This window comes from Acinetobacter junii CIP 64.5 (assembly GCF_000368765.1).
Lineage (GTDB): Bacteria > Pseudomonadota > Gammaproteobacteria > Pseudomonadales > Moraxellaceae > Acinetobacter > Acinetobacter junii.
Window position 1 is genome coordinate 229,366 of record NZ_KB849653.1, and the last position, 57,671, is coordinate 287,036.

Below are 57,671 nucleotides of genomic sequence, written 5' to 3' on the forward strand. Positions count from 1 at the left end.
AAGCAGAATTTAAAACTGAAGTCATTTCTAGGTCGAAGCCGCAATGCGATACAAACGCAAATATGGATTGCATTAATTGCCTATTTGCTGGTGAACTTCGCTAAACACATGGCACAAGAAGGATGGAGTGTTCAGCGTTTACTGAGAATTATTCAGGTCAATTTATTTGAAAGGAAACTTTTAAGGTCACTCTTTGTGCCTGATAAAAAATGGCGAAAACAAGAAGAACCTCAATTGAGGTTCTTCTTTTGATATTTGTGGGACAGCAGTGGTTTTAATCCCTCCTTTTTTAGATTATTTTACAGACAATGCCTGACCTTCAAATTTCACACCATCCCAGCCATTTTGCATAAACTGACGAATATTTTGGTGATCTGTTCCTTCAGGTGTTGCGAGCACAGATGCATAATGTTCCGCAAATAAACTTAAAGTATCTGCTTGGTTTAAACCTTCTAATTGAGCAAAACTAAAGACTTTTGCACTTCCTTGGTTCTCAGTTGCAGCATTAAATTGAGCGCCATTTTGAAAAGCCGTAGGTGTGTGTTGATAACGTGCTTCAATAAAGGCAATAACATCAGCAAATTTTGCAGAACCATCTTTCAGTTGTGCCAATAAGGTTTGAGCCATTTTAAAATTCCATGTGTATAAAATGAATGTGAGCATCATACCATCGAATCAAGAAAGTTGATGTTTGATGCTGTGGAAACTAGACCGAATAGGGCAAGCTGTTTATGCTGTAAATGATAAATCAAATGTATAAATAATAATGAATCGACATCATTTTAAAGTACCTAAACACAAGCCTTTCCTCCGTTATTTTAGCTTGCTGCTTAGCTGTCAATTTATCTTGACTGTGCGTCGCTTTTTCATGCGTCTATTACCTTTTATACGATTTGAAAGTCAGGTCAGTCATATTGTGTATTTATCATGGTTAGTTGATATCGAGCAGGTTCGAGAACGCTATCCTGAGCTGGTTCATTTGTGGGAAAGGCAGGGCAAAACAGTTTTTACCATTCTCAGTTACCAACATCATCATTTTGGCTTTCGTTTTCTTGGTCCATTTCGACGTTGGATGCCTTCTCCCCGACAAAGTAACTGGCGTTTTTATCTCAATGATACGGCACCTAAAACGGTCATTTTTGAACAGGTTTTGATTGACCATGCTTTATATGTTGTTGGTGGTCGTCTTGCAAGCGATGTAATGCCTGCCCAATATGCTGCAAAGTTCGAGCATGAATTTGATTCTAAACAGCAGGCTATTCAGACGGAGGTTTATCTAGATCAAGATTATTCTTTTAAGAGCCATGTCGGTATTCGACAGGAAAAAAGTTTACCTGCAACATGGCAGAATTTATTTGATTCATGGGCGGATGCTGTGCATTTTCTAGTTGATCAAGATCATGCATGGGCAGAGTGGGTTGATCAGCCCCAACGAATGTCGCAAGGTGATATTCAAATGCCAGTCTGCTTCGAGCAAATTCAAGCCGCAGAAGTACTTGCTCTAAGCCCCCCTGAACTGCTAAAGCAGTTCCAAATAGACGCTGATGCAGATGTTTTTGCTTTTGTAATTCCTGCTCTAGATTTTCACGTCTTGAATGAAAAAATATTAAATTGAACATCAAGTTGTGGATAACTGAAGCGTTATACACAGAAAAAAACATAAGTTGAGTTGTTCAAAATCTATGTTATTTTAGGATGAAGGAGATGGTATTCCTCCTTTTACAAACCGCCAAACTGGCTAATGATGCCTACGTTGTCCTGTACAGGGAGCGTAGGTTTATGCGCGCTCTGTTTATCTTCTGGAGTCCGCAGATGGCAAAAGTACTCTCTATGTTTAATGCATTACTGTCTCCAAATCTGAGTTTGGAGTAAATCATGTACTATCCACTTATCTCAATTGCATTAGGATCAATCTTAGGTGCTTGGCTACGTTGGTTGATTGGTTTAAAGCTCAATCCTATTTTTCCAGCGATTCCATTGGGTACAGTCACCGTAAATTTTATTGGTGGTTTTATTATTGGATTTGCAATTTCATATTTTTCACAAAGCGCACTTAGTCCAAATTATAAGTTATTTGTGATCACAGGGTTTTGTGGTGCATTAACGACTTTTTCAACCTTTTCAGCAGAGATCATTGCATTATTGCAACAAGGCAAACTGAGCTATGCTGTTGCTGCGATTGTTATTCACGTGATTGGTTCACTCGTCTTTACTTTGATTGGCATGAGCTTGCATCAGTGGTTGAGTGCTGCGTAGTTCGGGAGAGAACTTATGAATGGATTCTTAATTACCTTTTATGCTGAACGCAGTCGAATGTACCAAGGTCAACCGATTGTTGAATGGTTATTGTCTGTTGCCCAACAAATGAAGTTGGGAGGTGCAACAGTCATAAATGCAACACATGGTATGGATCATCGCGGGCAAATTCATTCTGCAGGATTTTTTGAGTTGGCTGATCAGCCTGTTCAAATTCAATTCGCCGTGAATGATGAACAGGCTACAGCGTTGTTTAAATTTCTTGAAGATAAAGCGATTTCTCTATTTTATGTCAAGCAGGCTGTTGAATATGGTGTGATTGGACAATCATCACTGCGAGATGGATGACAAATTTTTGACATAAAAAAAGAAGTCTAAGTGGAGGAGATATAACCTTAGACTTCGAATGCTTCTAATGTACAGCGTCAAACTTAAAATAAGATTAAGCTTTACGACTAAAACGACCAAATCGTTTATTGAAGCTCGCAACACGACCTTCGTTGCTTGCTTGACGTACTTCGCCTGTATAAAACGGATGTGATGCGCTTGAAATATCTAGCGTCACATAAGGGTAAACTTGACCTTGATATTCTTTAGTCTGTTTGGTTTGGATCGTGCTACCAATCAAGAAGTAAGCATCGGCATTGGTATCGTGAAATAGTACTTGTTGGTAAGCAGGGTGAATATCTTTACGCATTTTTAAGACTCCTAAAATTTTATAGAAATGTTATAACATAACAATATATGAAGTCAATTTTGAGTATTTCAAGTTTTGATTTGAAATGACATATAGATTTTCGTTTTTCGATTAAGTAAGGGAGCACTTAGTTTTAATAAATTTAACTAGGTACGAGTTCTTCAAATAAATCGTTCAGATTGTCATGCACTTTGAGATGAATGAGATTCCAATAATGTCCAGATACCGTACGATTCACCATCAATGTATCGGGAGAAGGTTTAAATACATCCCAATATTTTAAAGATTTTTTCACTAAGCGCATGCCATCATGATGTGAAGAGTTTTCTGCAAAATCATAATGTGTACTGAGCGGACGTAATAAAATTTCAATCCATTGACTATAAAGTTCGTCAGGGAACTTTTCTTTTTCAGCCAATGCTTTTAATTCGACTAATAAGTCTTCAACTTGAGCAATATTCTCTTGTCGAGCAGCATTGACGAGGGATTTAAAATGTTGAACGATCTCAGGCGATAAGGTTTTTACACTGCCATAATCGTAAATAATTACGCTGCCATCTTCTCTAAATGCAAAGTTACCTGGGTGTGGATCGCAATGAAATCGTCTTAAAAAGAAAATTTCTTGTCCGAGCGCACGTACGATTCGACGACCAATTTGATTGCGTGTTTCGACAGACCACGTACTCGCCGTTTCGATTGATTCACCTTTTTCATAACTGAGAGTGAGTACACGGCGAGATGAATAGTCTTTATAGACGGTAGGTATAATCACTTGTTGATCGAGTTTTTCATGAAAGGTTTTAAATACTTCTAGATTCTGAGCTTCAATTTCATAGTTCAATTCAGCTGATAGACTGTCTTGGATTTCTTTAAAAAGTTGATCTTGAAGTTTTTTATCAATCTTTAATACGCCCATTAAACGTAAAGCAAGGCGAACCTGTTTTAAATCGCTTTCACAAGCTTGATCGACACCAGGATATTGTACTTTGACTACCACTGCTTGCCCATTCGGCAAAATAGCACGATGCACTTGACCGATGGATGCTGCTGCAAATGGTTCGGTTTCGAAAGAGCTAAAAATTTGGTTTAAGGGTTTGCCTAACTCTTTTTCGACTTGCTGTTGGATCGCAGCAAAAGGCATGGCAGGGGCTTGGCGTTGTAACTTAGCAATCGCTTTGGCGACTTCTGGTGGAAAAATATCTTTGTATTGAGAGGCAATCTGTCCGACCTTCATTACAGCACCTTTCATTTCTCCAAGTGTATCAGCGATTTGAATTCCGATATCTTGGAAAAGTTGGCTACGTGCTGCATTTTTTTGTTCTTCATCGGCAGTGAGATTTCGAATAGAGTTAGCCACGCTTTTGCTTGCAATACTTGCGGTCATGCCTGCCAGTTTTAAAAAGCGTTTACCGGAAGAACTCGCATGCTTTGCCATATTCGTTAGACCTCAATTGTTTTATCTCAAAGGAATATCTTGATCATAGGGTACAAAACTTAAATTGCCTATAAGAAAATGTTAAGTGATGTAAGTCATTATTTATGAGTAGGTCGATAATAAATGGAAAGCTCAGTTGTTAGAGCTTTCCATACCATGAATACGTTAGAAACGAATATTCTTTATAGTGTTTTCTCTAAGCGTTGATTGTATAAATACAAACGACCAATCAATAATACACAAGCAATCGTTAAGCCAATAATCAAACCTAGCCAAACACCTGCAACACCCCAAATCGTATAACGAGCTAAATACAAACCGATTGGGAAAGCAATCACCCAGTATGCCATCAGTGTAATCCACATAGGGGCTTGCGTGTCTTGCATACCACGTAGGCAGCCTGCAGCGCTTACTTGCCATGCATCCATTAATTGGTATGCCATTGCAAACCATAGCAGATACATCGCCATTGGAATCACATCTATATCATTGGTATAGATTGCAACGATATATGGTCGAGCAGAGGCAATCAGAAGCATCGTGCACAATGCAAAGAATGTCGCACTCATCAATCCTACTTTCTGTGCTTGGCGCATAGCTTGCCAATTCTTTTCCCCATAATACATTCCGACCCGAATTGTTAAGGCAATCGCTAAGGATAAAGGAATCATAAACAACTGAGATGTGACTGAAATTGCAATTTGATGTGCTGCAATCGCATTTTCTCCCAGTGGTCCTAATACCAACGCACCTGTGCTAAAAATACTGACCTCAAAGAAAACCGCTAAACCAATTGGAAAGCCAAGTTTTAAAATTCGTTTAACCCAAGTTGGGTCTATTTTTTCCCATTGCGTAAAAATAGGAGCTTGTTTATATGCACGCGCTTTAGAAATGTATATTGCAAGTGTAATGAACATTAACCATTGTAGAATCGCTGTCGCAAAGCCACATCCAGCACTGCCTAAAGCTGGTATTGGCCCAAAGCCATACATGAAAATGAAGTTCAGTGGAATCAGTACTAAGAGTGCCAATAAACTGATTACTGTGACTGGGCGAGGATGTCCAAGCGCTTCTGAATAGCTACGTAAAGCTGCATACATCATTACAGCAGGCATACCAAAACCAATCGCATGTAGGAATAGGCTGGCTTTCGGGAGGAGATGCTCTGGTACGCCAAAGTAAGGCAACAAAAGTGGCATACATTGCAAAATAAACATTGCAACGACACCTAGAATCAATGCTACCCATAAAGATTGACGTGCGATAGTCGGAATTTTTTCAGGTGTTTTAGCACCACGTGCTTCAGCGACGAGTGGTGTGGTCGCAATCATAATCCCAGCAAACAACAGCATGATAGGAATCCACAGACCTACACCCACAGCAATTGCAGCAAGATCGCCAGCAGAAAGATGACCTGCCATAATTGTATCAATCAAGCCTAATCCAGCTTGAGCAAACTGAGTGATCAGTATTGGTAACATCAAATGAAACAGTTGTTTTAATTCATAGCGCTTGCTGGTTGCTTGTAACACAAAAAATACTCTTATTGATTAAAAACGGAAGAAACGTTAGCGCTGTAAAGTGAGTAAAACGCCAATAAAAATAATGATACCACCGAGTAAACGCTGCCAGTTGATAGGTGCTTTATCTGTACCTAACCAGCCAAAATGATCGAGCAGCATTGAAATAGCGATCTGACCAAAAATAGCTAATCCTGAAAATGTGAGAAAACCTAATTTTGGAGCAGTATAAATACTCATGCTAATCGCATAAACACCGAGAAATCCACCGATCCATAAATACCATGGAATGTTTGAAAGTTCATGTAAATTTGGTTTCGATGCATCCTGAAAATAGACGAGTGCCGCTAAAACAACAGTACCGATGAGAAACGAAAGAAATGCTGCTTGAAGGGGGGAGCTTAAATGTTCTCTCAATTGTGAATTTATTGCAGTTTGAAATGCCATTGCAATTCCTACTCCAAAGGCTAAAGGCAGAAAGAGTAGCAATTGGCTAGAAATTTTCATCATCATCTCAATGTAATTGTTCTTCGTTATCTCAGTCTAACTGAATACTTACAGGATGATAAGCCGTGTCTACAGAACCAGCAACAGACTCTGTAAGAGTCATGTTAAAATAGCGATGTTCTGTCATTGAGCTTCTACTTTGAGTCTGTTAAATCCAATTAATATCCCACTTTCCTTGTATATCCATATGCCTTGGTGTGTGCGTAAGTGTCCTTACTGTGACTTCAATTCACATGCCGTGCCTGATGGTCAACTCTCAATGGATTTGGAACAGCAATATTTAACAGCATTGGTCGCTGACTTTGAAACACAAGTTGAAATGGCGCAGGGAAGATTAATTCATAGTGTATTTATTGGTGGTGGAACGCCATCATTGATTTCCGCTCAAGGCTATCAGTGGCTTTTTGATCAGCTTAAAGCACGTTTAAGTTTCTCAGATGATTGTGAGATTACCTTAGAAGCAAACCCTGGAACGGTAGAGCATGATCCTTTTGCGGATTATCTTTCTGTTGGGATCAATCGCCTTTCGATAGGTGTGCAAAGCTTTGATACAGAGCACTTACAACGCTTAGGGCGTATCCATTCCGCGCACAATGCTATGGATGCAATTCAGCAGGCTCGTCAAGCAGGCTTTGAGCGCGTCAATGTAGACCTTATGCATGGTTTACCCTCGCAAACTGTCGAACAAGCTCTAACAGATCTTAAGTTGGCTGTAGAGCATGGTGCAACGCATATCAGTTGGTATCAACTTACGATTGAGCCGAATACGGTTTTCTTTCGAACTCAACCTGCTTTACCGCAAGATGAGATTTTGGAGCAGATTCAAGAACTGGGTGAGGCATATTTAATTGCGAATGGTTTTATTAATTATGAGGTGTCAGCATGGAGAAAAGCAAAGCCATCAGCCCATAATTTGAATTACTGGCAATTTGGTGATTATTTGGCGATTGGTGCTGGTGCACATGGCAAGGTCACAAGACCTGATGGAGTATACCGTTTCCAAAAAACGCGTTTACCAAAAGATTATCTTGCTAAAGTTCCTGCCGAACATCTACAAATGAAACGTATCGAGGCTGATGAGCTACCTTTTGAGTTTATGATGAATGCTTTACGTTTGAATGAAGGTGTCGCTGCTGAGCTTTATCAGCAAAGAACAGGTTTAGATTTAAATCACCTGCAAATGCCATTGAGTAAATTACGTCAGAAAAAATTATTGCTTGATGATACAAGTAAAATTGCTTGTACTGAGCAGGGGCATATTTTTTTGAATTCAGTCTTAGAATCATTTTTATAAGAACAAAAACTCCCTTTAACGAGCATCGCTAAAGGGAGCACAAATATTAAAAATTAAAGTTAATGTTGTTTACATCCATCGTTGAAATTGTAACAGGCGCATTTTGAGTCGTTGCTTTTACTGTATCGGTCGCACTGATAGTGTATTGTCCATTTACGGTATTATCAGGAGTGAATACGATTGGCAATGTACCTGTGTATGGACCTAAATAAGGTGCACCTGTACTTAAGGATAAGCTATAGGCACCAGTGTCTAAAGTCGCATTAATTGTATTTACTGTATAAGTTGTACCACCACTAGTTTGTTTTGCATTGACTTTAATTAAGTCGCTGCTTGGAGTCGCTGTTCCACTAACACGATAGTGTGTTGTTACATTTGTATTAATCGGTAATGCTTGAGTAGAAATGGTGGTGGTTTGTTCAGCGGTGACAGGAACTGATTTAATCACTGCAGTTGCATATCCAGGAGCTGTTATAACAATGTCATAGTTGCCATTAGTTTTACTTTGGACAAGTGGCATTAATTTAAAGTCACCTGTCGCTGGTACAGGAGTACCTTTAACGATTTCACCATTTTGCTGTGCATAAACGGTTGCACCTGCTTGAGCAAGGCTTGGGCTGACGAAGCCACTGATGGTTCCACTCACAACTTGTGGTGTTGCTGTGACAACTGGTTTCAGGTTGTATGAACCATTTCCACGTTTCACAATAGATTGGCATGCATCAAAATCTAAAACAAGGTCAACTAGTGTGTCTGGCTTTACATCAAATGATCCCACGACTTTATAGCCACTCTGAGCCGCGCTCGGTGTCGTCAATGCTAGCTCGGTACCTCCTGTAGGAACAACAGAGTTAGCCCACTTTGATCCTTGATTTTGATCCAGAACTAAACGGATTTGTGTATAGCGCCCAGCTGGAAGAGGGGTCTGTCCTAAAGTTGTGAGAGCACCATTGGTCAGTGTAAGTAAATCTATTTTTTTAGGATTAGCTAGTTTTACTGAATACCAGCCTGCATCGCTATCTTTTGCTGTACTACTGCTATGTACTTTTACCTCTTTGACAGTGACATAGACGTGATCCATTCCACAAGCAGGGTTATCGGTTAGGCTGACATTGAGCGTGCCTGTATTGTTTGAATTATTATCAGCGCTGCTTCCACCACCACATGCAACTAAGCCTAAAGAAGTTATAGCAACCAAGCTAATCAATTGAATATTCTTCATGAATAGGTCCTTTCATCCGAGAATAGTATGTAAAATTGTTTTCGGAGTATAAAAGATTTAGTCAAAATACTATGTTGTATAATTATAAATATTTGTTTTTATTGATTAAGTTGGTGTGAGCTGGTTTCTGTTTTATACATAAAGATAGTTGTAGATCATGATTAGATATCATTTTAGATGAAGTAATCACAAATCCCAACTTCACAGATATTAACTTCATGAATAGGCATAAAAAAACCTCATCATATGATGAGGTTTTTTAGAATTTGGTGGGTCGTCCGCGACTCGAACGCGGGACCAACGGATTAAAAGTCCGCTGCTCTACCAACTGAGCTAACGACCCTAAGCAAGCGATTAAACATGCTTCGCAAGTAAAACCAATCAGTTCTAAGTGCGTCTTCGTTTTGATGTTGCGTATTCTAGCAACTTATTCAGCTAACACAAGAGGAAATTTAAAAACATCTGCATGATTGTTTATAAAAAGCACGATTTCCTCTTGTTTAGCTAAAAAATAAACTAGAAACGGTATTGATATGCCTGAATATTCTCAAAGATTTCAGCATTTACATCACAGTAGCTCGTTGCGCCTGGTAATAAAACCAACAAGCGTTCATCTGTCTTGCTTGGGTCAAATGCATCTTCTTTCAGCTTATTCTTTTGATACTTAAAGGTACCTGTTGTTTCAACTTTGGCTTGTACACGTAAGAACACCGGAATCGCATAAGCTGGTAAGCATTTCTTGAATACACTGACCATTTCTGTAAGGTCATTATCATTCAGTTCAGCGCCATCGGTTAAAGTAATAGCAGCCATACCTGCACGACCATTTGTGTTTGGAATTTCTACACCATAAACAACAGCTTCAGCGATCTTTTCGTATTCAGAAACCATGTTTTCAACTTCAGTCGTTGAAACATTCTCACCTTTCCAACGGAAAGTATCACCCAAACGATCTACAAACTGTGCATGACGGAAACCAATATCACGTACTAAATCACCAGTGTTGAAATACGAATCACCTTTAGTAAAGACATCTTTCAAGATAACTGATTTGTTTTTTTCAGGATCAGTATAACCATCGAAAGGTGAACGGCTAGTAATCTTACCTACGAGTAAGCCGACTTGCCCTGTTTTGACTTTCTTGCAATAACCCTTGCTGTCACGTACTAGTTCGTTTTTCTCTTTGTCATATTCAACAATTGCATATGGTGTTGGAGAAAAACCAACTGTATTGTCAAAGTTGAAAATATTGCTGAAGCCAACGTTACCTTCACTTGATGCATAAAGCTCAAGGACTTCTTGAACACCAAAGCGCTCTTTGAATTTGCCCCAAATATTTGGTCTCATACCATTACCAATCATTTTGGTAACACGGTGAGCACGGTCAAGTTCTGTAACGGGTGCATCCATGAGGTAACGACATAATTCACCGACATAACCGATCGCTGACGCATTAAATTTCTGAACATCTTTCCAGAATGCACTCGTCGAGTATTTACGACGTACAGCTAAAGTTGCGCTACCAGCAATCACACCACACCAGCACACGACGACGCCTGTTGCATGATAGAGCGGTAAAGTGACATACATTACGTCATCTTTACCTAAATTTAGAATATGACCGTATGTACCATAAGCAAGTGTCCAACGGCTATGCGTGAAGATTACAGCTTTAGGCAAGCCTGTCGTGCCAGATGTATAGATATAGAATAATCCATCTTTACCTGTCACAGTGTGTGTGGTTGATGGATTGAATTTAGGGAATTGATCAATTTGTTGAGCAAGATTGACATAGCCTTTAGGTGCTACACCGGCATTTTGACGAGTTTCTTGATCTGCAAACCAATGGAAACGATCTTGAGCAACAGTTAAATCTTGACGAATTTCATCTATCGCAGCTCGTACTTCTTCGCCAGCAATCACCGCGATAGGATTAACTAAGTTAATACTGTGTGCTAGAACTTTGCCGACCTGTGATGTATTTACAAGTGCAATCGTTACGCCAATTTTAGCTAAAGCAACAATAGTGGCAATCAATTCAGGGCGGTTTTCGACCATCACTGCAATTACATCACCTTTTTTTGCTCCAATCGACAAGTAGTAATGCGCAATTTGGTTTGCCCATTCGTTCAAAGCACTGTAGCTATAACGTTGATCTTCAAATAACAGGGCGATTCCTTGCGGATTACGCTTAACTGCTTTTTCAAAGGCAATTCCTAAGCCTGCTGGGGAAGTAGGCGTCCGCAAATAAGCCTGTTTAAGACCATTGAGGATATGAGGTACTTTTGTGATGAAGTTGGGAAGGCGAGTTGCGACATCACTAAGGGTAATAATATCGGTCTGTGTAGTTTGGCTCATATCAATCCTGTTTATTTTTCGATCAATCCAAAAAATGGCTATCTGTTGGAACACAACCATTAAGATCATTGTTGTTAATGCTGTTTTTTAATGGGAAGTTCCTAGAGCAATCAACCTAATCTGACAAAATAACAAAAAAGCCTAGTCATCGAAATGACTAGGCTTGTGCTTATTGTGTGCAATTTAGCAAATTATTCATTGCCTGCAGTTGCTTTTTTCGGTGGACGACCACGAGGGCGACGAGGGCGACTAGATTTATCTTTCTCTAGTTTCGCAGCTTCATCTTCCGCTTCAGTCTCATCACCTTCAACAACAGTCTCTACTTTTTCTTCGGCTACAGCGACTTCAACGGTTTCTGTTTCAGTTGCTTCTTGTTGAAGAACAGTGGTTTGTGCTTCTTCAATTACTTCTGCAGCAGTTTCTTGAGCATCTTGCACTTCTGTTGCCGTTGTGAGCTCGAGAGGTTGTTGCTCAGGAATTGCATCAACTGGCTCTGAAGTAGAAGTTGCTGGTTCAGCTTCTTTCGCTTCAACTGGCGTCTCTGCGGTAGTTGCTGGTTGAGCTACTGAAGCGTTCGCTGCAATATGTGCTTCTTTCGCTTGTTCCGCAGCAAGTTTGGCAAGGCGACGGCGTTCACGAGGGTCATTTGCAACGCGAGTCACAGGAGCTTCAGGTGGTGTTAACGGTAACACTGGTGCAGGTTCTGCTTCCTGAGTTGGCTTCTGTGAAGGAAGAACAGCATCACGTGTAACAGGACGCTTTTCTTCAACCACAACAGTTTCTACTGCAATACTACTTGCGTATTGTTCAGCGAACTTTTGTAATGCACGGTTGAACGTTGTGACTAAACCAAATTGTTCAATCAAAATTGTGCAATCTTCACCATAGATATGGCGAATCAGACCACCAATAGTATATTGCCCTAAGGTTGGTATCTGCGAGTGCGCAATTTTAGGTGCTGGCTTTTGATTAGTATGCCCGCCACCTTGATGCGAACGGCGACGTGAACGAGGATCGTTACTTGCACGTTTTACAGGCGCTACTTGAGTTGATGGCTCAACAACAGCAGTTTCTTCAACTTCTGGCTGTGCCGCTTGAGTTGGCTCAACTGTTTCTGCTGTCGCAATTACAGCTTTTACAGACTCAGTGTGAGGCACATCTAACGGTGCTTTTTCTGCATTAATTGCAACGATTTCACTTTGACCTTGATCAATATTTACGATCAATGCCGTGTTCATCGCTTCCGCACGTGGTGCATCAACGACGTCCACTTTTACTTGTTGTGGATTAACTGCCGCTTCAGCTGTGACTACTGGAGTTTCATTTAAAACACTTTGGTCACGATGACGGTTTGGTCGGTTCGGACGTTGTTGGTTATTGCGATCACGACGTGGCAAAGGCGCAGACTCATTCACTGCAGTTTCTTGATGTTGCTGCTGAGCTTCTTGAGGTTGATGACGCTTTTGCTGGCGTTTTTGTTCACGTTGTTCTTGACGTTGTTCATGACGTGAAACTTGAGTCACTTCTTCATGCACTTGATTTTGTGGTTCATGTGCATGTGAGTGTTGCTCACGTTGTTCTTTATGTTTGCGCTTCTTCTGGTTTTGATTAGGACGATGAGATTTTTCGTCTTTTTCAAATGTTTCACGTGCTTCTTGTTTTGCAGGTGCTTGTGAAATATAAGCGTTATTGCTTGCAGGGGCAGGTGTTTCTACAGCTGCAGGAGCAGGGATATTCACTTGTCCAAACTGACCACGACTTACTGCGCCGTTATTGATCATTTGCTCAATCGCAGCAGCAGCATTTTGTGCAGAACGAGATTGATCAGTAGTTTGAGCTTGTTTTTGAACAAATAAGTTCTCTAACCAAGCACAAGGACTTGCTGATTTCTGTACAGTGGCTTGAGCTGGTTTTGCTTGCGCAGCTTGAGCTTGAAGGGCTTTCTTTTGTGGTGCTGTTGCATTTTGTGCAGGAGCAGCTGGATGGCTGTGATCTGCTTCTTCTAAATGCCAATCAGAAGACTCATAACCAAGTTCTTTTTCACTTGAACGAGTTGCTTCAGTACGTTCATAGCTAGATGGGGCAAAGCCATCTGGATTGAACTGGATTTGATAATGCGGTGTTTCCAAGTGCGGGTGAGGCAACACAGTGACACGTACATTTGAAGTTTGTTCAAGATAAACAAGGCTGTGACGCTTTTCATTCAATAAGAACGCAGCAATTTCAACAGGTACTTCAACTTGAACTTCACCTTGGCGTTCACGTAAAGCAATTTCTTCCACTTTACGCATAATCGAAAGTGAAAGTGAACGTAAGTCACGAACCATGCCTGTGCCATGACAGCGTGGGCACACATAACCTGTCGCTTCTTCTAAAGAAGGACGTAAGCGCTGACGGCTCATTTCCATCAGACCAAAACGTGAAAGTTGACCGAACTGGATACGTGCACGATCGCTTTGTGTCGCTTCACGTAATTTCGCTTCAACCATACGTTGGTTGCGATCTTTGGTCATGTCGATGAAATCGATCACAACTAAACCGCCAATATCACGTAAGCGAAGTTGACGCGCAATTTCTTCAGCTGCTTCTAAATTGGTATTTAATGCAGTTTCTTCAACATCGTGACCACGCGTTGATTTCGCTGAGTTAATATCAATTGAAACTAAAGCTTCAGTTTGATCAATCACAATTGAACCACCTGAAGGAAGTTTTACTTCACGTTCATAAGCGGTTTGGATTTGACTTTCAATCCCGAAGTGAGCAAATAAAGGCTCATTCAAGGTATAAGTTTTTAACTTATCAAGCTGACGTGGCATTACTGCTTTAACAAAGTTATACGCTTCGTTATATGCCTGCTCGCTATCAATCAAGATTTCTGCAACGTCATCGCGTAAGTAATCACGAATAGCACGCGTCACTACACCAGCTTCTTGGTGAACAAGCATTGGTGATGGACCTGAACTTGCAGAGCTTTGAATTTGAGCCCAAAGATCCAACAAATGTTGTAAATCCAGTTGAAGTTCTTCTTGGGTGCGACCGATACCTGCGGTACGAACAATCACGCTCATGCCACGAGGTACATTTAGAGAAGATAAAATTTCTTTTAGCTCTTCACGCACAGAACCTGAAATTTGACGGCTGATACCACCACCTTTCGGGTTGTTTGGCATAAGAACTAAATAACGACCTGCAAGAGAAATAAAGGTAGATAGGGCAGCACCTTTGTTGCCACGCTCTTCTTTCTCAACTTGAACGAGTAGTTCAGTACCTTCAGTGATTAGTTCACGAATGTTAGAAGTTTGACGAGGATCTGCTTTGAAATACGAGTTTGCAATCTCTCGCATTGAAAGGAAACCTTGACGCTGAGCGCCATACTCGACGAAAACCGCTTCTAAAGATGGTTCAACGCGAGTGACGTGACCTTTGTAGATGTTTGATTTTTTTTGTTCACGAGTACGGTTTTCTAAATCGAAATCGTAAAGGCGATTACCAGTGATAAGTGCAACGCGAACTTCTTCGGCGTGGGTTGCATTAATCAACATACGTTTCATGGGTGTGACACCTAATAGTGATGCACACAAACAACAAGCTCAATACTTTTGAGCAAACATCAAATTGACGCGATCAAGACTCAGAGGCTACTTTTATTTGCGAAGCTCTGAAACCACTGACTGTAAATTTCCAGTTTGGGCTTTGATACGGTTGTTTCGATGTTGGCAATACTGCTTCTATCTTTGGTCTGTTGATATTTCATCTCTGTCTTGCATCTGAGAAATATGGTAAGACCCCGACATAATCAAAGTTTCCTGTACGCTTCACTGGCGGGTGAGCGGTGCATTGGATGGTGACTTTCACTGTCATTAAGCATTGAAGTCAATCCATCTGGAAGTCTTGATACGGAATGATCATCGTATCACTGCTTAGCAGTTCCAATGCATCAACGCTTTAGCCTGAATGCGACATCAGGGAGCAAATTGTCTGATGTGGATCAGTTTACGTTTAATAACCAACAAATTGCTGGCGACATATTTTTTCTGAGCAAACTGCATGTGCTGATGCACAATTAAACGCAACAGTTTGTCATTTTGCCGATATAATAAGCCTTCGGCGTCGGCATAATTCTTTAGGACCTATCCGAGTTGTTGGTGAAGATCTCATCGATTTAAAATTTTATCTAAATAAAATTTCTGATTTGATGCTCACTTACGGTGGTATCCGTGCGCTGAATATATCAAACCTTGCGGCATCTGCCTATGGGCTAAGTTTAGGTTTCTTGTGAAATAACTTAGCTAAATGATCATTTTTTAATCGTATTTAGCAAATCTTGGATGAATCGAACGTATGAATTCTACACAACAATGGCAAAGTGTCACTTGGTTTGACGTGGATGAGCATCAAGAAGGGCAGCGAATCGATAATTTTTTATTTACCCGATTAAAAGGTGTTCCTAAAAGTCGAATCTATCGTTTAATTCGTGAAGGACAGGTTCGGGTCAACAAAAAAAGAATAAAAGCAGAAACACGACTGAGTATTGGTGATCAAATTCGAGTTGCGCCGATTCGTTATGAACAAAAAGATGAAACCGATGCACCCGTGAGTGATGGTGTAGCGCAAAGTTTACTCGGTCGAGTGGTTTACGAAGATGAAGGCTTATTAGTGGTGAATAAACCATCTGGTATTGCAGTTCATGGTGGTAGCGGGGTTGCATATGGCTTGATTGAAGCCATGCGTGCTGCGACAGGCAAAAAATATTTAGAATTAATTCATCGTATTGACCGTGATACCTCCGGTCTAGTGATGATTAGTAAGAAGCGAAGTACCCTCAAGTTACTTCAGGATCTATTGCGAGAGCATAAGATTAAGAAGACCTATGCGGCAATCGTTAAAGGGCAAGTGAGTTTGGATCAACAATTGATTGATGCGCCTTTGCTTCGTTATGAACTTGCGAATGGTGAGCGACGTGTCCGTGTCACTAAAGAAGGTAAACCGAGCAAGACGGAATGGAAGGTGATTGAACGATTTAAAGCTGCAACATTAGTCCACGCTTCACCATTATCAGGTCGTACACATCAAATTCGTGTACATGGTCTAAGTATTGGGCATCCTTTGATTGGGGATGATAAGTATGGTCACAATACAGCTTATACAGGTCCTGAAGCACGCCGTTTATGCTTGCATGCAATGCGCTTAGATATTCCGAACTACCCAACCATCGAAGCACCAATGCCTGAAGATATGCAACAGGTGATTAATGAGTTGAGAAAGCAAAAATGAGTCAGAATGTTGAATTAGTCATTTTTGATTGGGATGGGACGTTGTTTGACTCGGTTGGGCAAATCGTGGCAAGTCTGCAATACGCAGCTCAGCAGTTTGAACAACCGCTTACCGATGATGCTGCAAAAAGTATTATTGGTTTAGGCTTACCTGAAGTCATGCAAATTTTATTTCCACAGGTACCGCATTTACAGCAAGATATTTTGCAATGCTATGCAGATCATTATGTTGCCAACTCAAAAGGTGATGCTTGGTTTACGGGTGTTGCTGAACTTTTGCAAGAGTTAAAACAACAAGGTTTAAAACTTGCTGTGGCAACTGGTAAAAGTCGTAAAGGTTTAGATCGAGTTTTGAGCCAAACCAATAGCCATCACATTTTTGATATTACCCGCGCAGCTAGTGAAACTAAGTCAAAACCAGATCCGCTGATGTTGCAGGAAATCCTCACGGAAATGGATGTGGCTGCTGAATCTGCAATTATGGTAGGTGATACCAGTTATGATCTTGAGATGGCTCAAAATATTGGCATGCCTCGAATTGGGGTGAGTTATGGAGTGCATACTGTTGAAACATTAGTGCAGTATCAACCTTTGACGATTGCAAATGATGTGGCGGAGTTGCATCAGTATTTGCGCAATCACTTAGCTGAGTTTGCTTTAACTGAAAGTTAAACAACAAAAATCATTTGAGACGACATAGATAGGGATTGATCAATCCCTATCTTAAATAATAAAAATAGGGAAAGTATGAGTCGTTCCATTCGTTTACTTCATTTATTACAACTGCTTAGAGAATACCGTTATCCTGTTACTGCACAGGCGCTAGCCGAACGTCTTGAAGTTAGCCAACGCACTTTATATCGAGATATTGAAACACTACGTGAGCAAGGCGTCAGTATTGATGCTTCGGCAGGACTGGGATTCCAGCTAAAAGAAGATTTTCTTTTGCCGCCAATGACTTTAAATGAAACTGAAATTGAAGCAATTTTTCTTGCGTTGAATTGGTTAAAAGACATTCCTGATCAAGCACTGAAAGCGGCATCAACCTCCGTGTTAGCTAAACTGAATGCAGTTTTACCTCAGCACTGTCAGCATTTGCTACAGCAGACGACCTTGAGGTCGATTAATACATGGTTGCCTGTCGATGAAATGCTCGTTGAGCAAGTGCGTTTAGCTATCCGCCAACAAGTAAAAATCCTCGTGGATTATGCAGATGAGCAACAACGAATAAGTACAAGAATGCTTTGGCCTTTTGCTTTAGGATATTTTAATGATCGTATTGTGTTAGCAGCATGGTGTGAGTTACGCGAAGGATTTAGACACTTTCGTATCGATAGAATACGTGAGTTAAGTTTGACCCAAGTCCATTATCCACAATTCAAACAGCAATTATTTCAACAATGGTGGGTTCAAGAAGTGTGTGAATCGACTACTGACAAAAACTGACAATCAAAGCGATTAAATTTAAATAAAACCAATAAACAAGGAAATACAAAAATGGCACTTAAACTTTATACCAATAGTTTTTCACGCGGTGTGGTCGTGGATTGGCTACTACTAGAACTCGGAATTGAATGCGAGCGTATTGAGGTTGCATTTAAAACTGAAATGAAAACACCAGAATATTTGCAGATGAATCCTTTTGGTAAAGTACCTGTTTTGGTTGATGGTGACATTGTTATTTATGAATTGGGTGCAATATGTGCTTATTTAGCTGATAAATTTATAGATAAAGGACTAGCACCTGCACTCAACGATCCCAAACGAGGTTTATATTATCGTTGGTTGTTCTTTATCTCAGGGCCATGGGAAGCGGCAGCGACAGATCGAATGTTGGGTATAAATGAGGTTACACCTGAGCAGAAATCTTCGATTGGTTATGGTGACTACCAAGATGCTTATCATGCCTTTGTGGTTGGATTGAATGAAGCAGCTCCTTTTTTATGTGGAGAACAATTCACCGCTGCTGATGTGTTAGTTGCAGCAATGTTATTTTGGCAGTTGAAAATGGGTGAAGTACAGTCGCATCCTGCTATTGAACGATATTTACAGAATGTTAGTCAGCGCCCAAGTTATCAGAAGTTTGCTGAATTCTTTAGTAATGCTTAAGCCCAAACATCAAAAAAGCCGACAACTCGGCTTTTTTTATTTTTTCAGCTTGCATAAAGTGCAAATTGATCAAGTGCAAATACTTGCCTAATCTCTTCCAAAAATTGTTCGGTCGCTTGATTGGGGGGATTTTTATTAAACGCCATAAATACATCCAAACTGGGCAATGGCTTGGCTAAGGGTTTTACAATGACTTGATCAGTCGCTAGGGCTTCCATGTAGGATGGCAGAATTGCACAGCTCACACCCGAGTTTACCGCTTGAATGCAATCCACTATATGATTGGTTTCATGGATGGTTTTGAACTGAATTTTATTAAATTCAATATATTGCAAAATCGTTTTCGATAAGGGCTGTGACAATTTATTAGAAAGGATGGTTAACTCTAACTCTTTTAATTGCTCAAGTTTAATTTCTTCAAATTTAGCAAAAGGATGTTGTTTCGGGAGCATAAATACAAGAGGCTCTTTCAAAACTAACTGACTGGCAAAAGTATCATTTTGAAAATCTTGATTAATAAAAATAATGTCTAAATCACCTTTTTTTAATTCAGTGATTTGGTCAGTTTCTTTTAGATTGAGTGTACAAATTTGTAGTTTTGGAATTTTCACGCGTAAACGTGGCAAAATATAAGGAAAAATACGGATTTCTGCTGAAGGAACGAATCCAATTCTAAGACATTGAACTTTTGCAGCAGCAACTTGTCGCGCCATTGTCACTGCTTTATCTGCTTGAGTGATCGTTAAACGTGCCTGCTCTAGAAAAGCGTGACCTTCATCTGTCAACTCTACTTTTCGTTTGGTTCTATGAAATAATTGAACACCAATCTCATCCTCTAAGTCTTTGATTTGTTGACTTAAAGAGGGCTGTGCTGTATGAAGCTTAATTGCTGCTTTACTAAAACTTAGCTCTTCGGCAACGGTGATGAAGTAACGTAAATGTCGTAATTCCATAAGACGAATCCAAGTGTGCCTTATTCTAGTTTTAGAAAGATTGATAATGGGTGAAACTGGCGTAAGACTATATCATAGCTGTTTTTATGACCGATATGCTCAGTTTTGAGATAGAAAAAATGTATTAAAAACCTAAAATTGTGACTTAATCTGGGGTGTGTTGACACTTTTAGCTTAAAAAAATAGCGAAGTAGTAAAATCAAATCGCCAAACCTAATTTTACTATTCGCTATGCCTCGTACCATGCTGACAGATCAACACTGGCAAAAGTTGAAAACTATTTTGCGTAATTTATCTATTCATCACAACTCAAATTTACGTAATTTTATTGAAGCTATTCTCTATAGAATTAGAACAGGCTGTCCGTGGCGAGATATTCCTTCCTATTTCGGTCAATCAAACTCTATTTTCAAACGTTTTAATCGTTGGTCAAGCAGCGGTAAGTTGCTTAGATTATTCAAATTATTAGCATCATGCCCCGATATGGAGTGGATTTTTATTGATGGCTCTCACGTACGTGCTCATCAACATTCTGCCGGTATAGCGAATCAATCCATTTCTAAAAGTGTAGGAGGAAACTCCTCAAAAATACATTTGATTGTTGATTCACATGGCAATCCTATTGATTTCATGATTACCGATGGCACTACACATGACATCAAAGTTGCACCTGATTTAATAGCAACATTAGATTTAAAAGAGACAGAAGTGGTATGCGCAGATAAAGGCTATGATTCAGAACCACTGCGTGAGCAGATCAGAAAAACAGGAACAAAAGCGAATATACCAAAGAAAATAAATAGCCAATCGAACAATGATCATATGGACTGGTATTTATATAAAATCAGGCATTTAGTTGAAAATATGTTTTGTAGATTAAAACAATTTAGAGGGATAGCTACTCGATATGACAAGCTAAAAGAAATTATCAAAGTGCTGTTGCCTTAGCCTGTATATTTTTATGGCTACCTTTATAGGTTTAATTATGAACAGTAAATGTCAACAGACCCTGATCATGATAAAAAATTGAACCTTTATATAAATTTATGTTGACTCATTAGGTGAAAATCATCATAACTAAATGGGTTCTACGAGGACTAAAATGCATGAATTGAAATGCATTCAAACTTCTCAAAATTGATACATTCACGTGAGATGGAAAACGTTAAAGTAGAAAACTATTTATCTGATGAATAGATCACCATCGCTGCTTGAGATGATTAAATTCCACTATAGAAGAAGTACATGAAAGATAAGCCGACATTAACTTACCAATTGCCGACCCAATCTTGCTTGAGCCATACTTTTGGGAAACCACCATTTCCTCATGAGGCTTCTGACCATTGTGGTTTTGATCGTTTTTATAATATTGAAAAACGTGATCCACCATTTGATCGAACACGTTTGTTTAAATGGCTTGCAACACGGAAGTCATATACGTGGAACGTTGATCGATATCACGAGCAAAATCTACGAAATCAGATGCTTGAGTTGCCTCAGAATCGACCACATGCTGATTTAAATGACTGGAAAATTTGGTTCGTAGGGCATGCAACGGTATTGATCCAAATCGGTCGTTACAATTTCCTGACGGATCCCGTTTGGTGTGAGTATGTGAGTCCTCAGCAGGGGCATGGTCCGCAACGTGTTTGCCCTGCAGGTATTGCTTTGGAACACTTGCCTTGGATTCATGGTGTGTTGTTAAGTCATAACCATTATGACCATATGGATTTAGCCAGTTTAGAGTGGTTACATCAAAAATTTGCGATGCCGATCTATACTGGGCTTGGTAATGGATATTATTTGCCTAAACACTTTCATGTTATTGAGATGGATTGGTGGCAAGAAATTCCGTTTCATGATGAATTAAAAATTGCTTATACACCTGCACAGCATGCCTCTGGTCGTGGCGTGCGTGATCAAAATCGGGCCTTATGGGGTGGCTTTTCATTATTGGCAAAAACAGGACATTGTTTCTTTGCTGGTGATACGGGATATTCCCCACATTTTAAAAAGATTCATGAGCGTTATGGCGATGCCCGTGTAGCGCTATTACCAATAGGGGCTTATGAGCCACGAAAGTTAATGCGATATGTGCATATGAATCCACAAGATGCTTTTCACGCGCATTTAGATTTGCATGCGCATCGTTCATTGGCCATTCATTTTCGAACTTTCCAACTTACTGATGAAGATCGCAATGCTCCTGAACATGAGTTACAACAAGCAATGAAATCTTCATCTAAATTAGTCAATCCATTTTATTGTATTCGTGAAGGGCACTTTATTCGGGCCTAGCTTGCTGTAGTGTCCTGATAAAGCATAAGGCAATGACGGAAAGGCTGACAAGCCCAACATTCATCATCACAGGATTAAACGCTTATTCATGTCATGGCTTGACTAAATTGTCGCCTAATTTAATCTAAAAAGCCATCCGAAGATGGCTTTTTAGAAGGTTCTCAGGAATTAAATAAAGCTTGGTAAATGACGAGCAGGGTCAGTTTCACGGGCAGCTTGCGCATCAGCAACAGTCATACCAAGTGCTTTTGCAACACCTTCGCCATAAGCAGGGTGGCAAGCATAGCAGTTTCGGATATGACGATACTTGATAAAGTCCAACGCATCACCCATCGCGCGTGCTGTATTGCCAAATAAGGCATCTTGCTGTTCAGGTGTCATTAACTCGAACAAGGCACGAGGTTGACTGAAGTAGTCATTATCATCTTCACGATAATCCCAGAAGTCTGCATCGCCATTGATTTTCAATGGTGGTTCTTTGTATTGCGGCTGTTCTTGCCATTGACCGAAGCTGTTAGGTTCATAATGTGGTAAACCACCATAGTTGGCATCAATGCGACCTTGACCATCACGGTGATTACTGTGAACAGGGCAGCGAGCAGCATTCACTGGAATTTGTTGATAGTTCACGCCTAAACGGTAACGTTGCGCATCCGCATAGTTAAATAGGCGTGCTTGCAACATACGGTCAGGTGAAACGCTAATACCTGGTACTAAGTTACTTGGTGCAAAAGCAGATTGTTCAACATCTAGGAAGAAGTTTTCAGAGTTGCGATTGAGTTCAAACTCACCAACTTCAATCAGTGGATAGTCGCCATGAGGCCAAACTTTAGTTAAATCGAATGGATGATATGGAACTTTCTCAGCATCTTGTTCTGGCATGATTTGTACGAAAAGCGTCCATTTTGGATAGTCTTGACGTTCGATGGCATCGAATAAATCACGTTGATGGCTTTCACGGTCTTGACCCACCAATTCACCAGCTTCTGCATCAGTTAGGTTTTTAATTCCTTGTTGCGTTCTAAAGTGGAATTTCACCCAGAAACGTTCATTGGCTGCATTAATGAAGCTATAGGTATGACTACTAAAACCATGCATATGTCGGTAGCTAGCAGGGATACCGCGATCTGACATTACAATCGTGACTTGATGCAGGGCTTCTGGCAATAAAGTCCAGAAATCCCAATTATTGGTAGCACTACGTAGATTGGTTTTTGGGTCGCGTTTTACTGCTTTGTTGAGATCTGGGAATTTGCGTGGATCACGTAAGAAGAATACAGGGGTATTATTACCTACCATATCCCAGTTACCTTCTTCAGTATAAAATTTTAAGGCAAAACCACGAATATCTCGTTCAGCATCCGCTGCGCCACGTTCACCTGCAACCGTGGTAAAACGAGCAAACATTTCTGTTTTTTTGCCGATTTCGCTAAAGATTTTAGCGCGAGTATATTGAGTAATATCATGGGTAACTGTAAATGTACCGAATGCACCAGAACCTTTAGCGTGCATACGACGTTCAGGAATCACTTCACGGACAAAGTTGGCAAGTTTTTCATTTAGCCATAAATCTTGGGCTAATAAAGGACCCCGAGCACCTGCTGTCATACTATTTTGATTATCCACCACGGGTGCACCAAAATCAGTGGTTAAGTGGCTATAAGGACATTTTTTATCGTCTTGGCTCATGTTCTATCTCCATCAAGATGACCTGTGAGCTGGGTCATCTGAACTGTTTGACCGTTCAAAGATATGAATGTTTAACCGTATCGGCTACAAAATGGGTATCAAAAATGAAGATGCCTAAATTGATTTGTAATGATGTGGTTTACATCCGTTGTATTTTTACTCTAGATTGATGAAAGTTTTTTTTCCAATGGATTAAAGTTGATGTCATAAATGCTTTATCCGATTGAAGCTGTTTAAATCTTAAATGTGGCAATGAGAATTGTTGAGCAATAAATTGTTAAAATTTGAAAAAGTCCCATTAAAATAACCAATTAAAGGGAATTGAATAGTTCGTTAAGGGTAATTGTATAATCAACTCCCAAATTCAGCTTGTATGCTCATATATAAAAACAGGAGGTTTTTCACCTGTTGCAGTTATGTAAAGGCATGCTTGAAAGGATGCCCTAGTTATTTTCTAGGCACTGACCAAACGATTGGATTTTACCATATCGGCCAAGCCGTGGGTTTTAAAGTAGTGCTCAAGCCAGCTTTTAATGACTAATGGGTTATTCATTTGTAGGACATTGTCCAGCAGCTGTTTTGCATCTGCCATTGGGACATGGCAAATTGCCTTTCTCACCCGCAGGATGTTGCTTGAACTCATTGAAAGCGTATTAAAGCCCATCGCCATCAATAAAATCGCAGATAAAGGATCACCTGCCATTTCACCGCACACACTGACGGGTTTTTGATGGATGTGGCAGTCTTCAACTAAACGACTTAATGCACGCAAAACTGATGGATGAAAATGCGAATAAACGTTTGCAACATGAGGGTTGTTTCGATCGACTGCAAGTAAGTACTGGGTCAAATCGTTAGAACCGACAGAGAAGAAATCAACTAGCTCGGCAAATTCACTGATTTGAAAGAGGACGCTTGGTACTTCGACCATAATCCCGATTTTTGGTCGAGTGATTTTAACTTGTTCTTCTTCTTGAACCGCAATCCAATCACGTTCCAATAAATAAAGAACTTCCTCAACTTCACTGACACTTGTCACCATTGGCAATAAAATATGTAAGTTATTTAGACCAATACTCGCTTTTAACATAGCGCGAATCTGTGCAGAGAAAATCTCAGGATGGTCTAAGGTAAAACGCAAACCACGCCAACCTAAAGCAGAGTTTTCTTCTTCAATGCTGAAATAAGGCAAGTCTTTATCCGCACCAATATCGAGGGTACGCATAATCACTGGCTTATTTGCAAAGTGGCTTAGCTGTTGACGATAGATAGCACGTTGTTCTTCTTCACCTGGAAAGCGCTCACGAAGCATAAAAGGAATTTCACTACGGTATAGTCCGACACCTTTTGCACCACGTTGCACACCACGGACAACATCAATCATCAAACCTGTGTTGACGAATAGAGGAATTGATACACCATCAGGGGTAATTGCATCCTTGGTTTCATATTGCTTTAAGTCTTTCGCAATTTGTTCTTCTTCTTTTTGGACTTCTTTATATCGTTGGCGCAATCGACGTGGCGGATTAACGAAGACTCGACCTTGATAAGCATCGACGATCATTTCAATGTCATCAAGTGTGGTGATTGGTAATTCAGTGACGCCAACAACTGTTGGAATACCAAGCGCACGAGCCACGATCACCATATGTGAATTGGCAGCACCTTCAGAAGTAACGATTGCCGCAATATTATCAACAGGTAATTCAACCAGAGCAGCCGTACTGATTTCTTCACCAATCAGGATGCTGTCAGGGCTCAGCTCTCGATGACTCGAATCGGCTTCTTGCAAACATGCCAAAATTCGACGACCTAAGTCTTTTAAATCTGAAACACGTTCACGCAGATAGTCATCTTCCATTTGCGCAAACAACGCAATATGTTTATCAATGACTTTACGCACAGCACCTTGTGCCCAACTTCCTGCTCGAATGTGGTCTTTAATTTCACTTGGTAATGCATTTTCATCCAACATTCTCAAGAACACACTAAATAAAGCACGTTCTTCAGACATGAGTGAGTCTTGCATTTTTTCATCTAAGGATTGAATTTCCTTACGTACAGAGGCAATCGCTTGATCAAGAAGTTCAAGCTCCTCACTAATATCTTCTGCTTCTCGATCTGGAATTACCGTAAGATCAGCAGGAGGGTAGAGCACAATTGCACGACCTAGCGCGACACCGCCTGCACCTGAAACACCTTGGAACGTTTTATATGTTGAGCCACTGGTAGGCTTACGGAAAACATCAATATTGCCAACGGCGTGTGCATGTGCAATTACGCCAGAAAGCTGAGCACAAAGCGTCACGAGGAATGATTCAGCTGCTTCACTAAAGTCTTGGGGTTCTTTATTTTGAACAACTAAAACGCCCATAACCTTACGGCGATACATGACTGGTACGCCAAGGAATGAGTTAAATAGCTCTTCACCTGTTTCAGGTAAATAAGCAAATCGGTCATGCTTAGGAGCATTGTCAAGGTTAACGATTTCTTCGCGTTGTCCAACTAAGCCGACTAGACCCTCACCAATATTTAATGAGACATGTCCAACTGCTTCAGGTTTTAGACCTTTTGAAGCCATCAACACATAGCGTTTATTACGTTCATCCAATAGGTAAATTGAGCAAACATCTACATGCATCGCCTCAGCCACATGGTTGACCATAATGTCCAAGGAGTCATGCAAACTGACGGACGCATTGATTTCTTGCACAATGCGTCTAAGCGTGTCGAGTTGCATGTTTGACATGGATGTTTACTCCAATTTATAAATCGTTATGAACCTAGTTATAACAGCTCTCTAGTCAAAAATCATTGCTTAAAGTGATGATTTATTGATGTTTAGCGTTGTGGAAGTTGTAAACACAACTCCATCATGGCTTTACGGTAAACATCACGTTTGAAATTCACCACTTGACCTAATGGATACCAATAACTCACCCATTGCCATTCATCAAATTCGGGTGGGTCGGATAAGTTTAACTGAATATGATGCGGCGATGCCGTTAACTTCAGTAAAAACCACTTTTGTTTTTGTCCAATACATACGGGATCTGAATCTGACCGAATGTACCGATGTGGCAAACGATAACGCAGCCAACCTTTAGTTTGCGCTATAATCTGGACGTGTTCGGGCAATAAGCCGACTTCTTCTCTCAGTTCACGATAAAGTGCCTGTTCAGGGGTTTCTCCAAACTGGATCCCTCCTTGTGGAAATTGCCAAGCATTGTGACCAATGCGTTTTGCCCATAAAACTTGTCCGTCATCGTTTGCCAAAATGATCCCGACGTTGGGTCGGAAACCTTCTGAATCGATCATTTGGCTACCTAAATTTTCTCTATATCGTTGACTTTGATCTCGGGGACAGTCACTCTTCACGTCCAACTCGAAAAAGGTCAAAGTAAAATGTTTAAAATTGCTATGATCTTAACGAATTTTTAGTCACTTACGGAAATAGATTTACGTTTTTTTTCTTTAATTTGCATTTAAATGAGCATTTATATGAAATTGGCTTTGTTTGATTTAGATCACACCCTGTTAAATACCGATTCTGACCACTCATGGGGTGAGTTTTTAGTGAATGAAGGTTTGGTTGATCCAGTTCATCATCGTCAAATGAATGATAAATTCTACGAGGACTATAAGGCAGGACAACTTGATCCGATTGCTTATAACGAATTTGTCTTTGAATTTTTGACCAAGCATGACAATACTTATTTAACTGAACTACACCAGTTGTTTATGCAAAAAGTGATTCGTCCCCAAATGCGTCCGAAAGGTTTTGATGCAATTAAAAAGCATCAAGATTTAGGTCATGCGATTGTTGGGATTACTGCAACCAGTGATTTTATTACGGCTCCGATTTTTCGTGAATTTGGTATTACTGAAATTATTGCCACCAATGCCGAAGTTCTTGATGGGAAGTATACGGGTAAGGTGACAGGTTTACCTTGTTATCAGAAAGGTAAGCTTGCTCGTTTAGATCAATGGTTAGAGGGAAGAGCAGTTGATGAGTCTTGGGCGTATTCAGATTCGATTAATGATCGTTTTTTGCTTGAATATGCAACCCATGCAATTGCAGTGAATCCTGATGATCGTTTAGAAAAATTGGCGCAAGATCAAGATTGGGATATTCAAGACTGGTCGATCGTATCCGTATAATCTTTACTTTGCTCACATAGTACTTATTATGTTAGAAGAATAGGTATTATGTGAATCGGAAATATCGTGAATAATAAGAATTCAGAGCGTAGACGATATCGCCGCTCAGATTGGGGTGAACAGTTCCTTAGCCAAGGTTTTGATGCCTTGATTAGTGAATTGTTATTCTACTTGATTATCCTTTTATTTGGGGGTGCAATAGGCGGCATTATTTTTGCCTGCATAACGTTTGGATTTGGCGCATTATTTTTGGTTTTACCCTTTGTGATGCTGCTTTATTATGTTGTTAGGAAATTTGTGAAAAAATAAAAAATATTTATCTGATCCATTCAATTTATTGTTATAACACTACTGAATTTATGTCGGGGGTGTTATGAAAAAACAACAAATTAAACTGCCAAAACAACTTTGGACAGAAGACTGCATTGATCTTACTCGGCATAGTTATAAAGGTAAGTTACTGACAAAAAAAGAAGGTTTTAAATTAGGAAAAGCGCAACGTCAAAAAGTTTCACGTGAACAGTTGTCACAACTATCGCAACGCCCTAAAGGTCTAACGGCTTTAAATATTTATGATTGGAGCAATCAAGGACGTTTAGAATTGCTTAAACCAATTCGTGCAAAACGTATGAGCGTTTCACCATTTACCTTTTATCGTGGTATGCCTTCCTTGATGCTATTTGATCAAGCTTGGGAGCAGTCGAACTCTGGTCTATTCCAACAGATTTGTGGCGATTGTCATTTGAGTAATTTTGGTGGCTTTGCTAGTCCAGAACGTAACTTATTATTTGGTATTAATGATTTTGATGAGACTTTGGTTGCGCCATTTGAATGGGATTTAAAACGTTTAGCCACTAGCTTTGTGATTGCTGCACGTGATATTGATCTAGCAGATAATGTAGGATTAAAAGCAATTAAAACAATGCTGAACAGCTACCGTCAGCATCTACTGGAAAATACGGAACTTTCACCATTACAAGTGTGGTACGAAAAAGTTGATGCCAGTACCTTGTTAGAAAATACTGAATGTCGAAAGCTAAGAAAGAAGCTTGCGAAGCATCTTGATTCTGCACAAAAAAGAAATGCATATTCTGTTTTGCCTAAGCTCACGCAAAAAGATGAAGATACAGGATTCCGCCATTTCGTGGATGATGCGCCATTATTATGGCATCCAAATTCAGATGAACCATTTAGCAAAGATGTAGATATCTTCTTCAAACAATATCGTGAATCTTTGAAATATGATCGCCAAGTGCTCTTTGATCGTTATCAACGCACTGATGTAGCGTTGAAGGTAGTCGGAGTCGGAAGTGTTGGGACACGATCAGCTATCGCATTATTCCAGGATGCGGATCGTGAACCATTAATTTTACAAATGAAAGAAGCCAATCCTTCTATTCTTAGTCCGTTATTTTTGGACAAAGTGATACATGAGGGTGAGCGTGTAGTGCATGGTCAGCAACTCATGCAAGCCGCTAGTGATATTTTCCTAGGTTTCTCTTCAACACTTGATCAACATTTCCATGTACGCCAATTACGCGATATGAAAATTTCAGTTGATCTGAGTGATATGGATGATGAATATTTTTATGAATATGCTGAAAGTTGTGGTTTGGCTTTAGCTCATGCTCACGCTAAGGCTGGAAATGCTGATGTATTGATGGGATATCTCGGTGAGGGTGGTGCGATCGTAGAGGTATTGCAATCGTATGCAGAAGCTTATGCAGAACGCAATCTAAATGACTATCAGCAATTTATGAATGAAGTTGCTGATGGTAAGATTCAGCTCGCTGGAGATGATGCGCTGTAACAATAAGTATGCTGCTACAGATGATATGAAATAATTCGAAAGGTTAGAGAAAAATGTTTAATAAAATTATGTCTGGTTTGGGTCTTCAAGGCGTGACTGTAGAAACACGTTTACAGAATCCAAACTTGCAAGCAGGTGAGACACTGCATGGGGAAATTAGTTTCAAAGGGGGATCTTCTGATAAAGAAATTAATGGTCTTTATTTACAATTGATGACGATGGCAGAAGTAGAATCTGGTGATCATGAGTTTAATCAACCTTTGGTTTTACAAGAATGGTTAGTGAATTCGAGATTCTTATTACCTGCACATCAGGCTCATTCTTTCCCATTTAGTATCCAATTGCCTTTTGAAACACCAATTACAGAAGTTGCGTGTCGTAGAAATGGTGCGCGAGTTTGGATTCAGACTCATATGGATGTTGATTGGGGCTTAGATGCTACTGATCGTGATTATCTAAAAGTACTGCCAACAGCAGCAATGCAAAGCTTTTTGCAAGCGATGCAACAGTGTGGTTTTGTTTTATCTACAGTTGATGTCGAAAAAGGACAGCTTACAGCTCGAAACTTTAGATCGACAATTGGCTGCTATCAGGAGTTAGAGTTTGTATCCTCACATATGTTTAGTGGCTTTAATGAGGTAGAAGTTTCATTCGTCGCTGAAGCACAGCAAACCCATATCATGTTAGAAATTGATCGTACATTCCGTTCAGATCAATTATTGACGATGATGATTTCAAATCAAAACCTTGATGTGAATCAAATCACACAGCAAATTCGCCGTTTATTACAGATTGCATAATCAAGTTAAAAGCCTCCCATTTGGGAGGTTTTTTTTGTCATATAACTGTCATCTTTTCTTCTTAAGATAAAACTATGAAAATAAAAATAAATCAGGAAGAAAATACTTCCCCTAAGCTTGATGCGTTACTGAAACTAGATCGACAACAACAACACTTAAAAATACGATGGATTATATTGCCCATCTTGATTGTTCTACTAATGTTTAGTTGGCAACAACATCTGTTTACAGCTTGGGTGATTTTGCCGAGTATATGGATGCTGCTGGTCTTTAACCATTTACTGATCATTCGAAGCAGAAGACAAAAACTACAAAAGATTCAAGAGATAAAACTTGACCCTGTTTTTATGCGATCGTTACAACAACGCTATCCGCATATTAGTTTAAATCAACGTCGTCTGATAGAGGTAGGATTTAAAGATTATCTAGCCCTGCACGCAATTCAACAGCAAGCATATGCAATGCCTTCAAACGCAGTCGATGCCTTATGGCATGAGATGTTGGAATATCCTGATCAATACAGAAAATTATGCATTCAGACTATTGGTCGAGAGTTGAATCATCATCCTTATGGTGATGAGACTCAAGCAGAGCAACAAGCGAAGCAATTATTTGAAGCATGGAAATATAGTTGTATGTTGCATGGATATAATCCTAGAAACACGACGCAAATGCCTCGATTATTTGTAATTGACCAAGCTTTGAATTGGGAGCATGGACAACACTTTGATTTGGATAAAATGACTAAAGATTATGCAAAATATTTACAAGAACAGTCGTCCTCATCATCGAGTTGTGGAAGTAGTTGTAGCAGTTGTGGTGGGGATTAAATTTAATCATTTTTCATCAGTTGAATCAGCTCTTCAGCAGCTCTAGATTGAATCCGCGCAGGATGCCAAACCATGCCGAGTTGACGATTCATTTTTAAATTTAAATCGAGTTGTTTTAAATCTTCGTTTAGAAATGTTTTAGGCAAAACCGACCAACCCAAACCTATTGACACAAGCATCCTAATAGATTCTAAAGGATTGTTACTCATGGTTATTTTTGGTTTTAGACCATTCTTTTCAAACTCTGACAACGTAATTTGACTCGTATAAGTTTGTGCAGCAGGCAAAAGACTAGGATAGGCGATCAAATCTTCAAGATTAAGTTGAGTTTGTTTTGCCAAAGGATGAAAAGGTGCGCTCACAAATACTAAGGGGTCATTCCAAATGGTCACGTAGCTGAGTCGATCATCACCTGCTGGCGGTAACGTTAAAAAGGCAAGTTCTAACTCTCCTGCAAGGACTTGTTCATGTGCTTGTTCAGAGTCAACAAAATGCACATCTAAAGTGACTTGAGGAAAAAGTTGAACAAATTTCTTAAGTGGTTCGGCGAGATGATGTAGACCAATATGATGGCTAGTGCCAATTTTAAGGCGACCTTGCACCTGAGTCTGTTCATGGCTAAGTGTGTGGTGAATCTCACCTAATTCATTTAACCATGTCTTTACTTTTGGAAGTAATGAATGTGCAGCATGTGTTGGTTGAATACCACGACCTGCTGACTCAAATAATTTTACGCCAAAATAATCTTCTAAACTATGAATACGTTTAGTGACTGCAGGTTGAGTGATAAATAATAATTCTGCAGCGATTGAAATAGAACCTGTTTCCATCACTTTCACAAATGCTTCAAAAGCAGCAAGATTCATATTGGCTTTCCATAAGGCGTTTAAATTCGTTGTATCTGCAACGGATAGGTTCTAGAAACGACTCCATACTTTTTCATGGAAGAAAAATGCAAAGGCTTGCACTGTTGGCTCAAGCAAACTGAGCGTTGCTGCCATGATCAAATTGCCTGTCACTAGATATGCCACCATCATAGCAACAGTGATGTGCATGATGTAGTAACTCAAGGTTTTTTTTAAAGTTCGTTGGTTATTTATCACGAATTTTTGAATATTTGCCATCTGAGTCACCATTTTAAATCTTAATTATTTAAATAATAATCATTATCATTTGTATTGTAAAAAAGAATTTTTAGCTTGCCGTTATTGGATTTATAAATGAATCAACGATAAGTCTTCATCTGAGTGCTAGTTTCTAGTTTTTTATATAATTCAAGCTTATATATCATTTGAAATCCGGAATCATTTGAAAGAGTTTTTTATTCCTAAAAGTTTGTTAATTTATAAAAATGATAAATTAGATTTATGTGAAACGGTTGTTATAATCAAGCTAAGATTACAAATACCCAGTCTTATGGCAAGCACCACGGAGAGCGAAGACATGGCAGGCAAAACATTATATGACAAATTATGGGATGATCATTTAGTCACTGAGCGTGATGATGGATCGTGTTTAATTTATATTGATCGTCATTTATTACATGAAGTGACTAGTCCACAAGCATTTGAGGGTTTACAGCTTGCAGGACGTCAACCATGGCGTTTAAGTGCCAATGTCGCAACACCTGACCACAATGTACCGACCTCTAAAAAAGAGCGTGAACAAGGCATTGCAGGGATTGAAGATGATACTTCTCGTATCCAAGTTCAAACCTTAGATGATAACTGTAAGACCTTTAATATCGTTGAATTTGGTATTAATGATATCCGTCAAGGTATCGCACATGTTGTTGGTCCAGAACAAGGTTTAACATTACCTGGTATGACTGTTGTGTGTGGTGATTCTCACACGGCTACGCATGGTGCATTTGGTTGTTTAGCACATGGTATCGGGACATCTGAAGTTGAACATGTTTTAGCGACTCAATGCTTGGTACAGAAAAAATCGAAGAATATGCTTGTTCGTGTTGACGGTGTATTAGGTAAAGGAGTCACTCCCAAAGACGTGGTTTTAGCGATTATTGGTAAAATCGGTACAGCAGGTGGCACAGGTTACGCAATCGAATTTGGCGGTCAAGTATTCCGTGATATGTCGATTGAAGGTCGTATGACTGTTTGTAATATGGCGATTGAGGCTGGTGCACGCGTTGGTATGGTTGCTGTAGATGATAAAACCATTGAATATGTAAAAGGTCGTAACTACGCACCTCAAGCAGAGCAATGGGATCAAGCAGTTGCATACTGGAATACTTTACATTCTGATGCAGATGCTGTGTTTGATGCTGTTGTTGAGTTAAACGGTGCAGAAATTGAACCGCAAGTGTCTTGGGGAACTTCACCAGAAATGGTGATTCCTGTATCACAAGCAGTACCGACTTTAGAGCAAGCTAAAGATGACGTGCAACGTAATGATTGGACACGTGCATATCAATATATGGGCTTAAATGCAGGTCAAGCATTGGCAGATATCCAATTAGATCGAGTGTTTATTGGTTCTTGTACAAACTCACGTATCGAAGATATTCGTGCGGCTGCTGAAGTTGTCAAAGGTCGTAAAGTTGCTGCTAGCATTAAACAGGCGATGATTGTTCCTGGATCTGGCTTAGTCAAACAACAAGCAGAACAAGAAGGTTTAGATCAGATTTTCTTGGAAGCAGGTTTTGAATGGCGTGAACCAGGTTGCTCAATGTGTTTAGCGATGAATGCTGATAAATTGCAACCAGGTGAGCATTGTGCATCGACTTCAAATCGTAATTTTGAAGGTCGTCAAGGTAATGGTGGGCGTACTCATTTGGTTAGTCCAGCAATGGCAGCAGCGGCAGCAATTGCAGGTCATTTTGTTGATGTTCGTTCATTCTAAAGGAGCTAAATCATGGAAAAATACACTGTAGAACAAGGTATTGTTGCACCTTTAGATCGTGCCAATGTCGATACGGATTTGATTATTCCAAAACAGTTTTTGAAGTCAATTAAGCGCACAGGTTTTGGCGATAACTTATTTGATGAGTTGCGTTATTTGGACGAAGGTTATTTGGGGCAGGACATTAGTAAACGTCCAAAGAATCCAGATTTTGTTTTAAATAAACCGCGCTATCAAGGTTCAACAATTCTATTGGCTCGTACTAATTTCGGTTGTGGTTCTAGCCGTGAACACGCGCCTTGGGCATTAAATGAATATGGTTTCCGTACTGTAATTGCGCCAAGTTTTGCAGATATTTTCTTCAATAATTGTTTCAAAAATGGCATGTTGCCGGTGATCTTGTCTGAAGAGATTGTTGATCAGTTATTTAAAGAGTGCGCTGAAACAGAAGCTTATCAACTTACAATTGATTTAGCTGCACAAGAAGTACGTACTCCGAATGGAGAGGCGTTTAAGTTTGAAATTGATCCATTCCGTAAGCACTGCTTATTAAATGGTTTGGATGATATTGGCTTAACATTACAAGCTGCCGATGATATTCGTCGTTACGAAGAAAAGGCAAAACAACAACGCCCATGGGTGTTTCAAGAGATCCAAGCTTAGCTATTTATATTATTTAAATGTAAATATGAAGCGATGTCTTGGAGACATTTTGAACATAACCATAGCGCGGTGATTGAACTCTTGTTAACATGCAAGCGAATACAATTTGCTTGCATGTTTGCATGAAATGAGGACTGGGCTTGAATAATGAAAAGAAAATTCGCTCGCAGTAGTTTGCTGTGTTTATTTGTCGGTACGACTTTAACTGCGTGTCAGAATGCACCAAATGTAGTTGATCAAGTTCGTATTGCGCAAAATGCACTAGAAGACAAAGCGGAAAATGCAACTTTATATTGTTCAGGTGTTGATAACTGTGAGTTTGAACGACTAGGTGATACTGTCGTGATGGATCCCAAATCACGTCGTATTAGCTCACAAGCAATGGAAAAAGGAATTGTTCGGTTACATGGTCCAGTGTTTAGTCGGAAGCAACAAGTTTATCTCAGCGTGCCTGCTAAACAATATGAAGTAGTGATTCGTTATTATCCTATTTCACCAGACCGTGCTGAAACTTTTCATGTGATTCATGCGTTTAAGTCTAACCAGCGTTATACCTTCAAAATGTACCGAGATAGAGCACATCAGTCAGGTAGCTTGTTAAAAGTCTCTGTGCCTGAACCTTTATGTGTGGATTTACTACAAGAGCAACGAACAATCCGCCGTTTCTGTCGTCCATTTGATGTCAGTACGGGATTGGGTGAGTTTGTAGAAAAGAAAATTTAATCGACGTGCAGTGTCGTAACTGCTTACATGAAACTGGAAAAATAGATGTCTAAGCATATTTTAATTCTAGCGGGGGATGGAATTGGTCCTGAAATCGTTGGTGCAGCTGAAAAAGTATTAACTAAGGTCAATGATAAATTTAACTTAGGTTTAACATGGGAACATGGATTGCTCGGTGGTTCTGCAATTGATGCACATGGTGAACCATATCCAGCTGTAACAAGTGAACAGGCTAAAAAAGCAGATGCTATTTTGTTAGGTGCTGTAGGCGGTCCTAAGTGGGATAGCATTGAGCGTTCGATTCGTCCTGAACGTGGTTTGTTAAAAATCCGTAGTGAACTCAATTTATTTGCTAACTTGCGTCCAGCGATTTTGTATCCACAATTGGCAGATGCATCTAGCTTGAAACCAGAAATCGTTGCAGGTTTAGATATTCTGATTGTACGTGAATTAACGGGTGGTATTTATTTTGGTCAGCCTCGTGGTATCCGTGAATTAGAAAACGGTGAGAAACAAGGTTATAACACCGATGTTTATTCAGAAAGCGAAATTAAGCGTATTGCTAAAGTTGCATTCGAATTAGCTGGATTACGTGGTGGTAAAGTTTGTTCAGTGGATAAAGCTAATGTGCTTGAAGTCACTGAATTGTGGAAGCAAACCGTCACTGATTTACAGCAAGCGCAGTATTCAAATATTCAACTGTCTCATATGTATGTTGATAATGCTGCAATGCAATTGGTACGTGCTCCTAAACAGTTTGATGTTATTGTGACTGGTAATTTATTCGGTGATATCTTGTCTGACGAAGCCGCTATGCTTACTGGTTCGATCGGGATGTTGCCATCAGCATCTTTAGATGAAAATGGTAAAGGGATGTACGAACCATGTCATGGTTCAGCACCTGATATCGCAGGTCAAAATGTTGCGAATCCACTTGCAACAGTGCTCTCAGTTGCCATGATGTTGCGTTATACATTCCGTGAAGAAGCTGCTGCGAAAGCAATTGAAGATGCTGTAGGTCAAGTTCTAGATCAAGGTCTGCGTACAGCAGATATTATGTCTGAAGGGATGACAAAAGTTGGAACAGATGCGATGGGTGAGGCTGTAGTTTCGGCGCTCAACTAATTTGGTATCGAACTAAATAAAAAAACGTAGCTTGGGCTACGTTTTTTTATTGCAAATTTTTGCTAGCACGCTTTACCTTCATAACGTATTGAACGAGAAATTTGTTGTTGATCTAATTCAAAAATAATATGACAGTAAAAATTAACATCATAAGATTGCTGACTTGTTGTTATTGATCCTAATCGAGTACCAGTCATAGTTGGTCCTATTCCACCTATGCTTTGTGTTATAGGTACAGGAATGTTGATTGGACGTAGCACCGTAAATATTAAATATTCATCGGTTTTTTTAGGTGCTTTCAATGTTTGAAAACCTAACTCTCTAAGATTCAAGTTTTGTTGAATGTTGCTTGCTGGTTGACCGATATAGGGTTGTAAATAATCTTGAAGCTGTACCGATCTCCAATTTGGTGTGGTACATGCTTGTAATAAAATAAATACTGCTAATATCCATAGCTTGTAATACTGCATAAGTCATCCTTTATTGAGCAAGTATTTAAATGAATGATCATCTATCTATTTAAAACCATTAAACAAAAATATACAAACTCGTCTATCGATCGGCAATGTTCAATTCTTGCGAAATATGCTTAGATATTTGGATAATAAATTGTTTGGAAAGAATTCATGTATAAGATCATCTTAGGTTTAATTTTGGGGGTGGCATCAACATTCGCGATGGCAAATAATTGTGATAAAGCTCGGAATACCTATGATGATATTTATTGTACCAATAAGATTTATGCGAGTGCTGATGCAGATTTGAATAAGAACTACCAGCAATTACGTCAGAAATTAGATGAAACACAACAAAAAATTTTGAAAAAGTCACAACTTGCTTGGATTCGCTATAGAGATGCTGAATGTACTGATGATCAGCAAGTTTCTGTAGATGTACAATGTCGCTTATCAACGACACAAGAGCGCAATCATTGGCTATTAGAGCGTTTACGTGAATGTCAGACAGTAGGCTGTAAAACTACACGTTTGAGTGAATAGCGCAATTTATAGATATAAAAAAAAGCCACAAATCATGTGGCTTTTTTGCATTCACTAATCTTAGCGTGCACGGTACGTGATACGACCCTTAGTTAAGTCATAAGGTGTCATTTCAACTTTAACACTGTCACCTGTTAAAATACGGATATAGTGTTTACGCATTTTACCAGAAATGTGAGCAATAACTTCGTGACCGTTTTCTAAACGTACACGGAACATCGTATTAGGAAGCGTTTCGGTGACAACGCCTTCGAACTCAATGAGTTCCTCTTTATTGGCCATGGCCTACCTGATGATCAAATTGGAAAGGCGCAAATTATAGTCAATTTATTTAAAATTTACAAGACGCTGGCTTAGCAAAGGCTGCAACGTTTATTTTGAGAAAACTGTCTAACAATCTGTATTTTTTTTTAACAAAAGAAGCATAATAGTGTTGTCAGTTTGGTCAATCAACGTTAATCTAAAATCATCGCTTATTGTCATAATAAAGTATCTACAGGGAAGGGCACTGCGTGGGTCAGTTAACAGATGCATCGGTTGTATTGCGCTTTGGTTATCAGGCAATTCGTAAAGCAGGATTACCTACTGAAGAGATTTTAACAAAAGCAGGTGTTGCTCTAAATCAAGTTGATACCAATGCCAGAACCCCTTTAAGTGCTCAAAATGCATTTTGGATCGCAGCACAGGAAGTGAGTAATGATCCAGATATTGGTCTGCATTTAGGTGAGCATCTTCCATTATATCGTGGTCAAGTCATTGAACACTTATTTATAAGTAGTGAAACGTTTGGTGAGGGGCTTAAACGTGCCTTAGCCTATCAACGTCTGATAAGTGATGCGTTTGATGCGAAGTTAGTCATAGAAGATGGTCGTTGCTATTTAAGCAATGGTGAACAATATTGGCCTGATAATTTAGTCAATCGTCATTTTTCTGAATGTGCGATGTCAGGTATTTTGCGCTTCTTCAAGTTCATTACCGAAGGACAATTTCAGCCGATCTTCATTGATTTCAATTTCAATGAAGGCGCTGATGATGATGAGTATTTCAGAGTGTATGGCTGCCCTGTCAGTTTAGGTCAGAAAGAAACACGTCTTTATTTTGATATGGCTGTGCTTGATTATCCACTATGGCAAGCTGAACCAGAATTATTACAACTACATGAGCAACTTGCGATTGAGAAGTTGCAAGAATTAGCTCGCTACGATCTGGTGGGTGAAGTACGTCGTGCAATTGGCTCAACATTGGAAAGTGGTGAGACAACTTTAGAAACCGTTGCAGCCCAGCTCAACATTACACCGCGTCGTTTAAGAACTCAGCTTAGCGAGGCGAATACCAGTTTTCAGCAAATCCTCTCAGATTATCGTTGTCGTTTGGCGAAAAAACTTTTGGCAAATACCAATGAAAGTGTTGAAAGGATTGTTTATTTAACAGGCTTTTCAGAACCAAGTACATTCTATCGTGCATTCAAACGCTGGACGAATGAAACCCCTGTTGAGTATCGTAAAAGAAAACAGCGTTAATCTTTTGAATCAGAAAAAGCCCTCAAGAAGAGGGCTTTTTTTATTCGGGTAGATTTAACCAGTGAGGTCCGAGTGGCAGCTGAGGTAAATCAAACTGATCTGGGTAATAAGATTGGATAAAATAAAGACCATCTGCGGGAGCGGTAATCCCTGCTGCGCGACGATCTTCGGCAGCAAACATCGTGTCTATATGGTCAATCTCATACATTCCTTGCCCGATCTCAAGTAAGCACCCCATGATATTTCGAACCATGTGGTGTAAGAAACCATCGGCTTGAATATCTAAAACTAAATAGCGACCATGTTCAAATAAACGACAATGCTTTACATGTCGTACAGGTTGATTGGATTGGCATGCGGCAGCTCTGAATGACTCAAAATTGTGAGTGCCTTCAAATTTCGCAGCAGCTTTAATCATTTTTTGCACATCTAATTCTTGGTATAGATGCGTGACTTGCTTGTGGAGTAAAGCAGGACGAGTGGGGGCGTTATATACTACATAACGATAACGACGAGCCATTGCTTTAAAACGTGCATGAAAATTTTCATCCATGCATTTGATCCACTGAATAGAAATGTCTTTTGGGAGTTGGCTATTTGCTCCCATAAGCCATCCACGTTCGGGACGAATGGCCGTGGTATCGAAATGTGCGACCATATTGGTTGCATGAACGCCAGCATCAGTCCGCCCAGCAGCATGAAGAGTGACAGGGTGGTCGGCGATTTTACTGAGTACCTTTTCGATGGTTTCTTGCACACTTACAACGCCTGCTTGTTGAGTTTGCCAACCACGGTATTGAGTACCACAAAATTCAATACCGATCGCGTAACGTTGCATGCTTAAACCTCAATCTTAGTTTGTATTCCAATGTTCAAACCATTGAACATGAGTCGGGTATTTTAAATACATTTGCAATGCTTTTGCATATAAATCCGCATGACTATGACAATCATTGATTAATACTTTGGCATTTTCTATCCAAGAACTCACAGCGTATCGTTGATCAAGTTTACCAAATACGACTTGTGAACTAATAATGACGACACAACCTCGTTCATATAATGCTTCGAATAAATTCAATAATTCGGAATTGGTTGCAATATTTCCTGTTCCAAACCCTTGTAATATCAAGAAGTGTGGTGGGTTTTTAATTAAATTTTCGAGTTGAGCTGCAAGTTGTTCTTTCGCGATTGGCTGCAACATTAAATTCAGTACGGTTAATGATGAGGCACGTTCTATATGTTCAGCTTGAACAATAAAATTTTCGATAGAAGTTTGGCATGATTGATGTGCATCAACGCCTGCAAAAGCATCTAATTCAGTCGTATGTACTTTGAGAACAGTTTGCGCATGGAAAATATGTTGATGAAATGCTAAATATGTACCGACAGGAAGGCTGAGTACCTGCTCAAGTGCTAAATTTAGATTCCCGAGAGCATCAGTAAATTCTCGAGTGTCATTCCCTTCAATATTAAGTAAAGGATATTGACTACCCGTAATCATAATATGAGATGACTGTCCCAAGAAACGTGCAAGTGTCGCTGCCGCATAACTGAGCGTGTCAGTGCCATGAATGATGACAAAATGTTGATAGTTTTTGAGTTGAAGGTCTTGAATTTGCTGAATAAGCTTCAGCCAATCTACAGCCGTACAAGCACTACTGTCTTTTATACTAGGTGCTGCAAAACAATCAACGTCAAGATGGGGTGGAATGACTTTTTCAAGTAAGGGAATAAACTCATTTTCAGGCATTGGCATTAACGGATTACCGACACAGCCAAACGTACCACCCATGTAGATCAAAGCAATTTTTTTCATCATAAAAAAAGCAGTCTGAGAGACTGCTTATATTAGACTGATCAAATTTAGGAAGCTATTTTATTCAGTAACTTTTCTACGTATTGTTGTTGATCTTGATTAAAAAGTGATTGATTGGTCTGCAATATAACTCGCGCAGATTCATAAGCACCTAATTCAATATATTGTTCTGCTAGATCAAGATTAAGTTGAGCTTCGTCCATAGTTTGCAAATCTGGAAAAGATTGCATTAAAGGATCGTTAGTTGAAAGAGCAGGTGCTGTTTGAGAGACTGGTGTGATGAGTTCAGGTTGAGTTTCTTCAGCCGTTGTCGGTTCGTTAATCTCAAATGTAAATGCCGTTTTGTCAAAGACTGGCTGTTCTTCAAGCTTAACTTCAGGTTGATTGAAGTCTAAATCTAAATGAATTGGTGCTTCAGTTTTTGTTTCAGGTTCAGGTGTTTTTAGTTCAAGATCAGCAAAACTAAAATCTAGACCAGATTTGGTTTCTTCAACTTTGACTTCCTGTTCAGTGACAGTAGGTGAGGTTGTAGGTTCGAGGTTGAAAGAAAATTCTAGAGGGGCTTGATCTTTCGATTCTGTTAATTCAGGTTCAGGCGAGGATTTGGTTTCAATCTCTATAGCAGGTTCAGCAGTTTCTTTTTGTTCAAAAGAAAAACTAAAATCTAAAGGTTTAACTTCAGGAGTAGGTACAGCTTCTATTTTTGGCTCTTCAACTGGAGGCGGTGTAACTTCCGTTTGAAGTTGATCAAATGATTCAGCTGGGCTAGGTGAAGCAACCAATGCATCAAAATCTGCTGAATTATCTTGTACAGGAGTTTCAATAATAGTTGATGTTTGACCAAAATGGCCTTTGCTAGAATGAAATTCTAAAGCATCTGAAGGTTTATTGCTTTCGTATTCTTTTTTCTTGTCCAGTGCAGTTTGGATCAGTGAATTTAGTTCTAAATCTTGTAAATGTTTAATCAACTGATTAATTGCAAAATCATCTTTTTGAGCGATGTGAAGATCTAACAATAAGATATATAAGTCATGCTGAGAATCATCTGTTTTAAGTGCCTGATTGATTTGAGCTTCAGCAGCTTGGAAGTTATTAGCAAGAATAAGTTGCTCAATCTTTTCTTTCAGTTGTGTTGGTACAGGTGTACTGGCTTGAACTTTATTTGTCTGTTGTTGTGTTTCGACTTCAGCAATAGGTGTTGATTTGGTCGCAACTTTTTTTGATGCTGCTTTCTTTTGAGGTTTGGCTGCACCTCCTTTTTTAGGAGTTGCTGTATTTTCATTGTCAGCACGTTTTTTTAAAACGATCGCAACGACTAATACAATAACTAACAATACAATGATGATAGTTGACATGATCTTCACCCCTTAAAGATTAGAGCAGCTTTTAGTGTAAATTTATGAGAATCTTCTCGTAACCTAGCGTGTTGGCTTTTTAGTTTCCTGTTGAGCTTTTAGTTGCTCTTGTAATTCAGCCAGTCGAGCATTTAATAGCTGGATACGCTGTTCCTTTTGACGCAATGCCAACTCTAACTGAGTCACGTTTCGTTGTAATGTAACGGTTTTTTCCCTTGCTGTCATAACTTTTAATGATAAATCAGCACTGGTTTTTTGTTGTAATGTGTCCTTCTTCGCACTTCCTGTGCTGGAATCTTGATTACTCTCGGCAACTAGAGACATTTCAGCTTGTTGTAAACGGTATTTGGTACGTCCATTAGGTACAGTTGTGGTTTGTGCTGCAAGCTGATTAGCATTTTGTGCTGGACGACTTGGAATATTGCTTAGATTAAAGTTTAAACGTGAACCTTGGCGTATTCTATTTTGATTACCCCCAATAAATGCATGTTCGTTTTGTTTTTTAATTTGAGACATGACTTGTGTTACTGGCTGTTGAGTCTGACTTGCGATTTGCTGTGCAATACTCCACAGAGACTCATTGCGTTGAACTACGTGTTGTTGGTTTTTTTCAGAATTTAGTTTTTTCTGCTCAGGTGCTTTGACTTTTGCCTGCTGAGTTTTGTTAGGTTGTTGAGTTGGTGTTGTTTCCACCTTTTTCATGTACTGACGAGCAATCGTTTTTTCACTATTGAGATCCGTCTGTGGTGTTTGCGAAGACTCAACGACTTTCGAAGGTGCAGGAGTTTGAGCAACTTGTTCAGCATTGACGTTATTATTTGCTGAGGCTGTTTGTTGTAACGTATTTGGCTGCGCACTTGGTTGTGGTGCAATTGAAATAGCTTCAGCATTTACTGAAGAATCATCATTATTTAAAACAGGAGGAAGTTTATATGGTGCATTCAGCAAAGTTTCTTGTTTTAAACTTTGCTCTTTTGACTCAGATGTATTGGCATTAAATCGAGTACTCACTGGTAAGTTTAATGCGATATCTTTTTCACTCACAATAAACTTAGGTGTAAGCGGTTTTTCGGCAATTGATTTAGCTAAAACAGGATCAACAGATCTACGAATAGGCTGTCGGATATGTTTTAAATGTGATGCGCTACCTTCCTGAATTTTTAAAATAATATTTAATTCAGCTTCAGTCATTGGGCGTGTGGAAGTAATAACAATCGTTCCTTCGCCTTGGCTATTGCGTCTTGTAAAAAAATTTAAACCAGATGGTGGTTGGTGTGCTGCGCCAATCATCATTAAATCTTCAGGCGTAGCTAAACTCACTTCTAGTTTTGAGTTCGTGTCTGCTTGATGAAAACTCATCTCAGCGTAAAGTAATTCCCCAGGCGCAGATTGAACTTGCAACGGATCGAGTGTAATTGCGTAAAGATGTTGCGAAGAAAATATGGCTAAAATGGCAATTTTTAATTTGTTATAAACAGTCATCTCGATCCATGAAAAAGTGATGTTATAGTCGTGTAAAAGTATACATTAACGTGATGTAAATGAATTGTAAATTCTTCAAAAGTGAAAACATAAAAAAGCCGATCAAGTGTGATCGGCTTTTGATTTTTAGGTGTTTTTGCTTAAGCGTTCTTGTATTCAACTAAAATACGAAGCATACGGCGTAAAGGTTCAGCAGCACCCCAAAGTAGCTGATCGCCTACTGTAAATGCACCTAAATATTCTTTACCCATATTTAGCTTGCGTAAACGACCTACAGGAACAGTTAAAGTACCTGTTACTGCAACAGGCGTCAGGTCAGTCATTGAAGCTTCACGAGTATTTGGAACGACTTTAGCCCATTGGCTAGAGTTGCGAATCATGTCTTCAATTTCATCAAGCGCAACATCTTTTTTCAACTTTAAAGTGATTGCTTGTGAGTGACAACGCATTGCACCGATACGAACACAGTGACCATCAATTGGAACGATTTGTTGATTACCCAAGATTTTATTGGTTTCAACTTGGCCTTTCCATTCTTCTTTTGATTGACCACTTTCGAGTTGTTTGTCGATGTATGGAATCAATGAACCAGCGAGTGGCACGCCAAAGTTTGCTTTAGGGAAACCTTCACCACGTTGTAAGTCAGCAATTTGACGATCAATATCAAGAATCGCAGATTTTGGATCATCTAGTAATTCTTTAGTATTGTTGTACAAATAGCCCATACCCGTGATGAGTTCACGCATGTTTTGCGCACCAGCACCAGAAGCTGCTTGATAAGTCATCGAAGTTGCCCATTCCACTAAATTATTTTGGAACAGAGAGCCTAAACCCATCAACATAAGTGAAACTGTACAGTTGCCACCAACGAAAGTTTTTGTTCCGTTGACTAAACCATCTTTAATCACATTTAAGTTTACTGGATCAAGTACGATGATTGCATCATCCGCCATACGAAGGGTAGACGCAGCATCAATCCAATAACCATCCCAACCTTCTGCTTTAAGTTTTGGGAATACATCAGAGGTATAGTCACCACCTTGGCAGGTTAAAATGACATCCATTTGTTTCAGACTCTTAATGTCTGAAGCATCCATAAGTGCTGGGGCAGTCTTACCACCAAATGAAGGCGCTTCGCCACCTGCATTACTGGTAGAAAAATAGAATGGCTCAATATGAGCAAAATCATTCTCTTCAACCATACGTTGCATAAGGACAGAACCCACCATCCCACGCCAACCGACCAGACCTACTTTCATGTCATTGTGCCTCGGTATTTCAAAAAACTTTTAAGGGGTTTGAGTGTATCAAAAGCGACCACAACTGCAAGCTTTACGTAAATAAAACGATAATTTAATTGAGTGAAATAATTTGTTTGTATTAGATGGAAAATTGATAAAGCCATAACTTTATTGAGAATCTAAGACATCCCCTCGAGAAAAATGAACATGATATGGATTCAGATTTGTGCAGTATTGGTTATATGGCTTTCGTTTTGGTCATTAATCCCCAGAGATGAGTGGTGGTTTAGAGGTGCAGACTTTCCGCGCTTACAGATTCTGGCAGTCGGTCTCTTCTCCTTTTTTGCAATGTTATTTGCTATTCCCAAATGGACCTTGACTACCGAGTTGCTGTTTGTTGGACTGGTCGCAGCAATCGCTTATCAGTTGAAAATGGTTCTTCCATATACCCCGATTGGGAAAAAACAAGTTCAAAAAGTTAAGCCTGAGCAAATCAATGAAAACCAGCAAATCTCATTGCTGGTTGCCAATGTGTTGACGCCAAATGATAAATATCATCTATTGCTTGAGCATATAGACACACTAAAACCTGATGTTGTGCTGACATTAGAGTCAGATTCAAGTTGGCAAAATGCGTTAGTTCACATTGAACAAGATTATCCTTATCGCGTGCCCGTACCTTTAGATAACTTATATGGTATGCATCTATATAGCCGCTTGCCATTGCACGATACAGAAGTGAAATTTATCTTAAGTGATGAAATTCCATCTATACACGCTTCGGTAACATTACGTTCAGGTATCCAAGTACAGTTATATTGTTTACACCCTAAACCACCAAGCCCAACTGAAGCTAAAGATTCAACTTTAAGAGATGCCGAGCTTTTAATTATTGGCGATCGAATAAAAGATTTGGATGAAAGTTGTATTGTCATGGGGGATCTTAATGATGTGGCATGGTCACGCACCACGCGATTATTTCAACGAATCAGTGGTTTGCTAGATCCACGGGTAGGTCGCTATTTCATGAATACTTTTCACGCAGATTATCGACTTTTACGTTGGTCTTTAGACCATATCTTTCATAGTACTGACTTTGGCTTAGTGGAAATGAAACGTTTATCTCATATAGGTTCTGATCATTTTCCAATTTATGTCGTTTTACAGACGGGTCGTATTTTTGAGCAACAGCAGGAAGAACTAGAACAAAGCGCTGAAGATGAACGAGAGGCTCAAGAAGCGATTCGGGATGGTATAGAAAAAGCAGAACAAGAGCACAAGCAAGTTGTTGATGAATTGGCTCAGCCTTATAAGTGATTCAATAGAATGAAATGGCAAATATCGTGATGTAAGCAATATCGTACATTGATTTAAGTCTACGGCGAATATTCGAGTTTGATCAAAAGATTTATTCTAAATACATCAGCACATGGACGCAGGAATGGATTTCCGTTTAAGGATAGCGACGCTGAGATGGAAAATGCATTATGGATATGATGCCTGCTACGGAAGCAAGATAATAACAAAGATCTGAGAGCACAACCTCATTTGCCCGAGTTTTGCAGGATGCGAAACTCGGGTTTTAATTTTTTCTAATAGATTTTTTCGTAACCTTCTGCTCGAGTTTTGAATCTACGGTGAAACCACATCCATTGTGTCGGTGCAATACGTAGTTGAGCCTCAATAATTTTATTTACACGAATCGCATCATCTACTTCATCTTCACTTGGCATATTTTCGACGATTGGTTCGATGAGTACTTTATATTGTGGATTGTGGATATCACCATAACGGTAAAAATACAATGGAATTGCAACGGATTTAGAGATTTTTAATAAACGACGATGCGCAGTCACGGTTGCAGCAGGCACACCAAAAAAGGGAGCCATCACACCTTGTTTTAAACCAAAATCTTGATCGGGGCTGTACCAAATAGCACCGCCATCTTTTAAACGACGTACTAAGCCTCGCATATCATCATGATCAATTTGTTGTTGATAAATAGTCGCTCGACAACGATAAATCAACATGTCCAACATTGGATTATTCTGTGGTCGATAAACAACATCAGGTTCAAAGTATTGAGCACAAATATAACCACCCGCATCAAGCAAGGTACTGTGTGTGCCGAGTAACAATATGCCTTTACCTTCGGCTTTGGCATCAAGGATATGCTCTAAGCCTTCTATGGTATGTCGACCTTTAAACCAATGTGGGCAATACCACGCATTTAGAGTTTCAAACACACCTAACATCATGTCGACAAACACCTGTTTGGCTTGAGCTTCAACTTCGGCAGGCGACCATTCAGGAAAACAAACTTCTAAATTTCTTAGTGTGGTTTTACGACGTGATTTCAATAGATACCAACATAATGCTGCTAGTCCATGTGCTAAGCGCCATTGAATTGCCCAAGGCAGGATAGCCAAAAGCATAAGGAAAATAATGGCGATCCAAATTTTCCAGTATTTTGGAAGTAAAAATTCCCATCGAAATTCGCCAGGAATATAAGACTGTTGTTGGCTCATATACTTAGATGCGTAAATAAGTTGAATTTTTGCGAAGTGTAACACGAAGTTGCTTTTCTAATAATTGTTCTAGGAGGTTTGTTGTATTGACAATAAAAATCATAGAATGGTGGTTGATTTTTACTCTATTGAAGTGCTGTATAAAAAACAGTTATTTAATAGATTGATTGTAGGGATAGCTAAAATAATTAAGGTAAAAAGACAGATGAATATTTCAGAAATATTTGATGGCAAGAAAATGGATACTCAGGAAATGATGAATTATTTTGATCATTTAGAGAGTGTTGATTGCGAGTTTATGCATGGTCAATGGAAAGGTTTGGAAGTCATCACTAGTCATCCAATGAATGGTCTGTTGGATAAAGCAAATTGGTACGGGAAAAAATTTATAGACGATGAAACAGTATTTCCACTGGTTCTACTGAACCCCAAAAGTTCCAACTTATTTAGTATTGATCCGAAATGGTTGCCATTAGGTTTAGATTTAAGTCTTTTAAAAAGTAAGAGTAAGTATCTGGTGAAAGGGTTGAGATTACTCAAAACAGATAAAAGTAAAGCAAGATTAAGGATGATTGAGTTTAGAGGTAAATCATCTGCCACCATGATTTATGATGAAAAACCGATTAATGATGTTTTTAGGTGTATTGATCAAAATACAGTGCTTGGGTGGATGGATTTAAAAGATCAAGCTCAGCCATATTTTTTTATTCTTATACGAGATGAGGGAAGTAAACATCTATGGGAATAGCCCAATCTTCAAATTACTATGTAATATCCTGAAGATTGGGCTTGTGAAATGAATTATGAACCTTTGCTAAGATTTTCTAATACATCCCAACGCTCTAATTTTTCAAGCAATAACTCATCAATTTCAGCTAAGCGTTGACTGGCTAAAGTCGCCGCATTCGCGTCAGAAACAAACCATGAACCATCCGCTAGTTTCTCTGAAAGTTTAGTTTGTTCTGCTTCTAATTTCTCAATTTCAGCAGGAAGTTGCTCAAGCTCACGTTGATCTTTATAGCTTAACTTCACTTTCTTTGGCGTTGGAGTTGCGGCAGCCAATGCAGCAGCTTCAGCCTTGGCTTGTGCCTTTTTTACATCACTCTTTTGATCAACGACTTTCTGATCTGGTCGTTGCTCCAAGTAATCTTGGTAACCACCAATGTATTCATCAATATTACCTTTTCCATCGAACACCCAGGTTGAGGTGACGACGTTGTCCATAAATGCACGGTCATGCGAGATGAGTAACAAAGTGCCTTTATATTCAGACAACATTTCTTCAAGCAACTCAAGTGTCACCATATCCAAATCATTGGTTGGCTCATCCATCACAATTAAGTTTGATGGTTTGAGTAGAAGTTTTGCCAATAGAATTCGGTTACGCTCACCACCAGAAAGGGCTTTCACAGGTGTACGTGCACGTTCAGGTGAGAATAAAAAGTCTTGTAAATAACTATAGATATGACGACGGTTACCATTCACATCGACAAAGTCTGAGCCTTCCGACACGTTCGCCATAACGGTTTTTTCGAGGTCGAGTGCATTACGAAGTTGATCGAAATAAGCAACTTCGAGTTGTGTACCCGTTTTAACCGAACCGCCGTGTTGGATTTCACCTAAGATGGCTTTGATGAGTGTGGTTTTTCCGACACCATTATCACCGACTAAACCGATACGATCACCACGTAATACGATTGCAGAGAAATCTTTAATGAGTGGTTTACTATCATAGCTAACACTTAAGTTCTCTATCTCAAAGACCAGCTTACCTGAACGGTTAGCCTCTTGTGTCGCCATGCTAACTTTGCCTTGTTGGAAGCGACGAGCTTTAGATTCTTCACGCAAAGCTTTTAAAGCACGAACACGACCTTCATTACGGGTACGACGTGCTTTGATACCTTGACGAATCCAAGCTTCTTCTTCAGCAAGTTTTTTATCAAATAAAGCATTCTGTTTTTCTTCAGCTTCCATTTGCTGAGCTTTAAGTTCTAAGTAACGTGAATAGTTACCTTCATAGCCACGCAGAATACCACGATCGAGTTCAACAATACGGGTCGCAATACTATCTACAAATGAACGGTCATGTGAGATAAATAAAAGCGTGAGATTGTTTTGATCTAATAGGAACTTTTCTAACCATTCGATACTTTCCACATCCAAATGGTTGGTCGGTTCGTCGAGTAATAAAACATCTGGTTGAGTGAGTAGCGCGCGCGCCAGTAGTACACGACGTTTACGACCACCTGATAGGTCAGCCAAATCTGCATTTGGGTCGAGTCCCATTTTACCCAAAATGGTATTTACTTTATTTTCTAATGCCCAACCATCTAACTGATCTAGCTTATGCTGCAGCATACCCATACGGTCGCAGGCATCCATATCACCTAGCACACAAGCATCACTTGCCTCATGATATTCTTTTAAGACACTTGCAGCTTCACCTGCACCATCCGCCACAATGTCGGCAACTTTGCCTGAATCCATTGGAACATCTTGGGCTAACATAGAAACAGTTAAGCCATTTTGAATCGAAACTTCACCACTATCGGGTAATAAGCTTCCCTCAATCAGTTTAAGTAAAGTAGACTTACCTTCACCATTACGACCGATTAAACAGACTCGTTCACCACGTTCTAGGTTAAAGTTCGCGCCGTCGAGTAGGGCTGGTCCGCCAAATGCGAGATGGACATCCCTTAAAGTAATATAGGCCATAATGTTTCCTAAAAGCTCAGATGAGGTCTGAAATGACTAAACAACAAAATTTTGATGATCACGCGTCATTGTCCGCACCCATTGAAGATTTGCAAGTGCGAATTGCATTTTTAGACGATTTAGTTGAGCAACTCAATCAACAGCTCGCAATTCAGACACAAGAAATAGCAGTTTTGAAGAAACAAATGCAGCTTTTATACCAACGCGTTGAGTCTTCAGACTTGTCAGAAGGAATTGCACCGTTTGATCCAATGAGTAACAAACCACCGCATTATTGATAAAATAAATCTTAAACGCTAAAGTGATGAAATTAGCGGATTTTACATTTAGAGATAAAAATGAAAAAAGTCTTGCTCTTGGATATTGAAAATATTCATAAAACTGAAAAAGAGCTATTACAACTATTGAAAACTTATGCTTGCGTGTATTTAGTCTACGCAAAGTCTCCTGTGACTTTAAGTTTAGATGCATTAATTAAATTTTCTCCTTTTGTCATGGATAAAAAGCTAGTTGTCATTAAAATGCCTAAAATTGGTAAAGATGCTGCTGATTTTGGTCTTGCATTTTTAGCAGGGCAACTTTCAATTCAAATGGATAAAAATCAGACTTGCTTTGATGTCATGTCTAATGATGGGGCTTTAGAGTATATTGTTGATTTGTTGAGGATAATGGGTTTTCAAGCATCACAACTTAAAATGCTTTCGGAGGTGAAAGAGGTTGAAAAAATAAAAGAGCAACCATCGCTAGTTTTAGCTCCAAATAACTTAAGTGATTCTGACTTTACATTAAAATTAAAGCATCTTATTAGTATTCTTTCAAAACTAAAAAACATGCCAAGTAATGAAAAAGCATTATTAAATGGTGTTAAATCATGGGCAAATGTTACGACTAAAGAGGCTGAAAAATTAATCAAGACGTTGATGAATTTCAAGATGATTAAGTTTAGCGCACAAGGAGTTACGCTTAATCGAGAGAATTTAAAAACTTTTTTAAATAAATCTGAAATAGCACACAATGAAAATCCAAATAAGTCCGAGATAATTGAAGAAATCCCTGAAATCCAGGATATTTCAGAAAAATTTCATCTACGGCAAATTAAAGAATATTGTGATTATTTAATTAAGCAACAAGGAAAGCCGTCGAGTTTATCTAGCTTAAATAATTCAATTAAATCAGTTTTAAAGTTGGAAAGTGATAGTTTAGCTAAGAATAGATCTAAGCTTCTTCTTCGTTATGGCATTGTGAAGAACTTAGATGATGGGAAAATTATTTACATAGATAACAATATTAGAAGATGGTCAAATTTGGAATTATTGCCACAACATTCTCCCATGGATATGGCGATACCTGACTTTAAGGTTTGTCAGAAAGAGTCTAAAGAAAAACTGATTCAAAAAATCATTTATGTTTTGAATGAAATAAAAATACAGAAATCGTTTGTGATGAAAATATCAAATAATATTTATTTGGAAGAGATGTAAAAACTCAACTTGCCTTTTTCATTCAACTTATGTAACGCTAATAAAAGGAAGTTTTGGGCACCTTTAATGAGTAATGTTGGAATTTGGATAACTGTTGCCATTGTACTATTTGTACTTGGCTCTATTTTTGGTTTACGTGTGAGTCCAAGAGAAAAAGCACTCGGTTTAATGCGCGATCAAGCTCGCAAAATGGGATTACACCCACGACTCATCGTTGCGCCTGAGTGGACGAAAATTCCAATGGCATCTGAAAAACGCGCCAGTATGGTTGCTTATTATAGTGTGCTTATTCCAGATGCTCGCTTGGCACTTATGCGTGCAAGAGTTGTTGATGGCAAGCTTCAGGTTGTGCAGGGTGATCAGAAATTTAATGACTTACCCATTGCATTAAAAGGAGTTTATGCTATTGATATGCAGGCAAACTGTGTGGGACTGTATTGGGATGAAGAAACTGATCTCAGAGCCACTCAGCTTGAAGATATAAAAGTTTATTTACACGAACTAGCACAACGCTAATTTATTGATTGATCATAGGAAAAACGATTCATTATGGCGAATACTCCACGCTCTGCTTCCAAAAGCACAGCAGCTTCTAACTCTGCTGCAACTAAACGTGCCTTAGTGATTGTGGAGTCGCCTGCAAAAGCGAAAACCATTAACAAATATTTAGGTTCACAATTTATAGTGAAGTCATCTGTTGGTCACGTACGTGATTTACCAACAGGCGGGGGAGCAAAAACAACTGAAAAGAAGCCTGCAACCCGTACTAAATTAACTGAAGAACAAAAAGCTGAAAAAGCTCAGTCTGCACTTATTAATCGTATGGGCGTTGATCCCGAGCATGATTGGGTCGCACACTACGAAGTGTTGCCTGGCAAAGAGCATGTTGTTGCTGAACTAAAAAAACTTGCCAAAGATGCTGATGCAATCTATCTCGCAACGGACTTGGATAGAGAAGGAGAAGCAATTGCGTGGCATTTAAGAGAAGTGATAGGTGGTGACGATAGTCGCTATCACCGTGTGGTATTTAACGAAATCACTAAAAATGCGATCCAAGAAGCTTTTAAACAGCCTACTCGTCTTGATTTAAATCGAGTGAATGCACAGCAAGCACGTCGTTTCCTCGACCGTGTAGTTGGCTTTATGGTATCGCCTTTGCTTTGGGAAAAGATTGCCCGTGGCTTATCTGCTGGTCGTGTTCAGTCTGTTGCTGTAAAACTTGTGGTTGAACGTGAACGTGAAATTCGTGCCTTTGTTCCAGAAGAATATTGGCAAGTGTTTGCTGATACGATGTCTAAAAAAGAAGACATTCGTCTAGAAGCTGTTAAACAAGCTGGCAAGACACTAAAGCTCAAGAATAAAGCTGAAACAGATGCACTATTAAGTGTTTTGAAAGATGCTGAATATAAAGTTGCGTTGCGTGAAGATAAACCGACAAAGGTAAATCCAAGCGCACCTTATATCACTTCAACTTTACAGCAAGCAGCAAGTACGCGTTTAGGTTTCTCTGTTAAGAAAACCATGATGTTAGCGCAACGATTGTATGAAGGTGGTTTTATTACGTATATGCGTACTGACTCAACTTTCTTGAGCGATGATGCCGTGAATATGGTTCGTAACCATATCCAACAAAACTTTGGTGACAAGTATTTGCCTGCACAACCAAATCGTTATGGCAATAAAGCAGGGGCACAAGAAGCCCATGAGGCAATTCGTCCTTCCGATGTAGCACTCACTGGCGATAAACTTGCTGGTGTAGAACGTGATGCACAACGTTTGTATGATTTGATTTGGCGTCAATTTGTGGCTTGCCAAATGACACCTGCTGAATATTTGTCTTCAACCTTAACTGTTGAAGCTGCAAATGTTGAATTAAAAGCTAAAGGTCGTACCCTTGTTTTTGATGGTTTTACCAAAGTTCGCGGTGCGAATAAATCTGATGATGATGTATTGTTACCGGCTGTAAAAGTTGGTGAAGTACTCAAATTAGAAAAACTTGATCCAAGTCAACACTTTACTAAGCCACCTGCACGTTTTACTGAAGCATCTTTAGTTAAAGAATTAGAGAAGAAAGGTATTGGTCGACCTTCTACTTATGCAGCGATCATTTCAACCATTCAAGAACGTGGTTATGTGAAACTTGAAAATCGCCGTCTCTTTGCCGAGAAAATGGGCGAAATCGTGACAGATCGTCTCGATGAAAGTTTTAATAATTTGATGAACTATGCCTTTACCGCAGATTTGGAAGGTCAGCTCGATAAAGTCGCGACAGGTGAGCGTAACTGGAAAGAGCTACTAGATACATTCTACGGTGACTTCAAAAAGCGCCTGACCAATGCTCAAGGCGAAGACGGTATGCGTCGCAATCAGCCTATTGAAGTAGCTGATGTTGCTTGTCCTGAATGTTCTCGTCCAATGCAAATTCGTACAGGGACGACAGGGGTATTCTTGGGCTGTTCAGGATACAACCTGCCACCGAAAGAACGCTGTAAGGGTACTTTAAACCTTACGCCGGTCGAATCATTAGCTGCGTTATCGGATGATGATGGTGCTGAAACTGCTGATTTGATGTCAAAACACCGTTGTCCAAAATGTGGTACTGCGATGGACAGCTATGTCGTGGATGGTGGTCGCAAATTACATGTTTGTGGTAACAACCCTGATTGTGATGGTTATGAAGTCGAAGAAGGCGAATTCAAGATCAAGGGTTATGATGGCCCGACTATCCCATGCGATAAATGTGATGGTGAGATGCAGCTTAAAACGGGTCGTTTTGGTCCATATTTCGCATGTACTAGCTGTGACAATACTCGTAAGGTACTCAAGAGTGGTCAACCTGCTCCACCACGTGTAGACCCAATCAAAATGGAGCATCTACGTTCAACGAAGCATGATGATTTCTTCGTTTTGCGTGATGGCGCTGCTGGTTTATTCTTGGCTGCAAGTAAATTCCCGAAAATTCGTGAAACGCGTGCACCAAAAGTATCTGAATTGCGTAGTGTAGCTGAACAACTTGATCCAAAATATCAATTCTTGCTGCAAGCTCCTGATACTGATCCTGAAGGTAATCCGACAGTTGTTAAATTTAGCCGTAAGAATCAAGAGCAGTATGTTGGTTCAGAAACTGCAGAAGGTAAACAAACCAAGTGGAGTCTAGTATTCCAAAATGGAAAATGGGTTGAAGCTTAAATAATTCATTTCGAAAAATGCTAGCACTCGCTAGCATTTTTTATATAAACAAAAAAATCAATCAAATCTTAAAACTTTTGGGGTGCACATGTGGAAAAATATTAGGGTTGCATGTCTTTTAGTTGTTTTATTGATTGTGGCAATTAATGCGTATCGTGATCAAAACCAAGACTGGAACCAACCGATCAATATTCTGCTACATCCCATCAATGCTGATGGCCTACCCTCTACTCAAAAATATATCCAAGAATTACAGCTAGATGATTTCTATGAGGTCAAACAGTATTTAGAAAAAAATAGTCAACAATATCGTGGGAAAAGTAGTTATTTTATGGTTCAGATAGGACGTGAATTACAACAAATACCACCTAAGACACCTGAACAACCAAGTGTTATCAATAATATATTGTGGAGTTTAAAGTTTCGTTTCTATGCTTGGAAACAACATGAATCAATAGATGGTTCTCCAAGTTTAACTTTGTATTTGAATTATTATGATCCAAAAAATACAAAAGAGTTAAAACACTCGACTGCGCTTGAGCGAGGTCGTATTGGCTCAGTCAATTTATTCGCAGCTCATAAGCAAGAAAGACAGAATAATGTTGTGCTCGTACATGAGTTGCTTCATGGTTTTGGTGCTACGGATAAATATAATTTAGCCAATGGCGAACCACTTTTTCCAATTGGCTATGCTCAATACGAGAAAAGACCCCTATATCCTCAAACTGAAGCCGAAATTATGGGGGGGAGAATCCCTTTATCAGAGTATAAAAGTAAAATGCCGAATGATTTAGAACAAACAGTCATTAGTCTGCTCACAGCAAAAGAGATAGGATGGGTTCAATAATCTGTGGATAAGTTCTGACTTATCCATACCAATTAAATAAAAAATCAATGTAATAAAAAGAGTGATTTCCTGACATTCGGTCATTATTTCTCAACATGCTTTATACAATATCGTGTATGGAACACGCTCAAAATAGAGCTATAACATTGATGATAAAAGAGTAAATAATGATGAAAACGGTGGGTAACGATCTGATTCGCAATCAGCTACACGCTGATCGTAAATGGTATCTGTTATTAGGTGTCTTATTGATTATTTTTGGTTTGGTTCTTTTAGCTGCACTGCCTTTTGCAACATTATCAGCGGTCCTTCTTTTTGGTGTCCTTATGATGCTCGGTGGTATTTTACATTTTATCGCTGCATTTATGGTCTTTCAGGGTGGGACACGGTGGTTGTGGGCATTATTCGGCGTTTTGTATATTGCAGCTGGTTATTTTGCTTTTACTACGCCCGTGATTACGGCAGTGGTTTTGACCAATTTATTGGCAATCGCATTGATTATTGCTGGGATTATACGCAGTGTTAATGCCTTTATTTTAAGACCGATCTCAGGTTGGGGATGGGTGTTGTTTTCAGGTGTATTAACACTTTTAACAGGTATTCTCATTCTATCGTCACCTGATTCGCCATTTTGGGTACTTGGTATGTTTCTCGCGATTGATATCCTTTTCCAAGGGATTAATTATTTAACTTTTGCAAGCGCAATCAAAGAGCTCCCACACAGTTCAACTGTGATTTAACATTCGACAATTATTGAAATATTGAGAGCATGTTGATACATGCTCTTTTTGTTTTATAGTTGAAAACCGCGATGCAGTTTTAGTCTGCTAAAATAGCCTTTCATTTCTGATTGACCAATTTTATGACGCTCGCCAAGCTAATTGATGAACTCAACCCTCAACAAAAACAAGCAGCCACTACGGTTGCGCATAACTGTTTAGTTTTAGCAGGGGCAGGTTGTGGAAAAACCAAAACGATTGTAGCTAGAGCAGCATATTTAATTGATCAAGGTTTACCTGCACAGCAGATCCAAATTCTAACGTTTACCCGGCGAGCTGCCAGTGAAATTGTTACGCGAGTCGAACAACACATGGGGGCACAATCCAAAGGTTTACGTGCCTCAACATTTCATACCTTTTGTATGTATCTTTTGCGCCGTAATCCACGCGCTTTTGGTTTGACACAATTCAGTATGATTGATCGAGATGATCAATTGCTGATGTTCCGCTTATTGCGTGGTAAGGATAAAGGTAATGTGTTGCCAAAAGCTGCTGAATTATGTGATTTATATTCTTATGCACGGAACACGAAAACCAAATTATCTGATGCTTTATTCAAGCAATTACCGCAAGCTGTAGAGTATAAGTCGCAAATCGCCGAATTGATGAAAGCCTATGAGCAACGCAAGCAAGAGCGTAATTTCCTCGATTATGACGACATTCTTTCGATTGTGGCGGTGCATTTACAAAACTCACCTGAGTTAGTGAAGTGGGTGACGGGTTTCTGTTCAGCATTGTTAGTCGATGAAATGCAGGATACTAATCCACTGCAATGGGCTTTATTGCAGCCTTTGGTGGGTAAGGTGAAATTATTCTGTGTTGGGGATGATGCTCAATCTATTTATGGTTTTCGTGGTGCAGATTTTGAAAATATTCATCACTTTAAAGAGCGTGTACCCGATGCTGAAGTGTTGACTTTAGAAATGAATTATCGCTCTACCCAAGGTATTTTAGATTTATCCAATTGGTTACTTGAGCAAAGCCAAATTGGTTATGACAAGCATTTACAAGCCTATCGAGGAAAGGGTTTAAAACCACAATTGCATATCCTGAGTAATGAGTTTGAAGAAGCCAATTGGATTGTTCAAGATCTAAATCAACGGCATTCGCAGGGTGCTGCTTGGGCAGAGCA

General features: G+C 39.4%; 53 protein-coding genes, 1 tRNA gene, 1 pseudogene and 1 riboswitch (1 of these 56 running past the window's edge). Of the genes and pseudogenes, 31 read left to right on the forward strand and 24 right to left on the reverse strand.

The features are described 5' to 3' along the window. Positions 1–252: pseudogene (locus F948_RS01080) on the forward strand (IS4 family transposase); the annotation flags it as partial. Positions 253–294: 42 nt separating this feature from the next. Here F948_RS01080 and F948_RS01085 read toward each other — a convergent pair. Continuing rightward, positions 295–627, reverse strand: a complete 333-nt coding sequence (locus tag F948_RS01085; RefSeq protein WP_004958735.1) for a HopJ type III effector protein — start codon at positions 625–627, stop codon at positions 295–297. 139 nt (positions 628–766) lie between these two features. On the opposite strand from F948_RS01085, the gene F948_RS01090 reads away from it, so the two are divergent. The 3 genes from F948_RS01090 to F948_RS01100 all read left to right on the forward strand — a co-directional run bounded on the left by F948_RS01090 (position 767) and on the right by F948_RS01100 (position 2,604). Continuing rightward, positions 767–1,615 (forward strand): DUF2071 domain-containing protein, encoded by an 849-nt coding sequence (locus tag F948_RS01090; RefSeq protein ID WP_004958736.1) that lies wholly within the window; start codon positions 767–769, stop codon positions 1,613–1,615. A gap of 76 nt (positions 1,616–1,691) precedes the next feature. After that, positions 1,692–1,758: riboswitch (Fluoride riboswitch) on the forward strand. 117 nt (positions 1,759–1,875) lie between these two features. Then, entirely contained in the window at positions 1,876–2,256 is a 381-nt protein-coding gene (gene crcB / locus F948_RS01095) for a fluoride efflux transporter CrcB (protein ID WP_004916675.1), read from the forward strand. A gap of 15 nt (positions 2,257–2,271) precedes the next feature. Then, positions 2,272–2,604 (forward strand): DUF190 domain-containing protein, encoded by a 333-nt coding sequence (locus F948_RS01100; RefSeq protein WP_004958740.1) that lies wholly within the window; start codon positions 2,272–2,274, stop codon positions 2,602–2,604. 94 nt (positions 2,605–2,698) lie between these two features. Here F948_RS01100 and F948_RS01105 read toward each other — a convergent pair whose 3' ends face one another. The 4 genes from F948_RS01105 to F948_RS01120 form a co-directional block, all read right to left on the reverse strand. Further along, positions 2,699–2,953 carry a type B 50S ribosomal protein L31 gene (locus F948_RS01105; RefSeq protein WP_004916670.1) on the reverse strand — a complete coding sequence of 85 codons (255 nt, stop codon included), beginning with the start codon at positions 2,951–2,953 and terminating at the stop codon, positions 2,699–2,701. A 142-nt stretch (positions 2,954–3,095) separates the two neighbouring features. Continuing rightward, positions 3,096–4,388 (reverse strand): ABC1 kinase family protein, encoded by a 1,293-nt coding sequence (locus F948_RS01110; RefSeq protein WP_004957620.1) that lies wholly within the window; start codon positions 4,386–4,388, stop codon positions 3,096–3,098. A 182-nt stretch (positions 4,389–4,570) separates the two neighbouring features. Then, positions 4,571–5,920: an MATE family efflux transporter gene (locus F948_RS01115; protein ID WP_004958742.1), complete on the reverse strand. Its 1,350-nt coding sequence runs from the start codon at positions 5,918–5,920 to the stop codon at positions 4,571–4,573. A 36-nt stretch (positions 5,921–5,956) separates the two neighbouring features. Continuing rightward, positions 5,957–6,418, reverse strand: coding sequence for a DMT family transporter (locus F948_RS01120; protein ID WP_035333912.1), 462 nt, complete (start codon positions 6,416–6,418; stop codon positions 5,957–5,959). 136 nt (positions 6,419–6,554) lie between these two features. Here F948_RS01120 and hemW point away from each other — a divergent pair, with 136 nt between their 5' ends. Continuing rightward, complete coding sequence (gene hemW, locus F948_RS01125) at positions 6,555–7,709, forward strand: radical SAM family heme chaperone HemW (protein WP_026057374.1); 1,155 nt, start codon at positions 6,555–6,557, stop codon at positions 7,707–7,709. Between the two features lie 46 nt (positions 7,710–7,755). Here hemW and F948_RS01130 read toward each other — a convergent pair whose 3' ends face one another. The 4 genes from F948_RS01130 to F948_RS01145 all read right to left on the reverse strand — a co-directional run bounded on the left by F948_RS01130 (position 7,756) and on the right by F948_RS01145 (position 14,840). Beyond that, the gene (locus F948_RS01130) at positions 7,756–8,931 is read right to left on the reverse strand and encodes a DUF4382 domain-containing protein (protein ID WP_004916660.1); all 1,176 of its coding nucleotides are present in this window, start codon (positions 8,929–8,931) and stop codon (positions 7,756–7,758) included. Positions 8,932–9,198: 267 nt separating this feature from the next. Continuing rightward, positions 9,199–9,274 (reverse strand) — tRNA-Lys (locus F948_RS01135). A 173-nt stretch (positions 9,275–9,447) separates the two neighbouring features. After that, positions 9,448–11,289: a long-chain-acyl-CoA synthetase gene (locus tag F948_RS01140; RefSeq protein ID WP_004958749.1), complete on the reverse strand. Its 1,842-nt coding sequence runs from the start codon at positions 11,287–11,289 to the stop codon at positions 9,448–9,450. Between the two features lie 191 nt (positions 11,290–11,480). Beyond that, on the reverse strand, positions 11,481–14,840 hold the full coding sequence (locus tag F948_RS01145) for an Rne/Rng family ribonuclease (RefSeq protein ID WP_004958753.1): 3,360 nt from the start codon (positions 14,838–14,840) through the stop codon (positions 11,481–11,483). 790 nt (positions 14,841–15,630) lie between these two features. On the opposite strand from F948_RS01145, the gene F948_RS01150 reads away from it, so the two are divergent. The 4 genes from F948_RS01150 to F948_RS01165 all read left to right on the forward strand — a co-directional run bounded on the left by F948_RS01150 (position 15,631) and on the right by F948_RS01165 (position 18,671). Then, positions 15,631–16,563, forward strand: a complete 933-nt coding sequence (locus F948_RS01150) for an RluA family pseudouridine synthase (RefSeq protein ID WP_004958755.1) — start codon at positions 15,631–15,633, stop codon at positions 16,561–16,563. Further along, a complete protein-coding gene (locus F948_RS01155; RefSeq protein WP_004958758.1) occupies positions 16,560–17,234 on the forward strand; it encodes an HAD-IA family hydrolase in 675 nt (224 codons plus the stop codon). The genes F948_RS01150 and F948_RS01155 overlap by 4 nt, the downstream gene beginning before the upstream one ends. A 75-nt stretch (positions 17,235–17,309) precedes the next feature. Then, positions 17,310–18,008 (forward strand): helix-turn-helix transcriptional regulator, encoded by a 699-nt coding sequence (locus F948_RS01160; RefSeq protein ID WP_004958760.1) that lies wholly within the window; start codon positions 17,310–17,312, stop codon positions 18,006–18,008. Between the two features lie 51 nt (positions 18,009–18,059). Beyond that, a complete protein-coding gene (locus F948_RS01165) occupies positions 18,060–18,671 on the forward strand; it encodes a glutathione S-transferase family protein (RefSeq protein ID WP_004958762.1) in 612 nt (203 codons plus the stop codon). Positions 18,672–18,715: 44 nt separating this feature from the next. On the opposite strand, the gene F948_RS01170 is transcribed toward F948_RS01165, so the two are convergent. Next, the gene (locus F948_RS01170) at positions 18,716–19,624 is read right to left on the reverse strand and encodes a LysR substrate-binding domain-containing protein (RefSeq protein ID WP_004958766.1); all 909 of its coding nucleotides are present in this window, start codon (positions 19,622–19,624) and stop codon (positions 18,716–18,718) included. Positions 19,625–19,855: 231 nt separating this feature from the next. Between F948_RS01170 and F948_RS01175 the strand changes: the two genes are divergently transcribed. Further along, positions 19,856–20,601, forward strand: a protein-coding gene (locus F948_RS01175) for an IS5 family transposase (protein ID WP_228128829.1) whose coding sequence is annotated in 2 segments (ribosomal slippage) — positions 19,856–20,540 and positions 20,540–20,601 — 747 coding nt in all. Because the reading frame shifts where the segments join, the coding sequence is not laid out codon by codon here. A gap of 268 nt (positions 20,602–20,869) precedes the next feature. Beyond that, positions 20,870–21,922 (forward strand): MBL fold metallo-hydrolase, encoded by a 1,053-nt coding sequence (locus F948_RS01180; RefSeq protein WP_004958772.1) that lies wholly within the window; start codon positions 20,870–20,872, stop codon positions 21,920–21,922. 168 nt (positions 21,923–22,090) lie between these two features. Here F948_RS01180 and F948_RS01185 read toward each other — a convergent pair whose 3' ends face one another. The 3 genes from F948_RS01185 to F948_RS01195 form a co-directional block, all read right to left on the reverse strand. Then, positions 22,091–23,611, reverse strand: coding sequence for a catalase (locus F948_RS01185; RefSeq protein ID WP_004958775.1), 1,521 nt, complete (start codon positions 23,609–23,611; stop codon positions 22,091–22,093). Between the two features lie 454 nt (positions 23,612–24,065). Next, positions 24,066–26,360: a phosphoenolpyruvate--protein phosphotransferase gene (gene ptsP, locus F948_RS01190; protein WP_004916638.1), complete on the reverse strand. Its 2,295-nt coding sequence runs from the start codon at positions 26,358–26,360 to the stop codon at positions 24,066–24,068. 92 nt (positions 26,361–26,452) lie between these two features. Next, positions 26,453–26,929 carry an RNA pyrophosphohydrolase gene (locus F948_RS01195; RefSeq protein ID WP_004876647.1) on the reverse strand — a complete coding sequence of 159 codons (477 nt, stop codon included), beginning with the start codon at positions 26,927–26,929 and terminating at the stop codon, positions 26,453–26,455. A 183-nt stretch (positions 26,930–27,112) separates the two neighbouring features. Between F948_RS01195 and F948_RS01200 the strand changes: the two genes are divergently transcribed. The 5 genes from F948_RS01200 (at position 27,113) to F948_RS01220 (ending at position 31,212) form a co-directional block, all read left to right on the forward strand. Next, positions 27,113–27,772: an HAD family hydrolase gene (locus F948_RS01200; RefSeq protein ID WP_004958778.1), complete on the forward strand. Its 660-nt coding sequence runs from the start codon at positions 27,113–27,115 to the stop codon at positions 27,770–27,772. Positions 27,773–27,838: 66 nt separating this feature from the next. Continuing rightward, positions 27,839–28,081, forward strand: coding sequence for a hypothetical protein (locus F948_RS01205; protein ID WP_004916632.1), 243 nt, complete (start codon positions 27,839–27,841; stop codon positions 28,079–28,081). 64 nt (positions 28,082–28,145) lie between these two features. After that, positions 28,146–29,582, forward strand: a complete 1,437-nt coding sequence (locus tag F948_RS01210; protein ID WP_004958782.1) for a DUF2252 domain-containing protein — start codon at positions 28,146–28,148, stop codon at positions 29,580–29,582. Between the two features lie 53 nt (positions 29,583–29,635). Then, positions 29,636–30,382, forward strand: a complete 747-nt coding sequence (locus F948_RS01215; protein ID WP_004958784.1) for a sporulation protein — start codon at positions 29,636–29,638, stop codon at positions 30,380–30,382. A 74-nt stretch (positions 30,383–30,456) separates the two neighbouring features. Continuing rightward, positions 30,457–31,212, forward strand: coding sequence for a glycine-rich domain-containing protein (locus F948_RS01220; RefSeq protein ID WP_004958788.1), 756 nt, complete (start codon positions 30,457–30,459; stop codon positions 31,210–31,212). A gap of 2 nt (positions 31,213–31,214) precedes the next feature. On the opposite strand, the gene F948_RS01225 is transcribed toward F948_RS01220, so the two are convergent. Then, positions 31,215–32,078 carry a LysR family transcriptional regulator gene (locus F948_RS01225; protein WP_004916621.1) on the reverse strand — a complete coding sequence of 288 codons (864 nt, stop codon included), beginning with the start codon at positions 32,076–32,078 and terminating at the stop codon, positions 31,215–31,217. 51 nt (positions 32,079–32,129) lie between these two features. Then, positions 32,130–32,336 (reverse strand): DUF2061 domain-containing protein, encoded by a 207-nt coding sequence (locus F948_RS01230; RefSeq protein ID WP_017397277.1) that lies wholly within the window; start codon positions 32,334–32,336, stop codon positions 32,130–32,132. Between the two features lie 319 nt (positions 32,337–32,655). On the opposite strand from F948_RS01230, the gene leuC reads away from it, so the two are divergent. The 4 genes from leuC to leuB all read left to right on the forward strand — a co-directional run bounded on the left by leuC (position 32,656) and on the right by leuB (position 36,585). Further along, positions 32,656–34,074: a 3-isopropylmalate dehydratase large subunit gene (leuC, locus tag F948_RS01235; RefSeq protein WP_004957685.1), complete on the forward strand. Its 1,419-nt coding sequence runs from the start codon at positions 32,656–32,658 to the stop codon at positions 34,072–34,074. A 12-nt stretch (positions 34,075–34,086) separates the two neighbouring features. Then, positions 34,087–34,737 (forward strand): 3-isopropylmalate dehydratase small subunit, encoded by a 651-nt coding sequence (leuD, locus tag F948_RS01240; protein ID WP_004958794.1) that lies wholly within the window; start codon positions 34,087–34,089, stop codon positions 34,735–34,737. Between the two features lie 147 nt (positions 34,738–34,884). Beyond that, on the forward strand, positions 34,885–35,460 hold the full coding sequence (locus F948_RS01245; RefSeq protein WP_004958798.1) for a hypothetical protein: 576 nt from the start codon (positions 34,885–34,887) through the stop codon (positions 35,458–35,460). Positions 35,461–35,505: 45 nt separating this feature from the next. Next, positions 35,506–36,585, forward strand: a complete 1,080-nt coding sequence (gene leuB, locus F948_RS01250) for a 3-isopropylmalate dehydrogenase (protein WP_004916609.1) — start codon at positions 35,506–35,508, stop codon at positions 36,583–36,585. A 62-nt stretch (positions 36,586–36,647) separates the two neighbouring features. On the opposite strand, the gene F948_RS01255 is transcribed toward leuB, so the two are convergent. Further along, positions 36,648–37,055, reverse strand: coding sequence for a hypothetical protein (locus F948_RS01255; protein ID WP_004958802.1), 408 nt, complete (start codon positions 37,053–37,055; stop codon positions 36,648–36,650). A 156-nt stretch (positions 37,056–37,211) separates the two neighbouring features. On the opposite strand from F948_RS01255, the gene F948_RS01260 reads away from it, so the two are divergent. Then, entirely contained in the window at positions 37,212–37,583 is a 372-nt protein-coding gene (locus tag F948_RS01260; protein ID WP_004958805.1) for a lysozyme inhibitor LprI family protein, read from the forward strand. 60 nt (positions 37,584–37,643) lie between these two features. Here the strand turns inward: F948_RS01260 and infA are convergent, their stop codons facing one another. Further along, entirely contained in the window at positions 37,644–37,865 is a 222-nt protein-coding gene (gene infA / locus F948_RS01265; RefSeq protein ID WP_001284370.1) for a translation initiation factor IF-1, read from the reverse strand. A gap of 230 nt (positions 37,866–38,095) precedes the next feature. On the opposite strand from infA, the gene F948_RS01270 reads away from it, so the two are divergent. Further along, entirely contained in the window at positions 38,096–39,103 is a 1,008-nt protein-coding gene (locus tag F948_RS01270) for an AraC family transcriptional regulator (protein WP_004916600.1), read from the forward strand. A 40-nt stretch (positions 39,104–39,143) separates the two neighbouring features. Here F948_RS01270 and truA read toward each other — a convergent pair whose 3' ends face one another. The 5 genes from truA to asd all read right to left on the reverse strand — a co-directional run bounded on the left by truA (position 39,144) and on the right by asd (position 45,018). Beyond that, positions 39,144–39,941, reverse strand: a complete 798-nt coding sequence (gene truA, locus F948_RS01275) for a tRNA pseudouridine(38-40) synthase TruA (protein ID WP_004958810.1) — start codon at positions 39,939–39,941, stop codon at positions 39,144–39,146. A gap of 15 nt (positions 39,942–39,956) precedes the next feature. Further along, positions 39,957–40,925, reverse strand: a complete 969-nt coding sequence (locus F948_RS01280) for an asparaginase (RefSeq protein ID WP_004958814.1) — start codon at positions 40,923–40,925, stop codon at positions 39,957–39,959. Between the two features lie 44 nt (positions 40,926–40,969). After that, positions 40,970–42,277 (reverse strand): hypothetical protein, encoded by a 1,308-nt coding sequence (locus F948_RS01285; RefSeq protein WP_004958817.1) that lies wholly within the window; start codon positions 42,275–42,277, stop codon positions 40,970–40,972. Between the two features lie 63 nt (positions 42,278–42,340). Continuing rightward, positions 42,341–43,759, reverse strand: coding sequence for a FimV/HubP-related protein (locus F948_RS01290; RefSeq protein WP_004958821.1), 1,419 nt, complete (start codon positions 43,757–43,759; stop codon positions 42,341–42,343). A gap of 140 nt (positions 43,760–43,899) precedes the next feature. Further along, positions 43,900–45,018 carry an aspartate-semialdehyde dehydrogenase gene (gene asd / locus F948_RS01295; RefSeq protein ID WP_004916583.1) on the reverse strand — a complete coding sequence of 373 codons (1,119 nt, stop codon included), beginning with the start codon at positions 45,016–45,018 and terminating at the stop codon, positions 43,900–43,902. Between the two features lie 189 nt (positions 45,019–45,207). On the opposite strand from asd, the gene F948_RS01300 reads away from it, so the two are divergent. Beyond that, on the forward strand, positions 45,208–46,317 hold the full coding sequence (locus tag F948_RS01300) for an endonuclease/exonuclease/phosphatase family protein (protein WP_004958825.1): 1,110 nt from the start codon (positions 45,208–45,210) through the stop codon (positions 46,315–46,317). Positions 46,318–46,592: 275 nt separating this feature from the next. Here F948_RS01300 and F948_RS01305 read toward each other — a convergent pair whose 3' ends face one another. Beyond that, entirely contained in the window at positions 46,593–47,528 is a 936-nt protein-coding gene (locus tag F948_RS01305) for an LpxL/LpxP family acyltransferase (protein WP_004958827.1), read from the reverse strand. Positions 47,529–47,733: 205 nt separating this feature from the next. Here F948_RS01305 and F948_RS01310 point away from each other — a divergent pair, with 205 nt between their 5' ends. Continuing rightward, a complete protein-coding gene (locus tag F948_RS01310; protein WP_004958830.1) occupies positions 47,734–48,276 on the forward strand; it encodes a DUF4334 domain-containing protein in 543 nt (180 codons plus the stop codon). A gap of 53 nt (positions 48,277–48,329) precedes the next feature. Here F948_RS01310 and F948_RS01315 read toward each other — a convergent pair whose 3' ends face one another. Then, positions 48,330–50,243, reverse strand: a complete 1,914-nt coding sequence (locus F948_RS01315) for an ATP-binding cassette domain-containing protein (protein WP_004958832.1) — start codon at positions 50,241–50,243, stop codon at positions 48,330–48,332. Between the two features lie 32 nt (positions 50,244–50,275). Between F948_RS01315 and F948_RS01320 the strand changes: the two genes are divergently transcribed. From F948_RS01320 to F948_RS01350, 7 genes are all read left to right on the forward strand, one after another. Further along, positions 50,276–50,521, forward strand: a complete 246-nt coding sequence (locus F948_RS01320; protein ID WP_004916571.1) for a SlyX family protein — start codon at positions 50,276–50,278, stop codon at positions 50,519–50,521. Positions 50,522–50,581: 60 nt separating this feature from the next. Next, on the forward strand, positions 50,582–51,724 hold the full coding sequence (locus F948_RS01325) for a PIN domain-containing protein (protein WP_004958836.1): 1,143 nt from the start codon (positions 50,582–50,584) through the stop codon (positions 51,722–51,724). A 66-nt stretch (positions 51,725–51,790) separates the two neighbouring features. After that, the gene (locus F948_RS01330; RefSeq protein ID WP_004958841.1) at positions 51,791–52,240 is read left to right on the forward strand and encodes a hypothetical protein; all 450 of its coding nucleotides are present in this window, start codon (positions 51,791–51,793) and stop codon (positions 52,238–52,240) included. A gap of 33 nt (positions 52,241–52,273) precedes the next feature. Continuing rightward, positions 52,274–54,913 carry a type I DNA topoisomerase gene (gene topA / locus F948_RS01335; protein WP_004958844.1) on the forward strand — a complete coding sequence of 880 codons (2,640 nt, stop codon included), beginning with the start codon at positions 52,274–52,276 and terminating at the stop codon, positions 54,911–54,913. 88 nt (positions 54,914–55,001) lie between these two features. Next, positions 55,002–55,760: a hypothetical protein gene (locus F948_RS01340; protein WP_004958846.1), complete on the forward strand. Its 759-nt coding sequence runs from the start codon at positions 55,002–55,004 to the stop codon at positions 55,758–55,760. 167 nt (positions 55,761–55,927) lie between these two features. Next, complete coding sequence (locus F948_RS01345) at positions 55,928–56,500, forward strand: HdeD family acid-resistance protein (protein WP_004958850.1); 573 nt, start codon at positions 55,928–55,930, stop codon at positions 56,498–56,500. Between the two features lie 122 nt (positions 56,501–56,622). Beyond that, on the forward strand, positions 56,623–57,671 hold the 5' portion of the coding sequence (locus F948_RS01350) for an ATP-dependent helicase (protein WP_004958852.1). The gene runs 931 nt beyond the window's last position; the window shows 1,049 of its 1,980 coding nt (coding positions 1–1,049); its start codon is at positions 56,623–56,625; its stop codon lies off the right edge, out of view.

Coding starts and splice junctions, on each gene's coding strand:
- F948_RS01325 (WP_004958836.1), top strand. CDS start 50,582: ATGAAAAAAGTCTTGCTCTTGGATATTGAAAATATTCATAAAACTGAA.
- F948_RS01145 (WP_004958753.1), bottom strand. CDS start 14,840: ATGAAACGTATGTTGATTAATGCAACCCACGCCGAAGAAGTTCGCGTT.
- F948_RS01165 (WP_004958762.1), top strand. CDS start 18,060: ATGGCACTTAAACTTTATACCAATAGTTTTTCACGCGGTGTGGTCGTG.
- F948_RS01225 (WP_004916621.1), bottom strand. CDS start 32,078: ATGAATCTTGCTGCTTTTGAAGCATTTGTGAAAGTGATGGAAACAGGT.
- F948_RS01340 (WP_004958846.1), top strand. CDS start 55,002: ATGTGGAAAAATATTAGGGTTGCATGTCTTTTAGTTGTTTTATTGATT.
- F948_RS01195 (WP_004876647.1), bottom strand. CDS start 26,929: ATGATCGATTCAGAAGGTTTCCGACCCAACGTCGGGATCATTTTGGCA.
- F948_RS01155 (WP_004958758.1), top strand. CDS start 16,560: ATGAGTCAGAATGTTGAATTAGTCATTTTTGATTGGGATGGGACGTTG.
- F948_RS01170 (WP_004958766.1), bottom strand. CDS start 19,624: ATGGAATTACGACATTTACGTTACTTCATCACCGTTGCCGAAGAGCTA.
- F948_RS01100 (WP_004958740.1), top strand. CDS start 2,272: ATGAATGGATTCTTAATTACCTTTTATGCTGAACGCAGTCGAATGTAC.
- F948_RS01185 (WP_004958775.1), bottom strand. CDS start 23,611: ATGAGCCAAGACGATAAAAAATGTCCTTATAGCCACTTAACCACTGAT.
- F948_RS01085 (WP_004958735.1), bottom strand. CDS start 627: ATGGCTCAAACCTTATTGGCACAACTGAAAGATGGTTCTGCAAAATTT.
- F948_RS01345 (WP_004958850.1), top strand. CDS start 55,928: ATGATGAAAACGGTGGGTAACGATCTGATTCGCAATCAGCTACACGCT.
- F948_RS01305 (WP_004958827.1), bottom strand. CDS start 47,528: ATGAGCCAACAACAGTCTTATATTCCTGGCGAATTTCGATGGGAATTT.
- F948_RS01110 (WP_004957620.1), bottom strand. CDS start 4,388: ATGGCAAAGCATGCGAGTTCTTCCGGTAAACGCTTTTTAAAACTGGCA.
- F948_RS01210 (WP_004958782.1), top strand. CDS start 28,146: ATGAAAAAACAACAAATTAAACTGCCAAAACAACTTTGGACAGAAGAC.
- F948_RS01140 (WP_004958749.1), bottom strand. CDS start 11,289: ATGAGCCAAACTACACAGACCGATATTATTACCCTTAGTGATGTCGCA.
- leuC (WP_004957685.1), top strand. CDS start 32,656: ATGGCAGGCAAAACATTATATGACAAATTATGGGATGATCATTTAGTC.
- F948_RS01160 (WP_004958760.1), top strand. CDS start 17,310: ATGAGTCGTTCCATTCGTTTACTTCATTTATTACAACTGCTTAGAGAA.
- infA (WP_001284370.1), bottom strand. CDS start 37,865: ATGGCCAATAAAGAGGAACTCATTGAGTTCGAAGGCGTTGTCACCGAA.
- F948_RS01315 (WP_004958832.1), bottom strand. CDS start 50,243: ATGGCCTATATTACTTTAAGGGATGTCCATCTCGCATTTGGCGGACCA.
- leuD (WP_004958794.1), top strand. CDS start 34,087: ATGGAAAAATACACTGTAGAACAAGGTATTGTTGCACCTTTAGATCGT.
- crcB (WP_004916675.1), top strand. CDS start 1,876: ATGTACTATCCACTTATCTCAATTGCATTAGGATCAATCTTAGGTGCT.
- F948_RS01090 (WP_004958736.1), top strand. CDS start 767: ATGAATCGACATCATTTTAAAGTACCTAAACACAAGCCTTTCCTCCGT.
- F948_RS01150 (WP_004958755.1), top strand. CDS start 15,631: ATGAATTCTACACAACAATGGCAAAGTGTCACTTGGTTTGACGTGGAT.
- topA (WP_004958844.1), top strand. CDS start 52,274: ATGGCGAATACTCCACGCTCTGCTTCCAAAAGCACAGCAGCTTCTAAC.
- F948_RS01120 (WP_035333912.1), bottom strand. CDS start 6,418: ATGATGAAAATTTCTAGCCAATTGCTACTCTTTCTGCCTTTAGCCTTT.
- leuB (WP_004916609.1), top strand. CDS start 35,506: ATGTCTAAGCATATTTTAATTCTAGCGGGGGATGGAATTGGTCCTGAA.
- F948_RS01105 (WP_004916670.1), bottom strand. CDS start 2,953: ATGCGTAAAGATATTCACCCTGCTTACCAACAAGTACTATTTCACGAT.
- F948_RS01330 (WP_004958841.1), top strand. CDS start 51,791: ATGAGTAATGTTGGAATTTGGATAACTGTTGCCATTGTACTATTTGTA.
- F948_RS01285 (WP_004958817.1), bottom strand. CDS start 42,277: ATGTCAACTATCATCATTGTATTGTTAGTTATTGTATTAGTCGTTGCG.
- F948_RS01310 (WP_004958830.1), top strand. CDS start 47,734: ATGAATATTTCAGAAATATTTGATGGCAAGAAAATGGATACTCAGGAA.
- F948_RS01260 (WP_004958805.1), top strand. CDS start 37,212: ATGTATAAGATCATCTTAGGTTTAATTTTGGGGGTGGCATCAACATTC.
- truA (WP_004958810.1), bottom strand. CDS start 39,941: ATGCAACGTTACGCGATCGGTATTGAATTTTGTGGTACTCAATACCGT.
- F948_RS01290 (WP_004958821.1), bottom strand. CDS start 43,759: ATGACTGTTTATAACAAATTAAAAATTGCCATTTTAGCCATATTTTCT.
- F948_RS01245 (WP_004958798.1), top strand. CDS start 34,885: ATGAAAAGAAAATTCGCTCGCAGTAGTTTGCTGTGTTTATTTGTCGGT.
- ptsP (WP_004916638.1), bottom strand. CDS start 26,360: ATGTCAAACATGCAACTCGACACGCTTAGACGCATTGTGCAAGAAATC.
- F948_RS01180 (WP_004958772.1), top strand. CDS start 20,870: ATGAAAGATAAGCCGACATTAACTTACCAATTGCCGACCCAATCTTGC.
- F948_RS01255 (WP_004958802.1), bottom strand. CDS start 37,055: ATGCAGTATTACAAGCTATGGATATTAGCAGTATTTATTTTATTACAA.
- F948_RS01220 (WP_004958788.1), top strand. CDS start 30,457: ATGAAAATAAAAATAAATCAGGAAGAAAATACTTCCCCTAAGCTTGAT.
- F948_RS01320 (WP_004916571.1), top strand. CDS start 50,276: ATGACTAAACAACAAAATTTTGATGATCACGCGTCATTGTCCGCACCC.
- F948_RS01200 (WP_004958778.1), top strand. CDS start 27,113: ATGAAATTGGCTTTGTTTGATTTAGATCACACCCTGTTAAATACCGAT.
- F948_RS01215 (WP_004958784.1), top strand. CDS start 29,636: ATGTTTAATAAAATTATGTCTGGTTTGGGTCTTCAAGGCGTGACTGTA.
- F948_RS01130 (WP_004916660.1), bottom strand. CDS start 8,931: ATGAAGAATATTCAATTGATTAGCTTGGTTGCTATAACTTCTTTAGGC.
- F948_RS01280 (WP_004958814.1), bottom strand. CDS start 40,925: ATGATGAAAAAAATTGCTTTGATCTACATGGGTGGTACGTTTGGCTGT.
- F948_RS01230 (WP_017397277.1), bottom strand. CDS start 32,336: ATGGCAAATATTCAAAAATTCGTGATAAATAACCAACGAACTTTAAAA.
- F948_RS01300 (WP_004958825.1), top strand. CDS start 45,208: ATGATATGGATTCAGATTTGTGCAGTATTGGTTATATGGCTTTCGTTT.
- asd (WP_004916583.1), bottom strand. CDS start 45,018: ATGAAAGTAGGTCTGGTCGGTTGGCGTGGGATGGTGGGTTCTGTCCTT.